Below are 41,124 nucleotides of genomic sequence, written 5' to 3' on the forward strand. Positions count from 1 at the left end.
CGTGGACCTGACAAGATTCGAACTTGTGACCTCCCGGTTATCAGCCGGACGCTCTAACCAACTGAGCTACAGGTCCATCATGGTGGAGGTTAGGGGGATCGAACCCCTGACCTCAGGCTTGCAAAGCCCGCGCTCTCCCAGCTGAGCTAAACCCCCACGGAGACAGTAATAAACACCCCAGCGGCGACTCGGCTCTCGCTGGGGTGTTTATTGCGAAAGAAAGTGGTGGACCTGACAAGATTCGAACTTGTGACCTCCCGGTTATCAGCCGGACGCTCTAACCAACTGAGCTACAGGTCCATCGCGCAAGGGATATATTAGACGAGTCGTTACGCGCGCGTCAACAACTTTTTTTGAAAATCTTTGAAGGGTGTTCGCCCCGGTCGCACGGCGGCATGTGAAGTCGCCTACTCGGACAGTCCTGACTCGCACAGAGAGCACATTAAGCGCTCTCTGGCTCGTGCGGAACTCGCGATCGACTTCACATGTCGCCGTGCGACCGGGGCGAACACGAGTCCCAAGGTTTTCAAAAAAGCGGTCGGCGCGCAGTGCGCCGACCGCCGATATATGGGGTCTGATATTTTCTACCAGCCAGGGCCTCTTACTCGTCGAGGAGATCTTCTGGCATGTCGTTGCCGTCGCCTAGATCGACAGGGGTTTCTTCGGAAGCAGAGCCGTTTTCTGTGGCTTCGCCTTCGGGCTTTTCCTTGGCTGCCGTCATGCGGGCGACAGCGCATACGCGGTCGTTGTCGTCGACGGTCATCATCTTGACGCCCTGGGTGGCGCGGCCGGTCTGGCTGATCTCGTCGGTCTTGACGCGAATGACCGTCGCGCCCTCCGTCACGATGAACAGCTCGTGCTGCGGGCCCACCGTCTTCATGGCCGCGAGGTTACCCTTACGCTCGGTCATTTGAATGGTGTAGACGCCCTGACCGCCGCGATTCTGCTCCGGGTAGTCCGCGACCGGCGTGCGCTTGCCGTAGCCGCGCTCGGTGATGACGAACAGGTCACCGTTGCCGTTAGTGACTTCCATGCCCAGAACGCTCACGCCGTCCTTCATACCGATACCGCGAACGCCGCTGGTATCGCGGCCGGTGGCGCGCACCTGCTCCTCGGAGAACATGATCGCCTTGCCTGCGGTGGTGGCCAGGATAATCTTGTCGCCCTCGCGCACGCGGCGCACATTCAGCAGCGCGTCGTCGTCACGCAGGTTGATAGCGATCAGGCCGTCGCGACGGCTGCGGTCATATGCGCTCATCACGGTCTTCTTGACCATGCCGCTCTTGGTGGCAAACATCAGGTACTCGTCGGCTGGGAACTCGCGGCAGCTGATGACGCTCGCGATCTTCTCGCCCTCCTCGAAGGGCAGCAGGTTGACGATCGCGGTACCGCGCGCCTGGCGCGTACCCACCGGCAGCTCGTGCACCTTCAGGCGATAGACCTTGCCCTTGCTCGAGAAGAACAGCACGTACTCGTGCGTGGACGCGATGAACATCTCATCAATAACGTCGTCCTCTTTGAGGTTGACGCCCGACACGCCCTTGCCGCCGCGCTTTTGGGCACGGTAGGCGGCCACCGGAATGCGCTTGACATAGCCGGTGTGGGTGATGGTCACGACCATATCCTCGTCGGCAATGAGGTCCTCGACATCCAGGTCCTTCTCAACCTGGCTGATCTCGGTGCGGCGCTTGTCGCCGAACTTCTTGGAGATCTCGCGCATCTCTTCCTTGATGACGCCCAGGATCTTCTCCTCATGCGCCAGCAGGTCCTCGTAGTAGGCGATGGCGCGGCGCAGGCCGTCCAGCTCTTCCTGAATCTTGTCGCGCTCCAGGCCGGTCAGGCGGCGCAGCTTCATCTCGAGGATGGCCGTGGTCTGCTCGGGCGTAAAGCCAAAGCGCTCGATCAAGCGGCTGCTGGCCTCGGAGTCGGTCTGCGAGGAGCGGATGATGCTAATGACCTCGTCGATATGGTCGAGAGCCATCAAGTAGCCCTCAAGGATATGCGCGCGGGCCTGGGCCTTCTTAAGGTCGAAGCGGGTACGGCGGGTGACCACGTCGACCTGGTGGTCAATGTAGTGCTGCAGCATCTCGCGCAGGCTCAGGCATTTGGGAACGCCGTTGACGAGTGCCAGGTTGTTGGCGCCAAAGGTCGTCTGCAGCGAGGTGTACTTATACAGATTGTTGAGCACGACCTGCGGAATGACGCCCTTCTTGAGCTCGATGACCAGGCGGATACCCTTCTGGTTGGACTCATCGCGCATATCCGAGATGCCCTCGATGCGCTTGTCGTTGACGAGCTGGGCGATCTTCTCCTGCAGGGTGCCCTTGTTGACCATGTAGGGAATCTCGGTAAAGACCAAGCGGCTGCGGCCGGTCTTGGTGGACTCCACATGTGCCTTGGCACGCACGGTAATGGAGCCGCGGCCGGTCTCGTAGCTCTGCTTAATGCCGGCGCTGCCCATGATGATGGCACCGGTGGGGAAGTCCGGACCGGGCATGATCTGCATGAGCTCGTCGACGGTGGCGTCGGGGTTGTCGATCAGGTAGCAGGTGGCCTCGATCGCCTCGGTGAGGTTATGCGGGGCGATGTTGGTGGCCATGCCGACGGCGATGCCCTGGCTGCCGTTGACCAGCAGGTTGGGGAAGCGCGCAGGCAGCGCCACGGGTTCGGCGAGCGATTCGTCGTAGTTGGGCTGCCAGTCGACGGTATCCTTCTGCAAGTCACGCAGCAGTTCCATGGCGGGCTTGGCCAGGCGGCTCTCGGTGTAACGCATGGCTGCCGCGCCGTCGCCGTCGATGTTGCCGAAGTTGCCGTGACCGTCGATGAGCGGCGTGCGCATGGAGAACCACTGCGCCAGGCGGACCATGGCCTCGTAGACCGCGGAGTCGCCATGCGGGTGGTACTTACCGATAACTTCGCCGACCGTCCAGGCCGACTTCTTGTGCGGGCGGTTGGGGTAGATGCCGCTCTCGTTCATCGCGTACAGGATGCGGCGATGCACCGGCTTTAAGCCGTCGCGCACGTCCGGCAGGGCGCGCGCCGTGATAACCGACATCGAATACTCGATGAACGACTGCTTCATCTCGCGACCGAACTCCGAAATCTGGAGCTGGCCGCCGTTGATATCCTCGCCGGCCGAGGCGCCACGGTCGACTTCGCCAAAACTCTCCTCGAGCTCGCCGTCGTCATCCTCTTCCTCGTCATCATCGACATCGGGGTTATAGGCGTCCGGGTCGCCGTCCTCGCCCTGCTCAGCACGGGCAAGCAGGCGCTTCAGATCGTCGGGCATGCCGGCATCGCCGGCCTCGTCCATACCCCCGTTATTATTGATATCGTCTGCCACGTTACCTCCTCTTAAGCGTCAAGGAAACGCGCGTCATGCGCATGTTTTTCAATGTACTCGCGGCGATAGCCGACCTCGGAACCCATCAGCTCGCGCACGGCACGGTCCGCCACCACGGCGTCCTCGATCGACACACGCTGCAGGATGCGGGTCTTGGGGTCCATCGTCGTCGAGGCAAGCTGCTTGGGGTCCATCTCGCCCAGGCCCTTGTAGCGCTGGACGGTATAGCCCTTGCGCTTTTTGGTGATCTTGCCGTCCTTGGCCTTGCCATCCTCGTCGTTATCGTCGGGGTTCAGGCCCAGGCTCTGGATGGTGTCGCGCAGGATCTCGTCTTCGGGCTGGCGGCCGTTGGGATACACGTAGTGGATCTTGTTGCGCACCTTAATGCCAAAGATGGGCGGGCAGGCAACATAGACGTAGCCGGCATCGATCAGCGGACGCATGTACTTGTAGAAGAACGTCAGCAGCAGGATGCGGATATGCGCACCGTCGACGTCTGCATCGGTCATGATGATGATCTTGTGGTAGCGCGCCTTGGTGATATCGAAGTCGCCGCCGTCGCCGGCACTCGTCGTGACGCCGCAGCCGATCGCGGTAATCAATGACTGGATGGTGTCACTCGAGAACGCGCGATGGTCACCAACGCGTTCGACGTTCAAAATCTTGCCGCGCAGGGGCAGAATCGCCTGGATGTCTCGGCGACGGCCGTCCTTGGCTGAACCGCCTGCCGAGTCACCCTCTACGATAAAGAGCTCGGTCAGCTCGGCATCGCGCACCGAGCAGTCGGCGAGCTTACCGGGCAGGGACGCCGTCTCGAGCAGGCTCTTGCGACGGGTCGCTTCGCGCGCCTTGCGGGCGGCGTTGCGGGCCTTGCATGCCTGCTGGGCCTTCTTGACGATCTCGCGAGCGGGCTTGGGATGCTCCTCGAGGTAATCGGCGAGGCCGTCGGTCACGATCTTGAGCGTCAGCGCGCGCATATAGGAGCTGCCGAGCTTGGCCTTGGTCTGGCCCTCAAATTGCGGGTCGGGCAGCTTGACCGAGATAACGGCCGAAAGGCCCTCGCGCACATCGTCGCCGGTCAGGTTGGCGTCTTTTTCCTTGAGCAGGTTCTGTTTGCGCGCGTAGTCGTTGATCACACGGGTGAGCGCGGTGCGGAAGCCCTCAAGGTGCATGCCGCCCTCGGGGGTGTAGATGTCGTTGGCAAACGACATGACGTTCTCGCCGTAACCGCTATTCCACTGCAGGGAAACCTCAACCTCGCCCATCTTGGTCACAGGCGCGTCCGGGTCCGATTTGCCCTCGATGTAGATAGGCTCCTTAAAAGCCTCGGGGACGTCCTTGCCCTCGTTGAGGAACTTGACGAAGTCGATGATGCCGCCCTCGTAGCAAAACTCCTCCACATGGGGAGTCGCCTCGCGCTCGTCGGTCAGCACGATTTTGAGGTTCTTATTGAGGAACGCCGTCTCCTGCAGACGGTTGTGCAGCGTATCGAAATCGTAGATGCAGGTCTCGAAGATCTCATCGTCGGGCCAGAAGGTGACGGTGGTGCCCGTCGAATCCGAGGTGCCCACGACCTCCATCTTCTTGACGGTCTTGCCGCGCGAGAACTCCATCTCGTAGGTGTTGCCGTCGCGACGAACCTGAACGACCACGCGCTTGGACAGTGCGTTGACGACGGAGATGCCAACGCCGTGCAGGCCGCCCGAAACCTTATAGGCCGAGTTATCGAACTTACCGCCGGCGTGCAAGATCGTCATGACGACCTCGAGCGTCGGGATCTTTTTAACAGGGTGCTCGTCGACGGGGATGCCGCGCCCGTTGTCGACGACCGTGATGGAGTTGTCGGCGTGGACCGTCACCTGGATCTCGGTGCAGAAACCGGCCATGGCCTCGTCGACGGAGTTGTCAACGATCTCCCACACCAGGTGATGCAGACCGCTGGCGCTCGTCGAGCCGATATACATGCCCGGGCGCTTACGAACGGCCTCGAGACCTTCGAGAATCTTAATCTCGCCGCCATCGTAATCGTTTTCGTTTGCCACACGTCCTCCTTCAGTCAAGAAAATGTGTACAGCCTTACTAGTTTATCGTAAAAAAATACCCTCGGGAACGAGGGTATTTGGCTCTACAAGGCCACCAGATGCGATTTAAGGCTCTTTTTTGCTTTGCACGCCCTTGGCCCACTCGGCGCTGGCTCTCATGGCATTCTCGAGGGCCTCGCGCAGTTTTTGGTCTTCGATGGGCGCCACTTGGCGCTCAATCTCGGTGCGCTCGGCCTCACTGAGGTCGGCGTGCGGGGCCGGCGGGCGCTCGGTCGTCGCCGGGCGCAGGCGCTCCTTGGCGGCGGGCGGCGTGTGACCGGGCGCGGTGGTTTTGAACACCAGGCCGTCCATATGCGCACCGGCGCGCTCCATGCGCGCGCGAATGATCTCGCGCAACAGCGTCATTTCCTGCGTCCACGAGGGCGAATCGAGATATACCAGCAGCTCATTGGACTCGGGCAGGTAGCGCAGGCCCGTCACATGCCGCCCCTCGCGCGTGCCCGAGCACACCGCGTTCCACGCGCGATAGACCGCGCGCGACTCCTCGGCAGCCTCCATCTGCGCACGGCGCTCAGGTGTTGCAGCCGCCAGGATGCGCTGGCGCTCTGCGTTTAAAAACCCACTGAAGGCGACCGTTTCGCTCTCGCGCTCGTAATTAGCACGTCTCACCCATGCTCACCACCTTGGCTCGATCAAGCAGGTCATCGGTAAAGTACCCCAGGTTGGTCGTGGTTATGACCGTCTGGATATCATCGCCGATCAGCCGCAGAAAAGCACCGCGGCGCTCGCCGTCGAGTTCGCTCATCACGTCGTCCAAAAGCAGCAGCGGGGCGGTGCCCAGGACATCGCGAGCCACGGCCACCTCCGCCACCTTCCAGGCCAGAACCAACGTTCGCTGCTGACCTTGGCTGGCAAATGAGCGGGCGGAGCGGCCCGCCACGGCAAACTCAATCTCATCGCGATGCGGTCCCACCAACGTCACGCCGCGGCGAATTTCCTCGTCGGCGTGCTCATCAAGGGCAGTCAGCATGCGCTCGTACGCCCAGCCCTTCAGCTCTTCGCGATCCTCGACCTGGGGCAAATCCCCCAGCGTGGACGTATAGGTCACGCTGGCAGCCTCGCCGGACGCCACTTGACCGTAGGCAGTGTGCACATGGCCCGCCAGCCGGTCGAGTAGGGCCAACCGGTGCACGAGCAGGGCCGAGCCCGCGCGGGCAATCGAATCGTTCCACGCGCCGAGCATCTCGCGGCAGCACCAGGTCTCCTTGAGCAGGGCGTTACGCTGGGTCACGCAGCGCCCATAGGTGCTCGCAAGATCGGCATAGCGTGCGCTCAGTTGCATGCCAAAGTCGTCGAGGGCGGCGCGGCGCACACTGGCGCCTCGCTTAACCATGTCCAGATGGTCGGGGCAAAACAGCACGCTCGGCAGAACCCCGCGCACACCGGCGGCAGAGCACCTCTTGCCGTTGCGGCTAAACGAGCGCTTACCGTCCTCCGCGCTCAATCCCATATCGAGCACGCGGCCGTCGCCCTCGAGCCTCAGCTCGACCTTGCACGAGCCCACGCCGTCATGGACGAGCTCGGCTGCGGTCGGATGCCTAAACGAGGCGCCGCTCGTCAGCAGCTGCAGCGCCTCTATGAGATTGGTCTTTCCCGCCGCGTTGGGTCCCGCAAGTATCGTCACGCCCTCGTCCAGGGCAAGGCGATAGCTATCGAAGCTGCGGTAGTGCGCGACGGAAAGATCGCGGGCGAACATGGTCATGGCGCAGCGCTAGATGCGGACCGGCATAACCAGGTACAGGTAGTTGATCTTGTCGTAGGACTTGAAGATGCCCGCCTGCGAGTAGCTCTTGAGCTCCAGCGTGATCTCCTTCTCCTTGGACAGGGCATTGAGGCAGCCGAAGATGTAGTGGTAGTTGAAGGCGATGGTACCCGACTCGCCCTCGGCCTCGACATCGATCGTCTCCTGCGCAAGGTCCTGGTCATTGGAAATGGAGGACAGGCCCATCTGCCCGTTCTCGACATCGATCTCGAACTTGACAGCGGGGTTGGCGCTCGCGATAACGGCCACGCGCTTGAGGGCGGCGTTAAAGGCGGCGACGTCGATCTTGACGCTCGTCACGCACGAATCGGGGATGAGCTGCTTGTAGTTGGGGTACATGCCCTCGATACGGCGCGACACGTAGGTGGTGTTGCCGGCCTCGAAGACGACCTGGGTGTCGGTAGCCCCGATCATGATGGTCGCCTGGCTGGCCATGATGTTCAGCGCGTCGTTAAAGGCGTCGGCCGGAACGTTGAGCTCAAAGGAGCCCTCGAGGGTCGAGGTCTCGACCTGCGTATCGCACACGGCCAAGCGGAAGGAATCGGTCGCCACCAGGCGCACGGTGTTGTTCTCGACCTTCATGTGCACGCCGCCCAGGATGGGGCGGGCCTTGTCGGTCGAGGTGACGCGCCACACGCGGCCGACCATTTCGGACAAGATATCGGTCGGCAGCTCCACGGCACTCTCGATGGCATAGGTCGGAAACTCGGGGAAGTCATTGGCATCGAGCGTGTTCAGGCGGAAAGAGCTCTTCTCGCAACCAATCAGCACCTGGCGCTCGGACAGCTCAAAGGTGACCGGGGCATCGGGGAGGGTCTTGGTGATATTGGAGAGCATCTTACAGGGGATAACCATCTCGCCCTCTTCTTCGACATGCGCCGCGATGCGATGACGGATCGAGATGGTGTAGTTAGAGGTCTGGAATTCCAAGATGCCGTCTTGCGCCTTGACGAGCACGCCCGACAGGATGGGAAGGGTGGATGCCGAAGCGACACCCTTCATAACGACGCCGATGGCTTGTGTAAGCGAGCTCTGGCTGACGGTGAACTTCATCTTTTAATACCTTTCTATAGATATAAATATCTTAATAATAGTAATAGCACTGACGAAACTGTTGATTACTCCCAAAGACGCAGGTCAGACCCAGAAAGAGAATCGACAGCAACCTGTGTGCAACAGGGGTGGTTTTCCACGTTCAAAACCTGCGCAAAACTTTTCATCACCGCGGGTTGGGTTTTAGACACCTTATGCCCGTGGTTTCGACAAGTTTTCAACAGGTGTCTCTATTTCCCTACGAGCGCAGTGTAATTTTATCGCGCAACGATTTGAGATCTTCGGTGACGGTGCGGTCTTCCTGGATCATCTTCTGGACCTTTTTGTAGCTCGTGCTGACGGTCGAGTGGTTGCGGTTGCCAAATTCGGCGCCCACCGCCGTGGTCGTCATCTCGCACATCTCGATGGCCAGGTAGATAGCGATATGGCGTGCTTTGGCGATATTGGCGTTGCGACGCGGGCCGATGAGCTCCTCGTGCGTCACGCCGTACTGCTCTTCGATGACGGACTGAACCGTCTGGACGTTGATCTTTTTGGCCGATGTGTCGAAGTACTGGCTGGCGATGGCGTCGATATCGTCAAAGGTGAGTTCCCCGCCCTCGCGCTCGCGGTCGCCCGCCTCGCCGGCGCAGCGCTCGCAAAAGCTCTCGAGTTCGCGGATGTTGGTGCCCGAGACCTCGGCCATGTGTTTAAAGTGCTTGTCGGTCAGGTGCCCGCCGTCGCCCCCATAGGCCGCCAGCAGCGAGTCGTCGCCCGCCTCGGGAGCGGCGACGATGGTGTTCTCGTAATAGCGCTGCAAGATCTTGTATTTCATCTCGTAGCTGGGCTCTGCGACCAGGCAGAGCATGCCGGCGTTGAAGCGGCTGGTCAGACGCTCGTCCATGCTCAGGTCCTTGGGGGCGCGGTCTGCCGCGATGACGACCTTCTTGTTGTTGCGGATGAACTCGTCCATGAGCTGGAAAAAGTAGTCCACGCTCGCGCGCTTGCCGATGATGTTTTGGATGTCATCGATGATGAGCACGTCCACGCCGTGGTACGCCTGCATGATGGGAGCGTTGCTCTTCTTTTGGCGGTCGAACTCGGTCATCAGGTCGTCCAGATATGCCTGGGAGTTGGCATACTTGACCTTGATCTCGGGCGACTTCTCGGCGAGCTCGTTTTTGATGGCAAGCAGCAGGTGCGTCTTGCCTAGGCCCGATTTGCCGTAGATGAACAGTGATGTGCACGTGCCGCGCTCGTCCGCGAGGGCGGCAAACTTGAGTGCCGAGCGATAGGCATGGCTGTTCTCGGGGCCGTAGACAAAGTTCTCAAAGGTAAATTTTGAGTTCGCGGCGAGCGGGGCTCCATCCGTATTCTGCTCGGCCGGCACGGTCGGTGCTGGCATGGGTGAGGCGGGGGTCGCAGCTTGCGTGGATTTAGTCGGCGCTCCGCCCTTCATCTGGTTCATCATGCGACGAAAATCATCGGCCGAGAGCGTGTTCTTGATTGCAATGCCCGAATCCGCGCCCGCCGCTGCGTCGTGAGCGATGGGCATGTGCGTGACGGGTGCGTTCGTTGACGTCGCCGCCGCGGCCGGCAACGGTGCCATGGTTTCACGGGAAACATCGCTGTGCTGGTGCTCGATTGTCGGCACGTCGCCTGCGGAGGCCGGCACCGCCGGGGAAGTAGCGGGAGCCGTGGCGGGCGCCGTCGCGGCAACGGATTCCGTCGCGGCGCCTTGCGGTGCCACGACGTCGAGCGCAATCGGTGCAAAGGCGATTTCTTCCAGATAGGCCTCAATGGTTGGCTGATGCTTTTTGAGCTGCGCGATGGCAAAGCGCGAGGGGGCCTCGATCGTGAGCGTATCTTCGGTCAGGCTTATGGCGCGCGATTGCCCCAGCATGTTGATGAGGCGTGCATCTTGGCCGTCGCGCTGGCAAAAGGCGATGGCATCCCCCAGGATGATGCTTGCTTCCTCGTCCACTGTCTCTCCCGTTCTTTAGCTCTGAGCTCGCACGCGAGCGGCGCCGAGTTCGGTCAGATGGTATTTCTGGCCATGCTTGATGACCAAGCCGGCCTGCGCCAAGTCATTGAGCGTGCGTGACCAAGTGGGGGCCGAGTTTCCAAACGCCCTCGCCAGATCGGTTGCACCGCACGCTTGATTTTGCGCCAGATAGCCCAGCGCGGCGTTGCCGCGATCGCTTACGAACACGTCCGGTTGTGGCTGCGCATACTGATTTGCTGCATTAGGATACATCATTTGAACTGCTGGTTGTTGAGAACTCTGCATCGGTGGCATTTGCTGTTGAAAACTTTGAGGCCACTGTTGGTAAGGCTGCGGAGGCATCTGCTGGGCCCAAGGGCTGTACTGCTGCTGCGGCATCTGCTGGTACGGCTGCTGATATCCCTGCTGGTACTGCTGCGGGAACTGCTGGCCATACCCCAGTGGCGGCATCTGCTGATATGGATATCCCTGTTGGTACGGCTGATAGCCCATTTGCTGGCCACCCGGTGCCCCCGTCGCCTGCTGCATTGCTGCTGCATCCTGATCCGCCAGCGGCACGGTCTCTGGCATGTTTGGCGGCATCGACATCGATGTCGCCTGGGGCTCTTGTGTAGGAAGCATTCCGGGATGCTGCATCTGCCCCACGGGGGGCTGCATCTGCTGCGTTGCCATGGGCTGCTGCGCAAAAGCTCCCGGCAGGGGATATGTGGGCTGCTCCGTCTCGGGCCGCACGGCAGCACCGCGTCCGCCGGCGCGCTCGATTTCCTGCACGCGTTTAGGGTCCAGGCTTACCGTAACCACGGTGCCGTTGCCCATGTTGTCCTCGATGGATACGGCACCGCCGGCGTTTTCCAAATACTCCTGCACCATGGGAAACCCTGCTCCGGTTCCACGGATATAGCGCTTCATCTTGCTGTTTGCGCTGGTAACGCCAAAGTCGAAAGCACGTTCCTTGTCGTCGATGCCGGGTCCTTGGTCAGCAAAGCGGATGGTGTCTCCGCCGTCCAGAATCGAGATGATGGGCTCGGCAAAGTGTGCGTGGATAAAGTTTTCGACAATCTCGCGGATGACCATGAGCGAGATATGGCCACCTTGTTCTTTCATGCACTGGTAGACGGTGTTGGTCGTCTCTTCCAAATACGTGCGGACATCTTGCGGATCAATGACGATCACCCGCGGTGTCGACAGCATGTCGTCATAGACGGCGATGCGCGCGGCGTACATGGCTTTTGGCGCCTGCGTGGTCGTCTGCTCGCCTTCCGCACGCTCTTCGCGCACGCCGGTGATGTGCTCGTTGTCGGGTGCCGGGTCTCCGGAATCGACCATGGTGTAAAAGTCGTCAGACATGCCGCTCGCAATCTTTCAAAAGGTTTCGAACAAATAGTAGCTCACCGTGCAACGTTTCTCATCTTTCGACAACTTTTCAAAACTTGTTGAAAACTTTGGAAAATGGGCGAAAAGTTCTCAACATTGCCAACATGACCTGTTGAAAACTCGATGAAATATCGTGAAAGGTTGCCATGAGGCGCAAATTTCGGTTGTGCTTATGGGGGAACCGTGTGAACTGCGCAACCTTTTACCTTTGATTTCTTGACATTTGAACATTGATTTCCCTACAATCTTCAAGCTCACGTGTCTATATCTGCGTCCGCGTCCCCGCGGACACTCGAAATGCAGCAGGAGGAACTTAAGATGAAGCGTACGTATCAGCCTAATAAGCGTAAGCGTGCCAAGACCCATGGCTTCCGTGCCCGTATGGCCACTAAGGGTGGTCGCGCCGTGCTCGCCCGTCGTCGCGCCAAGGGCCGCAAGCGTCTCACTGTCTAGCAGCGATACACACATCTCGCATGAAGACTATTAAGTCTCGGCAAGATTTCGAGCATGTGTTCAGTCGGGGGCGTCGTTTCAATCACCCTCTGATTCGAATGACCATATGTGAATCGGTTGGCGAAGGCGACTCCGGAAGGGTCGCCTTCGTTGGTGCTAAGCGACTCGGTTGTGCCGTCGTGCGCAACCGATCTAAGCGTGTGATGCGCGAGGCCGCCCGCAGCTGCGGATTTCCCGTTGCGGGTTATGACATCATCTTGTTTGCAACTCCCAAGACGAGGGTTTCCTCGCCGCAGGAGATGGACAAGGCGTTGCGTTCGCTTATGAAGCGCGCCGGCGTTGCCGGGGAGGAGCGATGAGCAATCACGTTTTGCGACGTGTTGCCATCGCTCCTATTCGCATATATCAACAGGTTATTTCGCCCTTATTGCCTGACGCCTGCATTTATTACCCAACGTGCTCGCAATACGCCATCCAGGCGATTGAGAAGCACGGTGTTTTGAGAGGCTGCTGGCTTGCCGTGAGGCGCATCGCTCGTTGCAATCCCCTGCACGTCGGCGGTTATGACCCTGTGCCCTAGCGGGCACTCGCTATCGGAGGAAAACTTACATGTGGGATTGGATCGTTAACATCCTTTTCGAGCTGCTCAAGCTCATCCAGACCTTTGCGGTCGACTGGGGCCTGTCCATCATCATCCTGGTGGTCATCATCCGTCTGCTGCTGACGCCGCTCATGCTCAAGTCGACCAAGTCGACGGCTCGCATGCAGGTGCTGCAGCCCAAGATGCTCGAGATCCAGGAGCGCTATGCCGACGATCCCCAGCGTCAGGCCGAGGAGATGCAGAAGTTCTACAGCGAGAACAAGTTCAACCCCATGGCTGGCTGTCTGCCGCTGCTGATTCAGATGCCTATCCTGTTCGCCCTGTTTACATTGCTGCGCAACCTGCCGCAGTACTTTAACGACGGCACGTTCTCGTTCTTCAACATCCTGCCCGACCTGACCACCACGCCGAGTGCTTCCTTTGCCGATGGCTTTATGGTTGCACTGCCTGCGCTGGTTTGCCTGATCCTGTTCGCCGTCCTGACCCTGATTCCGCAGCTCTATATGTCGCGCAACCAGACCGGCCAGCAGGCTCAGAGCATGCGTATGATGGCCGTTGTCATGACGGTCATGATGCTTTGGATGGGCTGGAGCCTTCCCGTTGGTGTTCTGCTGTACTACGACGTCTCGTCTGCTTGGCAGGTTATCCAGCAGATTTTTGTGACGCAGAAGGTCATCGACAAGGCGAAGGCCGATGAGGAGGAGCGTCTTAAGAACGCTCCGCTGCAGGTTGAGGTCACTCGTCGAGAGAAGAAGCCGCGCCCGCACAAGAAGAAGTAGTGGGATATCAATCTTATTTAGGTACCTAACTTTTGGAGTACGTTATGTCTGAAGAGATCATCGAGGATATGCTTGAGGAGGTTGCCCCGCAGGTCGCGGGCGATTATCCCGAGATTGCACAGCGCTACAAGGCTGGTGAAGAGCTGACCGATGAGGAGCTCGACACCATTGCCGATGTTGCTATTTCCATCCTGCGTTCCATCCTTTCGCACTTCGATGCCGCCAACTCTCCTATCGATGAGTATGAGGGCGACGAAGGTGAGCTGATTTTGGATGTAACGGCTCCCGACCTTGCTGTTCTCATTGGCCGTCATGGTCGCACCCTTGATGCCCTTCAGGTTATGTTCTCTTTGCTGGTGAGCCGCAAACTTGGCTTTAGGTATCCGGTTGTAGTGGACGTCGAGGGATACAAGAGCCGCCGTCAGGACAAGGTTGCCTCCATGGCTCAGTCTGCTGCCGAGCGTGCCATTCGCACTCATAAGAGTGTTTCGCTTCCGCCCATGAATGCCTACGAGCGTCGACTGGTTCACATTGCACTTCGTGGCAATGATGCCGTCGATACTCATTCTGAGGGTTCTGACCCTGATCGCCATGTGGTGATTGTTGCTCGATAATCTACTCGAGTTTATGCTAAGGGGACGTGGTTTCCACGTCCCCTTTTTTTGTCAAAAGTTCTCGATACGCTGATTTTTGTCAGAAAGGAGCTTTCGTTGTTAGTACTTACTGATCAGCAAGCTGACGAGATGTTGAGTCGTCTAGCTTTCTATTGCAAAGAGTATTCCTTGAGCGTAACTGATGTTGAGCTGAGGAAATGTATTCAGCATTTGGATTTGGTTCTAGAAACAAATAAGACAACCAATCTCACCCGTATTCTTAACGTAGAAGATGCTGCAGTACTTCATATCCTCGACTCACTTGTTTTGCTCCCCTATATCAACAAGGCTCCTGAGGGAGCTTTGCTCGATATGGGAACAGGTGCGGGCTTCCCTGGTATTCCATTAACCATAACCACGCATCGTAAAGCTACTTATATTGACTCTGTTGGCAAGAAGGTTGATGCGGTAAATTCCTTTGTCCATGCTCTTGGATTGAAACATGCCCATGCGGTTCATGATCGTCTTGAAGAATATGCTCGGAGCCATAAGAAGCAGTTCTCTGTTGTAACCGCCCGCGCACTGGCCCCTCTACCGATTCTTGTTGAGTATGCGGCTCCGTATCTGAAGGATGGAGGGCTATTTGTTATAACCAAGGGCAATCCTTCGGATGAGGAGCTTGCTTCCGGCATGTCAGCAGCTAAGATTTGCGGCTTCACTTTGCTTCTGAATGACGCAATTGATTTGCCTGAAGGCTTGGGTCACAGGGAGTTCATTGTTCTTAAGAAGAGTCATCCAGCATCCGTTTCATTGCCTCGTGCAAATGGCGTGGCAAAGAAGAATCCGCTTGCCTAGATGTTTCACGTGAAACATAATGGATACTAACAACTTGTAGTGTTTCACGTGAAACATGGCGGTTGATATCGATTCGGAATGTTTCACGTGAAACATCCTCCGTTTGACAGCTTTAATACACACCAGGAGGGACCGTGGGATTTCGCGACGTTAAGCGTTCAAAGAGCGCAAAAGACACGCGTATCATTGCAATCATCAATCAAAAAGGTGGCGTCGGTAAGTCAACGACGGCTGTAAACCTTGCAGCAGCACTGGGTGAGCAGGGTCGTAAGACACTGATTGTCGATTTTGATCCGCAGGGAAACAGCACCAGTGGATTCGGAATTGAAAAAGAAGACCTTGATCACTGCATCTATGATGCATTGTTGAATGATGTGCCGGCAGAATCACTTGTTCTTGATACAAATTGCAAAAAGGTATTCGTAATTCCAGCTACAATTCAGCTTGCAGGCGCCGAAATTGAGCTCGTAAGCGCAATTGCACGTGAAACCCGCCTCAAAGATTTGCTTGAGCCGATTCAGGACGAGTTCGATTTTATTTTCATTGACTGCCCTCCTTCGCTCGGCCTGCTTACTATCAACGCTTTGACCGCAGCAGACAGCGTTTTGATTCCGATCCAGTGCGAGTATTACGCACTCGAGGGCGTTACGAAGCTGCTTGAGTCAATGAAGATGGTCAAATCTCGTCTGAACAAGGGCTTAGACACCTACGGTGTGCTTATGACCATGTATGACTCGCGTACTTCTCTATCGAATCAGGTTGTTGAGGAGGTTCAATCGTACTTTGGTGATAAGGCATTTAAGACGTTGATCCCCCGTACGGTTAAAATCTCCGAAGCTCCGTCTTTTGGCGAACCGGTAATTACCTATGCACCTCAAAATAAGGGTGCAAAAGCATATATGAACCTTGCAAAAGAGGTGATCAAGCGTGCCTAGTGTAAAGAAACGTGGCGGATTGGGACGTGGACTCAATGCTTTGGTCTCAGAGGCCGAGTATGAGACCGGTGGTTCGGCTGCATCGGCTTCGAATGCCGCATCTGAAACAAAACTACCTATTGAGGATATCGTTCCCAACCCTAATCAGCCGCGAATTCACTTTAACGAAACTGAACTTCGTGAGTTGAGCGAATCAATCCAAGAACATGGAGTCTTGCAGCCGCTTTTGGTTCGCAAGCATGGAAACGGCTATGAGATCATCGCTGGTGAGCGTCGTTACCAAGCGTCAAAGCTTGCTGGTCTTGAGGAGCTGCCTGTCATCATTAAAGATGTTAATGATGAAGAGATGCTGGCTCTTGCTCTGATCGAAAACCTTCAGCGTTCTGATCTGAATCCCGTCGAAGAGGCTAAGGGCTATCGCCAGCTTATCGATGCCAGCGGTATGACCCAGGAGGCATTGTCGAAGGCAGTCAGCAAGTCACGCTCTGCAATTACAAACTCGCTGCGCCTTCTCGATCTCCCTGAAGTTGTTCAGCAGATGATTTTTGAGGGCAAACTTACTGCTGGTCATGCACGTGCGATTCTTGCAGTTCCCTATGAGGACGCTCGAATTCGACTTGCAGAGAAGGTTGTTGCAGAGGGCCTTTCCGTAAGAGCGACAGAAAATCTTGCTCCGTTGTTTTCTGCCGGAGAGACACCTAAGACGCCGAGGCCTGCAACGCCTCAGTCTTTTAAAAAGGCTGCCCGCGTGCTTCGTCAGGTTTTTAATACCAACGTGCGTGTTAAGAGCTCGTGTGGAAAGAATAAGATTGAGATTGAGTTTAAAGACGAGGAAGAGCTCTCTCGTATTCTTGGCGAAATGATTCAGTTTGATCAAGGAGGCCAAGATGAGGAATAGGATTTTAACTGCGATTGCATTGGCGACGACTGTCGCGGCTGGTGCCTTTGCTGGCTATAAGATCGCGACAGACGATGAACTTCGAGGTCGTTTGCTTCGTAGTGCGCAAGATATTGTCGATACATCTAAGAAGAAAATGGATGTTATGACAGAAGATGTTGCCATGCGTACGGCTCAGGTAACGAAGAATCCCAAGATTAATCAAGGTTGGGTTAGTAACCAATGGGAAAATGTAGGCTATTAGGTACCTAACAATTACTTAGCATATTTTGAGGGGTCCTTGTCTGATTCACGAGGCAAGGACCCCTTATTTTGGCCGTAAAAAATGGGACAGGTAGCAGCTGATTCAAAATTAAGGTCAATAAATAAAACGGCCCCGGTTGCATCTCCTGTAACCGGGGCCGTTCGATGTTTCACATGAAACGTTTTGGGGTGCGACTCCCCTATGCGTTCTTCTGAACTTTGAAGCGCTGCTTCAGCTGTCCGCAAGCGGCGTCAATATCGTTACCACGGGAGTTACGAATCGTGGTCTCGATGCCACGGGACTCAAGACGACGCTGAAGATCCTCAACCTTATGAATCGGCGACGGCTTGAGCGGGCTGCCCTCGATGTCGTTAAGCTGAATCAGGTTAACGTGGCACAACGTTCCCTCGCAGAAGTCGCAGAGCGCCTGCATTTCGGGATTCGTATCGTTGACGCCTTCGATCATGGCATACTCATAGGTCGGGCGGCGGCCGGTCTTCTCGGTGTAGAGCTGAAGCGCTTCGTGAAGGCGAAGCAGCGTGTACTTCTTAACACCGGGCATGAGCTTATTGCGCGTCGACTGGATGGCGGAATGCAGGGAAACGGCAAGCGTGAACTGCTCGGGGATGTCGGCAAATTTGCGAATACCGGGAATAACGCCGCTGGTAGAGACGGTGAGGTGACGAGCGCCGATACCGATGCCATCGGGGTCGTTGAGGATTCGCAGCGCCTTGAGAACCTCGTCGTAGTTGGCAAACGGCTCGCCCTGGCCCATGAAGACAACGCTCGTGACGCGCTCGCCAAAGTCGTTGGATACATGAAGTACCTGGTCGACGATCTCTTGAGCGGTCAGAGAGCGCTTGAGGCCGTTGAGACCGGTAGCGCAAAAGGCACAGCCCATGCCGCAGCCTGCCTGGGTGGAAACGCAGACGGAAAGCTTGTTGCGACGGGGCATACCGACAGTTTCGACGGAAATGCCGTCGTGGTACTCGAGCAGATACTTGCGCGAGCCATCTTTGGAAACCTGCTTGGTGAGTTCAGTCGGCGTATCAAAGGCAAAAGCCTCTTTAAGCTGCTCGCGGAAAGCCTTGGGAAGGTTGGTCATGTCGTCGAACGAACAAACGTTCTTCTCAAAGACCCATTCGATGAGCTGCTTCGCGCGGAAGGCGGGCTGGCCAAGCTCGGCCACGAGCTCGCGAATATCGTTTTGGCCCAAGTCGCGAATGTCCTGAGATTTAGTCCTGGGATTCATGGAAGCCTTTCGATTTTGGGGAAACGTAGAGGGTATCGCTACAATATGGTATCAGCTGCAGAAATTATAGAGGAGGAGTCTGCCCATGCCGGGTAAAAGCCTAGAGAACATGCACGTAGCGGTCTTGGCGGGCGGTCATTCCGCTGAGCGCGAGATCTCGCTTAATTCGGGAAAGAACGTTGTGGTGGCACTGAAGGAAGCCGGCTACACCTCGGTGGAGCTGCTCGATACGGCCGCTGATGACTTTATGGTAACCATGGCAACCGGCGGCTTTGACGTGGCGTTTATCGCCATGCACGGTGCCGGCGGCGAGGATGGCGCCATGCAAGGCGCCATGGAGACCCTGGGTATCCCCTACACGGCTTCGGGCGTGCTTGCCAGCGCCTGCGGTGCCGACAAGGAGGTCTCTAAGCTCCTGTACGCCAAGGCGGGCATTCCCATTGCCCCCGGCCTTGCGCTCGAGGTGGGCGATGAAGTCGATATCGATCATATCGTCGAGGTTTGTGGCGAGCGCTGCTTTGTGAAGCCGGCCGTCAACGGTTCCAGCTATGGCATTTCCCTGGTCCATGAGCCCTCCGAGCTGCCCGCGGCAATCGCCAAGGCGTTTGAGTACGGCGACAAAGTACTGGTCGAGAAGTGCATCGAGGGTACCGAGATCACCGTCGGCGTATACGGCGAAGATGACGTGCGCGCTCTGCCGATTGTCGAGATTCGTAAGCCCGAGGACTGTGAGTTCTACGATCTGGACGTGAAGTATGTCGACCCTACGGACATCCATCGCATTCCGGCGCAGATTTCACCCGAGAATTACGCTCGTGCCCAGGAGCTTGCCTGTGCTGCTCACAAGGCCCTCGGTTGCCTGGGTATCTCGCGCAGCGACTTTATCGTGAGTGAGGACGGCCCCGTTATCCTCGAGACCAATACCATTCCCGGCATGACCGATACGTCGCTGTATCCGGACGAGATCCGCCACACCGACGACATGACGTTCCCGCAGGTCTGTGACAGCCTGATCCGTATGGGCCTTCGTCGAGCGGGCATTGCATGCTAATCGAGGACGCGGTTTCGTCAGGAACGCCGCAGTTTGTCATCGACTCCTATGCCACGCTTGCCGAACGCGCCAAAACGCAGTCCTTTGGTCTTATCGAGGAAGATGTGATTGTCCTCGATACCGAGACCACAGGTCTTTCGGTGCAGGACAATGAACTGATCGAGATCTCGGCGGCCCGTCTTTCGGGCCGCGAGATCGTCGACCGTTTCGATACCTTCGTGCATCCCAAGCAGCTGATTCCCGCCGAGATTACCGAGCTCACGAGCATTACAAATGCCGATGTGGCAGATGCCCCGTCGGCCGTTGAGGCCGTCGCCGCTCTCGCCGATTTTGTCGGTGGTTGCCCGGTGATCGCACATAACGCCACGTTCGACCGCTCGTTTATCGAGTCGGTCAAAGGCGGCGTCAACGTGAGCGATATTTGGATCGATTCGCTGGCGCTGTCGCGAATCGCGCTTCCGCGCCTGGCCTCGCACAAGCTGTCTTTTATGGCCGATCTGTTTGGCTGTGACTCGGTATCACACCGTGCCAATGCCGACGTCGACGCCCTGTGTGGCGTATGGCGCGTGTTGCTCGTGGCGCTCACCGACTTGCCCCAGGGCCTCATGGCGCGCCTAGCCGACATGCATCCGGATGTGCCTTGGTCCTATCGTCCTATCTTCTCATTCTTGGCAGGGCAGAACCCTGGTTCTATCTTCTCTCTCAGCGCCGCTCGTGCTGACGTTCTCAAGGCCGATCGCGCCGACGATCGGGTGGACGCCGACGAACTGCCGGTCCTCAAGATGCCGAGTCGTGAGGAGATTGAGGCAGACTATGCGCCAGGTGGCCTGGTCAATCGCATGTACCCCACCTACGAGCCGCGTGATGAGCAGATTGCGATGGCGCTCGAGGTCCGCGATGCGCTGGTCACGGGCACTCATCGTGTAATTGAGGCGGGCACGGGCGTCGGCAAATCGATGGCCTATCTGGTGCCTTTTGCCGAGGCAGCACGCCGTAACAACATCACGGTTGGTATTGCGACCAAATCGAACAATCTCGCCGACCAGCTCATGTACCATGAGCTGCCAATACTTGCCGAGCAACTGGACGGTGGTCTGTCATTTTGCGCTCTCAAGGGGTATGACCACTATCCGTGCCTGCGCAAGCTTGAGCGCATGAGCCGAGGCCAGGTCGAGATTACCACCAAGCGCGATCCGGCGGACACGCTCACGGCGGTCGCGGTCATTATGGCGTACGTCTGCCAATCAGCCGATGGCGACCTCGACTCGCTCGGCATTCGGTGGCGCAGCGTCAACCGTCCCGACTTTACGACGGCCTCGCGCGAGTGTGCTCGTCGCCTCTGCCCGTTTTTCCCTGATAAATGTTTGGTCCACGGCGCTCGCCGTCGTGCGGCGCATGCCGATGTGGTGGTCACCAACCATTCCCTGCTGTTCCGCAATGTCGCGGCCGAGGGCAGGATTTTACCTCCGATTCGTCATTGGGTAATCGACGAGGCCCATTCCATCGAGCGCGAGGCGCGCCGCCAGTGGGCGCGCGTGGTGTCGGCGGACGAATCACGCGTTCTGTTTGAGCGCCTGGGTGGCTCGAGCACCGGCGCGCTAAGCCAGGTTTCCCGTGATTTGGCAACCTCCGAGGGCTCTACGCTCTATCTGGGCCTTACTGCCAAGGCGACGTCGACGGTTGCGCGCGCGAGCATGGCAATCGCCGACGTGTTCGATGGCGTTCGCGAGCTCGGCCGCCGTGCGCGTGGGGGTTATGACAATGCCAATCTATGGATTGGCCCCGAGCTGCGCGAATCTGACGACTGGCATGATTTCTTACAGTCGGCCTACACTGGCATCGACGCATTGGAACAGGCTGACAAGAGCGTCGACGCGCTGGTGCAAGCCGTCGCCGCCGACAAGCCCGAGGTTGTTGTTGACCTGGGTGATATCTCGCGTCGCCTGCACGAGCTGGTCGAGAACCTCAAACTCATCATTGATGGCACCGATGAACACTACGTGTATTCGCTGCAGGTCAATCGCAGGCTGCGTGCCGGCGGAGAGTCGATGACCGCAGAGCGCATCGACATTGGCGAGGCCTTGGCAACCGAGTGGCTGCCCGAGGTTCACACGGCTATCTTTGCCTCGGCGACTATGACGGTGTCCAAAAGCTTCGAACACTTTAACCATGCGGTCGGCCTCGATCGCATCGGTGCTTCAACATCCTCATCGCTGCACTTGGACTCGAGCTACGACTTCGATTCGAACATGGCTGTAGTCGTAGCGGGCGATATCCCCGATCCGCGCGATCGCGAGAGCTATCTTACGGCGCTCGAGCGCGTGCTGGTCGACGCCCATCTTGCCATGGGCGGATCGGTGCTCACACTGTTCACCAATCGGCGCGACATGGAAGACCTGTACGCCCGCGTTGAGCCCAAGATGGCCCGTGCGGGTCTGGAGCTCGACTGCCAGCAGCGCAACTCATCTCCTCGTCGCCTGCGCGACCGGTTTATCAACGAGCCGACCTCGTCGCTTTTTGCGCTTAAGGCCTTCTGGGAGGGGTTTGACGCCAGCGGCGAGACGCTGCGTTGCGTCATCATTCCCAAGCTGCCGTTCTCGAGTCCCACGGACCCGCTCTCGTGCGAGCGCAACCTGCGCGAAGACCGCGCTTGGGCGCGCTATTCGCTGCCCGAGGCGGTGCTCGAGGTCAAGCAGGCGGCCGGCCGCCTTATCCGCTCGTCGACCGATTGCGGCGTGCTGATTCTGGCCGACCCGCGCCTGGTGACGAAGGGCTACGGAAAGAAGTTCTTAACGTCGCTGCCCACGAGCTCCTACCAGCGCATCGAATCGGCGCAGATCGGGCACTATCTGCAACTGTGGCGTGCACGCCACGAGCGGCGACGCTAAAGCGGACAGACGAGGGTTTTTGCCATATCGCACAGACGCTTTGACAGGGTGGGGTCATCCAAGATGCGGATGGCTCCGCCCGCCGCGATTATCTGGCTCAGTAGCCAACGCTCGGAGCCGTAATGCACGGTTACCGTTGCCATGTCTGTCCCGCTGCGCTCGATTAGGGTGATGCCGGCCCAGTCCAGATGCTCCGCCATATCGAATGGCATCAAGAGCTTTGCGCTATGCTGCGTCCGGGCAAGAGAATCGTGGAGGGATGCGACGTCCGGTGCGTGAGGCACGACGGAGTCTTCCGTCAAGGCGAGTCCCTCGATTTTATCCATGCGATAGGTGCGCTGCTCATCGACTGCGATGTCCCAGGCAATCAGGTATGTTTGGTCGCCGTTTGCCGTAATGCGCAAGGGGTCGACCAGACGCTCGCGTGGCCGTGTATCGTCCATCGACCGATACGAGATGCGGCAGCGAACGCCGTCCTGAATGGCGCAGCTCAGCTGCTGCCAGTGCGACCCGTGGTTGACGGTGTCAAAGACGCGCTGGTTATAGCCGAGCTCTTCGGGTAGAAGGGCATGTCGAATCCGAGCTGCCGTCTGTGGCTCGATCCCCAACGATTCAAGTTCATGGTTGAGCACAGCGCCCTCGGCGGCACTCAAACGCAACGGTAGCACACGCCCGGCGTCACCGGTGAGGACCACACGCTCGCCGTGGCATTCGCAGATGATGCGCGCGCCCGATTCTCGGTCCGCGAGCGTCGAGACGATCTCGAGAATCTCGTCGAGCGACACCCCCGTGATGTCAAAGCGACTGCAAATCTCGGCTCGTGTCATGCCGCTCTCGCCGGCGGCGTAGAGGGCCTCCATGATGTCGATGGCGCGCGAGAGTCTCTGCTCGCTGGTGAGTTTACGCACGGGCATGCTCGTGCACCGTCCTTTCGATGAGGTGGTTCCACGCCTGCTTGAGCGATTTGGGGGCCATGGGCCTCATGCCGTCCATGGCGTGGGCCATGCAAAATGAGGCGGCGGCTTCAAGGTCGCGCACGTCAACGGTCCAGGTCCATCCCACATCGGTGTGTGCGAGCTCACCTCGCCCGCGCGTGAGGCCGTTGATCATATCGATCTGCGTCTGGGGGGCGAACGAGAACGTGGCTGCAACGGGCGGTCGGTCGGCAAAATCGAATTCAAAGAACAGATAGTCGTTGAGATTGAAGTTCGCGGGGATGACGTAGGCCTTCGAAGGACGCCAAGCGCGTACGATGCGGTCGCAGCGGAATGTCCTGATGTCGTCGGTGACGTTGTCGAGGCCGCAGAAGTACGCCACGCCCTCGCGCTCGAACATGCCGTAGACGCAGACGGTACGTTCTTTCTGCTCGCCGCGTCCGTTCTGATATAAAAATCGCAGCGCGCATCGCTCGGCAAAGGCGCTCCATACCGCATCGACGGTGGGAGAGCGGCTGATCGGCGCCTCGTCTACCGTCGTCCTGCCGGTGAGATAGGCAATCTTGGAGCGAATATCGGCAAGCGGTGCGGCAAAAGTGGATGAGCCGGCCGCTAGTGTCTGGTCGATGGCGTTGAGCAGGATATCGGCGTCGTCTGCGGTAATGAGGCCGCCTGCCGCAAACGTGTGCTCGCGGTCGATTGTCCACGAGCTTTCCTCGGTCTCCTGCGCGCCGGTGGGGCGAACCTCCTTGATTAAGATGCCGCGTTCGAGCAGTTTGTCACGATCGCGTCGAAACTTGCGCTTATCCGAGTCGATATTGCCCGAGCCATATCCCAGGTCAGAATCCAAGACGATCTGCTCGGTCGTCAGCGGTTCGGGGGAGCTATTGAGCACAAAGAAAAGATTGAGGATGCGCTGAGCCGTTTTATCGAAACTGGGCTCCGAATTCCCCTTTTTAATTGTCTCGGTCGTGTCGCTTGCCGTCATAGAGTCCTCGCATGAGAAGGTGGTTTGCTGCCATGATTTTAGTCCGATATGGAGATTAGGCTATATCCTTGTCCGCTCGGGGCGTTAAGATGGCCCGAATTCGGTCGTTTGCGCTCGCTCGGGGTATACTTTCGACTATATACGGTTCTAATGTGCATGCATTGGGCCTATTTGTCGGATTATGGATGTGGAGCGCACATGGCGAACACCCAGAACTATATTAACCACCTGCTGCAGAACACCGGCATTACGCCGGCATGCAGCGAAGAAGAGCGCTTGGCTGCCGAGGATATCGCTCAGATCTTCCGCAACCACGGCTTTGATCCCGAGGTTCAGGAGTTCAATGCCCCGGCGCCCAGTAGATTGGCATTTGCCGTTACCGGTATTCTTGCGTTTGCCGGCGCCCTGCTGATGGGCATCGGCGCCGGTATCGGCTTGGTCGGCACCTTGCTGGCTATTGTCGGCGCCGTTCTTTACGTGCTCGAGCGCACGGGCCACCCCGTGGTTTCGCGTCTGGGCAAGACGGGCGTGAGCCAAAATGTCATCGCCTACCACAAGGCCTCGGGCCCGCTCGCGTCCCCGCGTAACCGCCCGGTGGTCGTTGTCGCACACTACGACTCTCCCCGTGCTGAGCTGCTCGCCCGCGAGCCCTATGCTTCGTATCGTGCGCTCATCGCCAAGCTGTTGCCCGTTGCCACGGTTGCCCCCGCTGCCGTTGCCATCCTGCGTATCCTGCCGCTCCCCGGCGCGCTCAAGGTTCTGCTGTGGATTGTCGCGATCCTCGCTTCCCTCGTTGCACTTGCCAACGCGGCAAACATCATCTCTAACCGCCATATTCTTCCCTATACGTCCGGCGCGGTGTGCAACAAGTCTTCTGTCGCCGCTATGCTCGGCGTTATGGACAACGTTGCTCCCTTCCAGGGTGAAAACGAGTTTCCCGACGATGTTCCGTTCGATACCTATTTTGGGGAGCAAGAGCGTCGTGCCGAGGAAATGGCGCGTGCAGCGGCGGAGTATGCCGCGGCCCAGCAGCAAAACGACTACGGTAACACCATCGAGTACGAAGAGCCTACCTACGCCGAGGACGAGTTCGGTCAGCCGATTGCTCCCGACACTCAGACCGAACCCGAACAGGGTGAGGCTTTCGACGAGCAGATCGAGGGCTTTGAGGGTGCGTCTGCCGACGAGACGCTGATTGGCGCCATCGTGCCCGAGGATCAGAATCAGGCTGTCCAGGCTGAAGAGTTCAATGACGAGGTTTCCGCTGCCGAGCCGGTGGAGGAGCCTGTCGCGGCCGAGCCCGAGCCCAGGCTCTATCGCAATGCCGCCGGCAACATCCGCTTTGGTTCGGATGCCATCCGTGCGCTCGGAATGCTTCCCGAGTCCTGCACGCTCGATTACGAGGAGGGCGAGGAGCCGACGTTTGAGCCCGAGCCTGCGCCCGTTGTCACTGCGGATGATGAGTCTGCCGCGGTTACCGCTGCCGTTGCCGAGCCCGAGGCGGTGTCCGCGATCGATCCCGCGGCAGGACTGGACATTTTGGCTCCCGCCACGCCGGCGCAAGACGTTGCGGACGAGTCTGACGACGATTACGTTGAACAGCCGAGGCGTGTGTCTTACGAGAGCGATACTGATTTCTCTGCCGAGATTCCCGCGGCAACGCCCCATGCCGATATTGCATCCGCGTTCTCTTCGATTGGCGCCAGCGCTTCCAGCTTCTTTAAGGGTGCGCTTGCAAAGGGCAGGAAATTTGTCGACGATTTCGAGGAGAAGCGCGCTGCCGCACGCGAGGCTGCCGAGCAGGAGGCTATCGCTCAGCAGCAGGCAGCCGAGGCGGCACGTGAGCGCGCGGCGCAAGAGTTTGAGCAGAACGAGGCTATGCAGTCCGTGCCCGTCGACGCCGCCGAAGCTACAACGTCCTTTGAGTCCCAGCAACCGACGTCCGCGGATGTTGTTGAGGCGACAACGTCTTTCGAGGCTCAGCAGCACGTCGATAGCACCATGTCGTTTGATGCTGCGCAGTTCGATTCCACGATAACGTTTGAAAAGCAGGGCACCGCGATTGCCGAGCCCCTTCCTGTGTCCGATGAGCAGGGCGACGCGGTGGACGATGACGAGCCCATTGATGCTGCCGAAATTCAGGATGCTGCCGAGGACGAGCCCGTCGAGGCCAACTCTGACGAAGAGCAGTACGCGGCAGCCGAGCAAGATGATTCGACCGAGGTCGAGCAGGAGGAAGTGTCTGCGGTTTCCGAGACTCCCGAGACGGATGAGTCGAGGCCTTACTCCACGCAGATTTTCACCATGCCGACCCCGAGTGGTTCCGGTGCCACGGTTGCCAATGTTGCTCCCACCCAGGACGAAACGGTCGATTCCCTTATGGCCCAGATTTCCTCGCAGGCATCGCCGCGTCCGCAGATGAATGTTCCCGATCCGGCGTCGGCACCGTCGCCTGCACCTTCCTCGTCTCCGCTGGCTTCGGTCCCCGATCCGTCGCTGCCGTCTATGAAGCAGGCAAACGTTGCGTCTCGCACGTCGCTGTTCGACCTTCCCGATCCCTCTGCCCAGGTCAACGACCCCTTTGCTACCGCCCAAGGTCCCGAACCCACATCGGCACCCGTTGCGCCTCCTATGCCCGTTGCGTCGAGCGCGCAGCCGATCGAGACCATTTCAGCTCCCGCCCCGGCGGCACCCAAGTCTCGTAAGCGCGGCCTGGGCGGTCTGTTAGGTCGTAAAAAGAAAAACGAGCAGGACAGCATGAGTGACTGGCTGGGCGTCGAAGACGATTACGATGCCAAGAAGTCCGGTCGCGGCATCGGTTCGTGGGATAATTTCGAGGACGATAACGATGGCTGGAAGGGCGGCGCTACGTCTTCCGACGGCGCTTCTTCCGAAGATATGCTCTCGGCTGTCGCCTCTATGGGCGATGATGAGCTGCTCGGTCACGATATCTGGTTTGTGGCAACGGGCGCCTCGGATTGTGATGGCGCCGGCATGAAGGCCTTCTTGGCTTCGCATCGCGATAAGCTCCGCGGCGTATTCTTTATCAATCTTGAATCCGTCGGCGCCGGTAGGCTTTCGGTGGTGACGGTTGAGGGCGAACAGCAGCTGCTCAAGGGCGATCGCCGCATCATGAACCTGGTCAGCAAGGTGTGCAAGTCGTTCCATGTCGATTGTGGCGCGCTCGAGATGCCCTATGCCAAGACCGATGCCTATGCCGCGCTCGAGGCGAGCCGCCGAGCCCTCACTATCGCCGGCGTGGACGGCACGCGTCTGGCTTGCGCTCGTACCGAGGACGACCTGCCCCACAATGTCAACCCGACGAACATTGCTACGGTATCCGAGGTCGTGACCGAGGTTATCCGCCGTTCGTAGACGGAGCTCTAAGGAGTCAACGTGTTTTCGTATATTAAGCGCCATTGGCCTGTCTACGTGATTTTGACCTTGATTGCCATTGCGTTAGGATTTGGGGCTGCCTACATCGTGGGTGCAAAGGGCTCGACCCCCGCCTCCGCAATCAGCGAAGAGGTGGAGCAAGAACAGAGTACGGGTGCCGATGGGATTCCTGAGTCCGAGCAGGCAATCGTTGATGGTGGATCTTCGTCTGCAGAGTAGATACGGCGATTTACATGATTGAAAGCGGGTGAGCCAGGGGACTGGCTCGCCCGCTTTTTCATCGCGCTAGCGCTTCTTTGGGATCGACCTAAGGCGAGCGAACCATAGGGCTGCGGCACCCGAGGTCAGGAGCGCGGTGATGCAAGCGGCGATGGGAACTGATCCTGTTGCCGGTAGGTCCTGCGGTAGGGTACAGCGTTGAATAACGCTGTCCTCGTCATGTGACTCAAGTTTATCGCCGCCACCATTGCGGCAAAGATCGACGCGCGCGCTGTTGGTGAGTGCGGTTTGGGGCGTATAAGCCGACGTCGCCTGCATGTGCACGATTGCGCCCCGAGCGTCTGTGCCAAGGATTGCTTTGGCATCGTCAAGGTCGTCGTGCTCATCTTTGAGATCATCGCGGGTCCAAGAATCCGCATCGCTTCGAGTCGTAAAGCCGGCGGCTACCGCACCGTATTCAATGCGAATGCCCGTTACGACGGTATTGGACGCAAGGTCGAGTTCTTTCGCCTCGAGTGTGGTGGATTCCGTGGTCGAGACATCCGCCTTCCAGAGGTGCCAGCCGTCGTAATCGACGAGGCGGCAATCCTCACCCAGACTTTCCTTTACTTCGTCGGACTCAAGCCAAGGATTTTCGTGCCCATCGTCAAGTGTCGCGTTTGCCGGCTCATCGACGTCTGTCGAGTCCAACGGCGTCGTGCGATACCACACGTTGCACAGACCGTTGAGGTCGCCGATGGCGACGGGGGTTTCGATTGAGACGAATCTCGCCGTATCGTCCTCGGCACACTCAAGATCATCGGTAATTGTAAACTCATCAACCCAGGTAGTTGAATCGTTTCGAGCGTCGATGGTATAGGAGAAAAGCCCATCCGTATTGGTTTGCATCGCGGCACGGTTTTTACCATCGCCGTTAGCCAACAGGCCCTTTTCGATAGGTTGGACAAGTTCCTGACGCTTGTCGACCTGCCCCTTGATCTCGATGGGCGCATCCTTCATCGCGACGGATTGGACTTCTCCCGTATCCTTTATTTCAAACGTTATCTCCTCGGCAAGGTCATAGGTCCGCGGAGACATCATTTCGCGCAACGAGTAGGTGCCGGGTGCAAGATGTTCGACGCGGTGTGGCTTGTCGGATGAGGTCCAGGAGTCTATTTCGGTTTTATCGGGACCATATAAGGTGAGCCGTGCGCCTTCTACTTCCTGCTCACCGCTTGCATCGACCTTGGAGATATCAACCTTGGTGTAATCGTCGGATACGTTAAGCCGTGCTTCTACAACGGGTGTTTTCTGGTCGGCATAAGTAAGGTCGACAATATGGGTTGTCTGATCGAGCAAGAAGCCTGCCGGCGCTTGAGTCTCGACAACCTCGTAGCGTGCGGTGCCAGATCCCAGTGGGAGGTTGTCCGCGCGTGCTTCTCCAGTTTCATCCGTCGTGACGGTAGCGACAGTCTCACCGTCGAGTGCGGCAATGCTACCGTCGGGGCGCACGATATCACCCGAGGCACGGATCTCAAAGATGGCGCCCGCGAGGCTGCTGCCGTCTACGGCATCGGTTTTAACGATCCTGATATTTCCGGTCGCGGCGCGGTCATAATACGAGGCGATTGCAACGGGCGTTAGGTTCATGTCGGCGGGTATGTTTACCTCGATTTCTTCGCTGACAAGATAGGGCTCTTTGGCCGAGGTTTCGCGTACATAATAGGTGCCCGGCACGAGCGATTCTGGCAGTGTGACGGTCCCGGTCGCGTCAGTCGTAAAGGTGTCCATTACGTTATGTGCTGGATACCAGCAAGTTTGTGAGACAGGTTCGTGATTGCTGTCGAGGAGTTGGAAGGTGAATCCGGCTAGGGGAACAGAAGCGCCTGTTTGGGCATCGCGTTTTACAATCTGGAGATGCGTCGACAGAGCGTGGTTGTCCACGATATATTGAAGCTCGGCGCCGTCGGAAATCTGATTTGCCCCGACGGTCCATTCCCCTGCACGTTTAAAACCCTCGGGGACGGTTTCCGGAACCTCACGAACCGTGTAGCCGGCACGGTCGTATGGGACGGCTCCGTGGACACCGGCGGGTCGCTTGCCTGTGCCGAACCATGCTTCGGGCTGATCTTCGGTGGAGGCAAAGCCATAGATGTTTGTGGTCAGTGTGCCAACAACCTGCTGAGAGCTGTTGCTGACAACCTCAAAGACAACACCACCCGCCGGCTGCTCCAGGCCGGATTGGTCGCTATTGCCGTAATCCTTGAATTTGGAAATCTCAAGGTTAAACGCAATGGGGATATCGGAAACGCGAGATTCGATCTCGACCACGCCTGAATCGCCGAGCTGGTCGGCTCCAACGGTATAGGTCCAGCTGTCGTTGGATGGCAGGTAGCCCTCGGGGGCTTTTGATTCGTAGATGGTAAAGGTTCCTAAGGGGACATCGGCGAGGGTGGCCCGACCGCTTTCGTCGGTCGTGAGGATTTGTGCCCATCCAGGGGTTGATTGCGACACACACGTGAACTCTGCTCCTGCGAGCGAAGCTCCCACCTGGTGGCCGGCATTCGTCGCGGCATCGAGTTTTACGATACGCAGGTTGATGGTGCCGGGCTGTTCATCAATGGCGACCCGCCCGCCGTCATTCCCCGTGGTAAAGGCAATACGATCGTGGCGGGGGACATAGCCGGCCGGCGCCTTCGTTTCAACTAGGTAGTATGCCGTGTTGGGCAGAAGTGTTGCTTGCGCTCGACCGTTGCTGTCCATCTGGACGGTGCCGACATGCGCGCCGCTGGCGCTCTCAAAAATATCGAATGTTGCCCCGTCAAACTGATAAGTATTGTTTCCGCTGGTAATGGCGGCGTTTGCAGACTGTTTTTTGAAGGAAACAGAGACCGCCGGCAGTACATAGAGCATGTCTTGACGTTTGCTGCCGCCCGATACGGCCCCTAGATAGCGTCGCGCGCGGTGCGGAGCGGCTTCGATGCTTCCTGATTTTGCGCTGTCGTGGAGCCACCGCGCAGCCGCCACGACTTCATTGTCGGCGGTAAAGTGTCCGCTCTTGGTTTTACCCTGAGCGGTCGTGTAGGAGTAGGTGCCGTCGACATGGGTAGTGCCGTTGAGCATCCATACGGCAAGCTGGGTGGCGGCGCGGGCGCGATCGGGTGAAAGATGGTAACCGCCAAACGACGTGGTGGTGGGATATCCGTGACAAACGATTGCCGCGAACTCGTCGTCGAGCCACACCCAGCCTTGATCAAAGTTGAGCCATGGGCCGCCCGGTTTGGTGGGGCCGGGGCGCTCCTGGTTCATGCAGTAGGCAATCGAGGTGTCTTGAGCTTCATACTTGCCGATGAAGAAGGGCCCACAATCATCGCTAATAGTGCGGAAGCCGAGCTGGTCGTAGCCATCGACGGCAAATGCGGCTCCCGGTGCCAGGCAGCCGAAAAGCAGGAAGAGGAGCAGGAGCAGCGGACCTGTTGCGATTGCGCTGTGGACAGAGTGCGTGGGTGCGTTGGACATGGCTGCTCCTTATCCCTCGTGCGCCGCACGGGGAGGCTGCGACGCGTAGGATGAGGCTACCCCCGAGGTTCATGCGGGTAAGTACCGGAGCCTGACCAAAAGCTTGCCCAATTCCTGACAAATTGAGCTCAAATACAACAATCAAGCAAAAGCGCAGGTAGAAGATAAGGAGAACAGGAGGTCAAAGGTCCTCATCTCCACAATTGACGCGATTTTCAAACGAATCTCCATAGCTAAAACAAGCATCGCCACCCTTGTATCGAACAAGACAACCGCGTTATACTATCCCCCACATATGCGGGCATCGCCAAGTGGTAAGGCATCAGCTTCCCAAGCTGACACTCGCGGGTTCGAGTCCCGTTGCCCGCTCCAGCTAGAAGCACAAGCACGGCACCATTACGGTGCCGTGCTTTTTTCAATAAAGCGCCGGGACTCGAACCCGACAGGGTGCGAGCGTAAAGCAAACGCGAAGCGTTTGTAGCGAGCAGGCGAAGGCGCCGACAGGCGCCTGAAGCCGGTGCGGATTTGCGAAGCAAACACGCGGATGTCCCGTTACCCGCTCCATCGAGTGCGGGAGACATGGGGACGGCCAATTCAACAAAGTCTTCCCCCGCGGCTTCGTGAGGCTGAGGGGCTCGCCTGAAGCCGGTGCGGATTTGCGAAGCAAATGCGCAGATGTCCCGTTGCTCGCTCCAATTCCAAAATGTTAGGTTAATGCCTGCTGCCCATACTTGCACCTGCGCACGGTACAATGGATAGGTTACGACCAACGTGCCAATAACCAAAAAGGAGCCGCTATGATCGATCGCTATACCCGCCCGGAGATGGGACACATTTTCTCCCTCGAGAACAAGTACGCCATTTGGCAGGAGATCGAGGTCTTGGCCTGCGAGGCCCAGGCGGAGCTCGGCAAGATCGGTATTTCCAAAGACGAGGCCCAGTGGATCCGCGACCATGCCAACTTTGAGAAGGCGAAGGTCGATGAGATCGAGGAAGTCACGCGCCACGACGTCATTGCCTTCCTGACCAACATGAAGGAGTACATCGATGCCGATGTTCCCGAGGGCGACCCCAAGCCCAGCCGCTGGGTTCACTATGGCATGACCAGCTCCGATCTGGGCGACACGGCCCTGTGCTACCAGCTCACCCAGGCCTGCGACCTGATCATCGAGGACGTCAAAAAACTCGGCGAGATCTGCAAGCGTCGCGCCTTTGAGGAGCGCAACACGCTCTGCGCCGGCCGTACTCATGGCATCCATGCCGAGCCGATGACCTTCGGCATGAAGTTTGGCTCTTGGGCCTGGGAGCTCAAGCGCGATCTGGATCGTCTTGAGGACGCCCGCAAGAATGTTGCCTTCGGTGCCATCTCGGGCGCTGTCGGCACGTACAGCTCCATCGAGCCGTTCGTCGAGGAGTACGTCTGCGAGCACCTGGGCCTGGTCCACGATCCCCTGTCCACGCAGGTCATCAGCCGCGATCACCATGCCTACCTTGCCGGCGTGCTTGCCACTACAGCGGCCACCTGTGAGCGCATCGCTACCGAGGTTCGCAATCTACAGAAGACCGATACGCTCGAGGCCGAGGAGCCGTTCCGTAAGGGCCAAAAGGGCAGCTCAGCCATGCCGCACAAGCGCAACCCCATCACCATGGAGAAAGTCTGCGGTCTGTCGCGCGTCGTGAAGTCCAACGCCCAGGTTGCCTTCGATAACGTCGCCCTGTGGCACGAGCGTGACATTTCGCACTCCTCTGCCGAGCGCGTCGCCCAGGCCGATAGCTTCATCGCCCTCGACCACATGTTCCAGTGCCTCATCCGCGTTATCGACGGCCTGCAGCTGTATCCCGCCCGCATGATGGCCAACCTCAATAAGACCCGCGGCCTCATCTTCTCTTCCAAGGTACTGCTCGCCCTCGTCGACACGGGCATCACCCGCGAGGACGCGTACGCCATTGTGCAGGAGAACGCTATGGCAACCTGGCACGAGGTACAGGATTGTGTCTCCGGCCCCACCTTTAAGGAGCGTCTCGAGGCCGACCCGCGCTGCACCGTCAGTCAGGAGAAGCTCGACGAGATCTTTGATCCGTGGGACTTCCTCACCCGTATCGACACGGTCTTTGATCGTCTGGAGCAGCTGAGCTTCGAGTAGGTTCGGGCATAACGTTAGCTTTTTAGGGCGCTTTGCTGGTAATGTGTGTTGCCGGCAAAGCGCCTCGTTGCATTTAGGGAAAGACGGGGATAATAGTCGTCTCGAATAACATTCTGAGAGGGGATCGCATGATTTCGTTTGATTACAAGCCTCAGGGCGTGTGTGCTCGCAATATTCACCTTGACCTTTCCGATGACGGCAACAAGGTGGTGGGCGTTGAGTTTACCGGCGGCTGCGACGGCAATCTCAAGGCTATCTCCAAGCTGGTCGAGGGCGCTCCCGCCGATCGCGTAATCGAGGTTCTCGCCGGTAATACCTGCGGTATGAAAAAGACCTCCTGCGCCGACCAGCTTACGCGCGCTATCGAGGCCGCTCGCGCCGAGATCGCCTAATGGGTATCGCCGATCACATCAAGAACGGAATATCGCGTCGCGGCTTTGTACTCGGTGGGGCTGCCGCGGGCGCTGCCACGGTGCTTGCCGGATGCTCGAAAAAAACGGGTACCAGCGATGATGCCGCCGGCGAGCCGCAGGTTATCAAGGACGATTCCAAAATCATCTCGATTACGGATGAGTATGAGGCTGTCGACATCGATCTTGAGCCGGCGTCATCGTGGACGCTGCCTCTGGGTACGCTGCTGTACTACTGCGACGGCGATTACGCCGCGGCGATGATGGCGCCCGCATCGGCACTGCACGCCAACACACTCGGCGTGCTCAACCTGGGCGATGGCTCGCTTACCACATTAATCGAGGATCCTATCGAGGGCACGGGATACGCATTCTACGATGTCCGTGCCGGCGACGGCGTATTCGCGTGGGTTGAGATGAACTTTGCCAATTCATCGTGGAAGCTCTACGCTCAAAATCTGTCGGGCGCTTCGCTCTCTGGCGACGTGGTTGAGCTCGATCGAGGTGGCAAGGACTATGATCCGCCCCTGTTCACGGCGTTCGGGTCATCAGTCATCTGGTATAAAATGCCTTCGGCAGGCGGCAATAAAACGAGTAGTGATTCGTTTTGCTATCGTCGCTCGCTTGATGAATCCAAGGCCGAGGTAATTTGGAAATCGACGGGCCGCTTTGCATCGGCCCCGCGCGCGAGCGACGGCATTTTGACCATCTCGCCGCGTGTCCGCAACGACGAGGGCGTCTACTACGGCATAACGGCAATCGATCTGACCGACGGCAACAACACCAAACGTGCCCAGCTAGTTCTTCCCTCGTCAGTCTCGCCTTTCGAGGCCGTATATATGGGCGATACCTTCGTGTTTTCTATCGAGGCGACCTATAGTGGCGTGGGCAGCCTGGGCAACATGGGCACGTATATCGGTAATGAGGGAGGGCCGTATCTCTTCCTGTCCCGCGAGCCGCTTGCATGTGCGGCTGGCAAGAAGAATAAATACCTTGTTAAGGTACAGGCGTCGCATTTCCTGATCGACACCTCCGCCAAGACCTATGGCTCGCTGCTGTCGCCCGACCGCGCTTTGGAGTATGGCGATTATCCAGCTACGGCGGGAAAGTCGGACTCATTCCTTACGTACGCCACGGTGCGCAACAGCCAGGGTATACCAGAGACGGTCACTGCACGCCTATTCTCTCTTTAAGCTTAGAGGGGTTAAAAAGGCGCCAACAGGGGAATAAACGCGTTGTAATTGTGAGTACCGCCCGCCGAGCTGCCGCGTCATAGCGGCATCCGGCGGGCTCAGGTGCGTTAAAATGGGCTTGTTCTTAGCTAATTGAGACAGGGGGGCCGTGTTATGGCTTCAGATGCAAAAAAGATTCTGCTGGTCGAGGATGAGAAGGCAATCCGTGACGCCGTCGCTGCCTATCTCGAGCGCGAAGGCTACTGGGTTGTGGGCGTCGGCGACGGCCAGTCCGCGATCGAGGAGTTCGAGAAGCATCAGTTCGACCTGGTCGTGCTCGACCTTATGCTCCCCAAGATTCCCGGCGAGCGCGTTTGCCGCACCATTCGCGATACCTCGGATGTCCCCATCATCATGCTGACGGCTAAGGGCGAGATCGAGGACCGTATTATCGGTCTTGAGCTCGGCGCCGACGACTATCTGATTAAGCCGTTCTCGCCGCGCGAGCTCGTCGCCCGCGTTCGCGCTCTGTTCCGCCGTGCCCATCAGGCCGACGAGCCCGCCGTCGAGGTACTCGACTTCGGCGATCTGGTCATCGATATCTCGGGCCACAAGATCTTGGTCGAGGGCAAGGAAGTCGATCTGACGGCTTCCGAGTTCAAGCTGCTCACCACGCTTGCCCGCCATCCCGGCCGTGTGTATAACCGCATGGAGCTGGTCGAGAAAGTGCTCGGGTATGACTTTGAGGGCTATGAGCGCACCATCGATAGCCACGTGAAGAATCTTCGCGCCAAGCTGGGCGATGATCCCAAGAAGCCCAAGTGGCTCTACACCGTCCATGGTGTCGGCTATCGCTTCGAGGCTCCGGCCAAGACCGATAAGTCGGACGAGAAATAGGGAAATCACATATGACACCTGCGCGCTTTGAAATCGGACAAAAGCACAAGCAGGAGAGCGAGGCGGGTTCCAAGGCTAGTTGGAACACGCCTCGTTCCGATTCACGGCCAACGATGAGCTATCCCTCGCGCATGGCACTTGCTTTTGCTCTGACATCGCTCATGACGGTATTGGTGCTGGTGGGCGTTGTCTCTGTTGTGTGGGGCACGGTCTTTTCGGATTACACACGCTCCAATATCGTCGAAATCGCAAATTCCGCTGCCGAGAAGTTGGCGACCTCATATGAGGAAAACGGCTCTTGGACCGCGGGAGAACTGCGCACGGTCGCAACGTCGAGTTTGGTTTCCGACGATCTGGGCATGCAGGTCGTCAATAAAAAGGGTGTGATCGTTTATGACGATTCCTGGCCCTCGGCAAGCGCCACCGCCGATGTACGCGAAAACCAGGCTACGACCGACGACACGAGCGGCAAGAGGGCATCGCATAGCCCGGTCTCGTCTGCTCCAACCGACTCCGATAGCGTTGCTAACGTCGAGATTGTAACGTCTTCCGGCGAGCATGTCGGACAGGTAAAGCTGTGGGCCATCGGCTCCGACGCTCTGCTCACCAAGGCGGACTCTGCGTTTAGGGAGAAGACCTTTAACGCCATGGCCCTCGCCGCGGTTGTTGCAATCTGCATTTCGGTCGTTATCGGATCGCTCGTGTCGCGCATGCTCACCAAACCGATTCATCGCATCACCAGTACCGCAAAGCAAATCCGTGACGGCGACCTGTCGGCTCGCACGGGGCTGCGCGGTGATGACGAGATCGATCAGCTGGGTGAGACCTTCGATGAGATGGCCACCTCGCTCGAGAAGGATATGAAACACGAGAAGCGCCTGACCTCAGACGTTGCACACGAGCTTCGCACGCCGCTTATGGCCATGCTCGCAACGGTCGAGGCCATGCAGGATGGCGTGTATCCCACCGACGATGAGCATTTGGAGACCGTTGCTTCCGAGACGCGTCGCCTGGCTCGTCTGGTGCAGCAGATGCTCGACCTATCGCGTATGGAAAACAGCACGGCTCCGCTCAATCTAGAACCGGTGGACATGGTTCCGTTCGTGCGATCGATTGTGAACGGCCAGGAGCGTCTGTTTGCCGACCGTGACCTTCGTCTTCGCTTTGCAGATGAAACCCAAGGGCACGACGATGTCGTCGAGGCCGATCCCGACATGATCACGCAATGTGTTATCAACCTCATGAGCAACGCCATGCGCTACACCCCCGAGGGCGGTTGGGTCGTGGTGTCGGTGCTCAGTGACCGCAGGCACGTCAGCATTGCCGTTTCTGATACCGGCATCGGTATTGCCAAGGACGATCTGTCGCGCATTTTCGGGCGGTTTTGGCGCGCCGATGCCAGCCGCGCCCGCGAAGCTGGCGGCCTGGGCGTCGGCCTCGCCGTGACCAAGCAGATCGTCGAGCGTCACCATGGCTACATATCCGTGGAGTCGGAGCTTGGAAAGGGTACGACTTTTACAATTCATCTGCCCCGCGAGCACACGGCGGACGCGGCATCTACTACAATGGAGCACTAGCTTTTCGCTATTCGGTGAAGGAGGGGCCGCGTCCCTGCCGCTCCGAGTTTGCGAAAACATGCGGGAAAGAACCCGCATTTCTGTCGTATTTAGGTAAGGAGTGACTCACGTGACAACGATGGAGCGTCGTCCGGATTCCCGTGGCAAGGTTCGTGATATTTACGATGCCGGTGAAAACCTGCTGATGGTCGCCACCGACCGCATTTCTGCGTTCGACTTCATTCTTCCCGACGAGATTCCGTTTAAGGGAGAGGTGCTCAATCGCATCTCGGCATTCTGGTTCGATAAGTTTGCCGACATCGTCCCCAACCATCTCGTTTCCATCGACCCGGCGGATTTCCCCGAGGAGTTTGCTGAGTATCGTGACTACCTCGCTGGCCGCGCCATGCTGGTTAAGAAGGCCCAGACGATTCCTATCGAGTGCATCGTCCGCGGCTATCTGACCGGTTCGGGCAAGAAGACCTACGACGAGAACGGCACCGTCTGCGGCATCCAGCTGCCTGAGGGCCTGACCGAGGCTTCCAAGCTTCCCGAGCCGTTGTTCACGCCGTCCACGAAGGCCGAGATCGGTGGCCACGACGAGAACATCTCGTTCGAGCGTTGCTGCGAGATCGTGGGCGAGGACATCGCCACGCAGATTCGTGACCTTTCCCTCAAGATCTACAAGGCCGCTGCCGAGTACGCCGCGACCCGTGGCATCATCATTGCCGACACCAAGTTCGAGTTTGGTGTCATCGATGGCAAGGTCACGCTGATCGACGAGTGCCTCACGCCCGACTCCAGCCGTTTCTGGCCTGCTGCCAGCTACGAGGAGGGCAAGATCCAGCCTAGCTACGACAAGCAATTCGTCCGCAATTGGCTCAAGGCCAACTGGGATATGACGGGGGAGACCCCGCACCTGCCCGCCGAGGTCATCGATGGCACGTCCGAGCGCTATCGCGAGGCCTTCCAGATCATCACGGGCTCCCAGTTCACAAGCATGAAGGAGAACGCATAAGTGAGTACCCGTAGCGCCACGAACAAGCGCACGCAATCCCACGAAGTTACCGGGGTTGCGCGCAAGTCTGCCGCATCTGCTAAGCCCGCCCGCCAAGCAGCGAGCTCCGTTCGCGTCGTGCCGGCTTCGTCTAAGGCACGCCGCAAAGAGCTCGAGAAGGGCGAGAACCTCGAGGGCCTCTCTAAAGAGGAGAAGCGCGCCCGCAAGGCTAAGCAGCGCGCCAAGGAGGACCGCATCTATACGGTGTCGAATATCCTCCTCAAGCAGGACGAGGACTACACCAAGCGCCGTCGCATCTGGTGGATTGTGCTCGCCATTGGCATGGTGCTCGTCGTGGCAATTTGGGCCTCGCTGTACTTCGCTCCCGCTGGCATGGTGTCCAGCCCTGTCCAGATGGTCGGCATTGTTTTGTCCTACGTCATCATTTTGGGCGACTTTATCTATGACTTCGCTCGTATTCGTCCCTTGCGCAACATGTACCGCGCGCAGGCCGAGGGCATGTCCGAGAACAAGCTCAACGCTCTTATTGAGCGCGCGGCTGCCGAGGAGGACAAGAAGGACTCCAAGAAGAAGTAGCGTTTGCATACATACTTATCGCTAAGATATAAGGCGCGTCGTTTTTGCGGCGCGCCTTTTTACTGTTCTATAGATAGATGGAGTGGCACATGATTCGAGCTGCCCTGACGGTCGAAGAGGCTCTGGAGGGCATGAAGGCCCTGGAGCCCAAGATTAAAAACTACGCGCGCCTGGTCGTCCGCAAGGGCGTAAACGTCAAGCCCGGCCAGGAGGTCGTCGTTCAGTCTCCGGTCGAGTGCGCGCCGTTTGCGCGCGTGGTGGTCGCGGAGGCCTATGCTGCCGGCGCCGGCCACGTGACGGTCATTTGGGCCGATGATGCCGTGACGAGGCTCACGTACGAGCATGTCGAGAAAAGCTATTTTGAGCAGACGCCCGAGTGGAAGCGCATGCAGCTGGATTCCTTGGCCCAGGATGGTGCCTGCTTTGTCTTTATCGAGGGTGCGGATCCTGCGGCCCTCAAGGGCATCGATCCAGCCAAGCCGGCCGCGGCATCAAAGGCGAGGAATACGCAGTGCAAAGTTTTCCGCCGTGGACTGGATTACAACATCAATCCGTGGTGCATCGCCGGCGCTCCGGTCGTGGCTTGGGCGCACGAGGTGTTCCCGGGAGACGCCGATGAGGTTGCAATCTATAAGCTGTGGAATGCGATTCTGCACACCGCGCGCGCCGATGGCCAGGACCCAGAGAGCGACTGGGAACTCCATGACGCCGCATTCGAAAAGAACCTGCGTTTCCTGAACGACAATCGTTTCGACTACCTGCATTACAACGCGGCAAATGGAACCGATCTGACGATTGGCATGACGAAGGGTCACGAGTGGGCCGGCGGCAAGGGCAAGACGCCCGATGGGCACCCCTTCTTCCCCAACATTCCCACCGAGGAAGTCTTCACTTCGCCCGATCGCATGCGCGCCGACGGTATCGTGTACTCGGCCATGCCGCTCATCCATCACGGCAATAAGGTCGAAGATTTTTGGATTAAGTTCGAGGGCGGCCGCGTGGTGGACTACGACGCCCGCGTGGGCAAGGCAACGCTCGCAAGTATCATCGATACTGACGAGGGCGCTGCTCACCTGGGAGAGGTCGCGCTCATTTCCAAGAACACGCCGATCCGCGAAAGTGGTGTTCTGTTCTACGATACGCTCTATGACGAGAACGCTAGCTGCCATCTCGCGCTAGGTGTCGGTTTCCCCGAATGCATCGAGGGTGGGTATGACATGTCCAAGGAGGAGCTCCTGGAGCATGGCGTTAACGTCTCGAGCACGCACGTCGATTTTATGATCGGCACGGACGACATCGATATTACGGGCATTACGCCTGATGGACGTGAAGTTGTGATTTTCCAGAACGGCCAATGGAGTTGGGAATAGTCCCAGACCGTGGTACAATGCCACCCGCGGGCCGTTAGCTCAGCTGGCAGAGCAGGGGACTTTTAATCCCAAGGTCCAGGGTTCGAACCCCTGACGGCCCACCCAAAGATTGTTGAGACGGTCAACTTCGGTTGGCCGTCTTTTTTGTTGCCGGTGCACGGGTTCGAACCCGTCGGGGCGCGGAGCTGAGTAAACGCGTGAGCGTTTGCCAGCGCAGCGCGCAAGGCGCGAAAGCGCCGCAGCGGCCGCCTGCGAAGCAGGCTGAACCCCTGACGGCCCACCCAAAGATTGTTGAGACGGTCAACTTCGGTTGGCCGTCTTTTTTGTTGCCGGTGCACGGGTTCGAACCCGTATCTAGCTATATATAAGAACGCTTGGCGAACAAAACCCGCCTTTTACCGATGGGAAACAAATAACTGATGCCTTTGGAGTAAAGTAGCGCTCCAGAGATGACCGATGTCTCAATACACATAAAACAGCTGGTCATCGCCAATATCAGAAGCCAATGCTTCAGTTTTAACCTCAGTGATGCGACTGAGGGACCTATTCATTTGTGAACAAAATATGGAGTGCGCGATTCCCGCCCCCGGGGCCCCTCCGGTCTGGCAATATATCTCCTTGCCGCGCGGCCCGGTGGAACCGGGAACCAGCGCAGGCGTGCACCTTGAGAACCGGATACTGCGAGGATGGACACACCAGTTGTGTCGCATCCGGGCAGACATCGAACCATTTGAAATGGTCTAACTTGGATTTGTTTTTCGCAAGGCCGCCGAGAGGC

33 protein-coding genes and 5 tRNA genes are annotated in these 41,124 nt (G+C 58.2%); 23 read left to right on the forward strand and 15 right to left on the reverse strand.

Annotation, left to right across the window (positions count from 1 at the left end; translation table 11 throughout):
• Window positions 1-2: 2 nt before the first annotated feature.
• From AB5750_RS07380 to AB5750_RS07425, 10 genes are all read right to left on the reverse strand, one after another.
• A tRNA-Ile gene (locus tag AB5750_RS07380) sits at window positions 3-76 on the reverse strand.
• 4 nt (window positions 77-80) lie between these two features.
• Window positions 81-156 (reverse strand) — tRNA-Ala (locus AB5750_RS07385).
• A 67-nt stretch (window positions 157-223) separates the two neighbouring features.
• Window positions 224-300: transfer RNA gene (locus AB5750_RS07390), tRNA-Ile, on the reverse strand.
• A 301-nt stretch (window positions 301-601) separates the two neighbouring features.
• Window positions 602-3,313, reverse strand: a complete 2,712-nt coding sequence (gene gyrA, locus AB5750_RS07395; protein WP_368145951.1) for a DNA gyrase subunit A — start codon at window positions 3,311-3,313, stop codon at window positions 602-604.
• Window positions 3,314-3,354: 41 nt separating this feature from the next.
• On the reverse strand, window positions 3,355-5,385 hold the full coding sequence (gyrB, locus tag AB5750_RS07400) for a DNA topoisomerase (ATP-hydrolyzing) subunit B (protein ID WP_055310298.1): 2,031 nt from the start codon (window positions 5,383-5,385) through the stop codon (window positions 3,355-3,357).
• Between the two features lie 105 nt (window positions 5,386-5,490).
• Window positions 5,491-6,054: a DciA family protein gene (locus AB5750_RS07405; RefSeq protein ID WP_368145945.1), complete on the reverse strand. Its 564-nt coding sequence runs from the start codon at window positions 6,052-6,054 to the stop codon at window positions 5,491-5,493.
• Complete coding sequence (gene recF, locus AB5750_RS07410; RefSeq protein WP_368145944.1) at window positions 6,041-7,147, reverse strand: DNA replication/repair protein RecF; 1,107 nt, start codon at window positions 7,145-7,147, stop codon at window positions 6,041-6,043. Before recF ends, AB5750_RS07405 begins: the two co-directional genes overlap by 14 nt.
• Before the next feature lie 9 nt (window positions 7,148-7,156).
• Window positions 7,157-8,260 (reverse strand): DNA polymerase III subunit beta, encoded by a 1,104-nt coding sequence (gene dnaN, locus AB5750_RS07415; RefSeq protein WP_368145943.1) that lies wholly within the window; start codon window positions 8,258-8,260, stop codon window positions 7,157-7,159.
• Window positions 8,261-8,498: 238 nt separating this feature from the next.
• Window positions 8,499-10,223, reverse strand: coding sequence for a DnaA ATPase domain-containing protein (locus AB5750_RS07420; protein WP_368145942.1), 1,725 nt, complete (start codon window positions 10,221-10,223; stop codon window positions 8,499-8,501).
• Between the two features lie 15 nt (window positions 10,224-10,238).
• Window positions 10,239-11,591: an ATP-binding protein gene (locus AB5750_RS07425; protein WP_368145941.1), complete on the reverse strand. Its 1,353-nt coding sequence runs from the start codon at window positions 11,589-11,591 to the stop codon at window positions 10,239-10,241.
• Window positions 11,592-11,936: 345 nt separating this feature from the next.
• On the opposite strand from AB5750_RS07425, the gene rpmH reads away from it, so the two are divergent.
• From rpmH to AB5750_RS07470, 9 genes are all read left to right on the forward strand, one after another.
• Window positions 11,937-12,071 carry a 50S ribosomal protein L34 gene (gene rpmH / locus AB5750_RS07430; RefSeq protein WP_019127408.1) on the forward strand — a complete coding sequence of 45 codons (135 nt, stop codon included), beginning with the start codon at window positions 11,937-11,939 and terminating at the stop codon, window positions 12,069-12,071.
• Window positions 12,072-12,091: 20 nt separating this feature from the next.
• Entirely contained in the window at window positions 12,092-12,430 is a 339-nt protein-coding gene (rnpA, locus tag AB5750_RS07435) for a ribonuclease P protein component (RefSeq protein WP_368145940.1), read from the forward strand.
• Window positions 12,427-12,651, forward strand: coding sequence for a membrane protein insertion efficiency factor YidD (yidD, locus tag AB5750_RS07440; protein WP_082222962.1), 225 nt, complete (start codon window positions 12,427-12,429; stop codon window positions 12,649-12,651). Before rnpA ends, yidD begins: the two co-directional genes overlap by 4 nt.
• Window positions 12,652-12,680: 29 nt before the next feature.
• On the forward strand, window positions 12,681-13,451 hold the full coding sequence (locus tag AB5750_RS07445; protein WP_006236192.1) for a YidC/Oxa1 family membrane protein insertase: 771 nt from the start codon (window positions 12,681-12,683) through the stop codon (window positions 13,449-13,451).
• Window positions 13,452-13,495: 44 nt separating this feature from the next.
• Window positions 13,496-14,065 carry a Jag family protein gene (locus AB5750_RS07450; protein WP_022093802.1) on the forward strand — a complete coding sequence of 190 codons (570 nt, stop codon included), beginning with the start codon at window positions 13,496-13,498 and terminating at the stop codon, window positions 14,063-14,065.
• Between the two features lie 96 nt (window positions 14,066-14,161).
• On the forward strand, window positions 14,162-14,899 hold the full coding sequence (gene rsmG, locus AB5750_RS07455; RefSeq protein ID WP_233504909.1) for a 16S rRNA (guanine(527)-N(7))-methyltransferase RsmG: 738 nt from the start codon (window positions 14,162-14,164) through the stop codon (window positions 14,897-14,899).
• Window positions 14,900-15,033: 134 nt separating this feature from the next.
• A complete protein-coding gene (locus tag AB5750_RS07460; protein WP_022093800.1) occupies window positions 15,034-15,834 on the forward strand; it encodes a ParA family protein in 801 nt (266 codons plus the stop codon).
• The gene (locus AB5750_RS07465; protein WP_368145939.1) at window positions 15,827-16,732 is read left to right on the forward strand and encodes a ParB/RepB/Spo0J family partition protein; all 906 of its coding nucleotides are present in this window, start codon (window positions 15,827-15,829) and stop codon (window positions 16,730-16,732) included. The genes AB5750_RS07460 and AB5750_RS07465 overlap by 8 nt, the downstream gene beginning before the upstream one ends.
• Window positions 16,722-16,976, forward strand: a complete 255-nt coding sequence (locus AB5750_RS07470; protein WP_149926478.1) for a hypothetical protein — start codon at window positions 16,722-16,724, stop codon at window positions 16,974-16,976. The genes AB5750_RS07465 and AB5750_RS07470 overlap by 11 nt, the downstream gene beginning before the upstream one ends.
• A 199-nt stretch (window positions 16,977-17,175) precedes the next feature.
• Here AB5750_RS07470 and rlmN read toward each other — a convergent pair whose 3' ends face one another.
• On the reverse strand, window positions 17,176-18,228 hold the full coding sequence (gene rlmN / locus AB5750_RS07475; protein WP_368145938.1) for a dual-specificity RNA methyltransferase RlmN: 1,053 nt from the start codon (window positions 18,226-18,228) through the stop codon (window positions 17,176-17,178).
• Window positions 18,229-18,313: 85 nt separating this feature from the next.
• Here rlmN and AB5750_RS07480 point away from each other — a divergent pair, with 85 nt between their 5' ends.
• Both AB5750_RS07480 and AB5750_RS07485 read left to right on the forward strand, forming a co-directional pair.
• On the forward strand, window positions 18,314-19,279 hold the full coding sequence (locus AB5750_RS07480; protein ID WP_035136496.1) for a D-alanine--D-alanine ligase family protein: 966 nt from the start codon (window positions 18,314-18,316) through the stop codon (window positions 19,277-19,279).
• The gene (locus AB5750_RS07485) at window positions 19,273-22,167 is read left to right on the forward strand and encodes a helicase C-terminal domain-containing protein (RefSeq protein ID WP_368145937.1); all 2,895 of its coding nucleotides are present in this window, start codon (window positions 19,273-19,275) and stop codon (window positions 22,165-22,167) included. The genes AB5750_RS07480 and AB5750_RS07485 overlap by 7 nt, the downstream gene beginning before the upstream one ends.
• On the opposite strand, the gene AB5750_RS07490 is transcribed toward AB5750_RS07485, so the two are convergent.
• Together AB5750_RS07490 and AB5750_RS07495 are read right to left on the reverse strand one after the other, a co-directional pair.
• Window positions 22,164-23,081, reverse strand: coding sequence for a helix-turn-helix transcriptional regulator (locus tag AB5750_RS07490; protein ID WP_368145936.1), 918 nt, complete (start codon window positions 23,079-23,081; stop codon window positions 22,164-22,166). The two genes, AB5750_RS07485 and AB5750_RS07490, sit on opposite strands and share 4 nt — an antisense overlap.
• Entirely contained in the window at window positions 23,068-24,090 is a 1,023-nt protein-coding gene (locus AB5750_RS07495; protein ID WP_368145935.1) for a helix-turn-helix transcriptional regulator, read from the reverse strand. Before AB5750_RS07495 ends, AB5750_RS07490 begins: the two co-directional genes overlap by 14 nt.
• A gap of 198 nt (window positions 24,091-24,288) precedes the next feature.
• On the opposite strand from AB5750_RS07495, the gene AB5750_RS07500 reads away from it, so the two are divergent.
• Window positions 24,289-27,465 (forward strand): hypothetical protein, encoded by a 3,177-nt coding sequence (locus tag AB5750_RS07500; protein WP_368145934.1) that lies wholly within the window; start codon window positions 24,289-24,291, stop codon window positions 27,463-27,465.
• 21 nt (window positions 27,466-27,486) lie between these two features.
• Entirely contained in the window at window positions 27,487-27,705 is a 219-nt protein-coding gene (locus tag AB5750_RS07505; RefSeq protein WP_022094153.1) for a hypothetical protein, read from the forward strand.
• A gap of 66 nt (window positions 27,706-27,771) precedes the next feature.
• Here the strand turns inward: AB5750_RS07505 and AB5750_RS07510 are convergent, their stop codons facing one another.
• Window positions 27,772-31,203 carry a SpaA isopeptide-forming pilin-related protein gene (locus tag AB5750_RS07510; RefSeq protein WP_368145933.1) on the reverse strand — a complete coding sequence of 1,144 codons (3,432 nt, stop codon included), beginning with the start codon at window positions 31,201-31,203 and terminating at the stop codon, window positions 27,772-27,774.
• Between the two features lie 297 nt (window positions 31,204-31,500).
• Here AB5750_RS07510 and AB5750_RS07515 point away from each other — a divergent pair.
• The 10 genes from AB5750_RS07515 to AB5750_RS07560 all read left to right on the forward strand — a co-directional run bounded on the left by AB5750_RS07515 (window position 31,501) and on the right by AB5750_RS07560 (window position 40,447).
• Window positions 31,501-31,575: transfer RNA gene (locus AB5750_RS07515), tRNA-Gly, on the forward strand.
• A 425-nt stretch (window positions 31,576-32,000) separates the two neighbouring features.
• A complete protein-coding gene (gene purB, locus AB5750_RS07520; protein WP_055251306.1) occupies window positions 32,001-33,347 on the forward strand; it encodes an adenylosuccinate lyase in 1,347 nt (448 codons plus the stop codon).
• Window positions 33,348-33,475: 128 nt separating this feature from the next.
• A complete protein-coding gene (locus AB5750_RS07525; protein ID WP_161115613.1) occupies window positions 33,476-33,739 on the forward strand; it encodes a TIGR03905 family TSCPD domain-containing protein in 264 nt (87 codons plus the stop codon).
• Window positions 33,739-34,950: a twin-arginine translocation signal domain-containing protein gene (locus AB5750_RS07530; RefSeq protein WP_161115614.1), complete on the forward strand. Its 1,212-nt coding sequence runs from the start codon at window positions 33,739-33,741 to the stop codon at window positions 34,948-34,950. The genes AB5750_RS07525 and AB5750_RS07530 overlap by 1 nt, the downstream gene beginning before the upstream one ends.
• A gap of 153 nt (window positions 34,951-35,103) precedes the next feature.
• A complete protein-coding gene (locus tag AB5750_RS07535) occupies window positions 35,104-35,826 on the forward strand; it encodes a response regulator (protein ID WP_006236208.1) in 723 nt (240 codons plus the stop codon).
• Window positions 35,827-35,837: 11 nt separating this feature from the next.
• Window positions 35,838-37,403 (forward strand): sensor histidine kinase, encoded by a 1,566-nt coding sequence (locus tag AB5750_RS07540; RefSeq protein ID WP_035136482.1) that lies wholly within the window; start codon window positions 35,838-35,840, stop codon window positions 37,401-37,403.
• A 118-nt stretch (window positions 37,404-37,521) separates the two neighbouring features.
• Window positions 37,522-38,400 (forward strand): phosphoribosylaminoimidazolesuccinocarboxamide synthase, encoded by an 879-nt coding sequence (locus AB5750_RS07545; RefSeq protein ID WP_238022930.1) that lies wholly within the window; start codon window positions 37,522-37,524, stop codon window positions 38,398-38,400.
• Window positions 38,401-38,976, forward strand: coding sequence for an ABC-2 transporter permease (locus tag AB5750_RS07550; protein ID WP_022093792.1), 576 nt, complete (start codon window positions 38,401-38,403; stop codon window positions 38,974-38,976).
• Window positions 38,977-39,065: 89 nt separating this feature from the next.
• Window positions 39,066-40,346: an aminopeptidase gene (locus AB5750_RS07555; RefSeq protein WP_161155894.1), complete on the forward strand. Its 1,281-nt coding sequence runs from the start codon at window positions 39,066-39,068 to the stop codon at window positions 40,344-40,346.
• Between the two features lie 28 nt (window positions 40,347-40,374).
• Window positions 40,375-40,447: transfer RNA gene (locus tag AB5750_RS07560), tRNA-Lys, on the forward strand.
• A gap of 442 nt (window positions 40,448-40,889) precedes the next feature.
• Here the strand turns inward: AB5750_RS07560 and AB5750_RS07565 are convergent.
• Window positions 40,890-41,124, reverse strand: a 235-nt coding sequence (locus AB5750_RS07565; protein WP_271740987.1) for a hypothetical protein, incomplete at its 5' end; no start/stop codon positions are given.

This window comes from Collinsella aerofaciens, assembly GCF_040926185.1.
GTDB lineage: Bacteria > Actinomycetota > Coriobacteriia > Coriobacteriales > Coriobacteriaceae > Collinsella > Collinsella aerofaciens_BC.

Bases quoted from the DNA above. Each gene is read 5' to 3' on its own strand.
- gyrA (WP_368145951.1), bottom strand. From the start codon at position 3,313: ATGGACGAGGCCGGCGATGCCGGCATGCCCGACGATCTGAAGCGCCTG.
- recF (WP_368145944.1), bottom strand. From the start codon at position 7,147: ATGACCATGTTCGCCCGCGATCTTTCCGTCGCGCACTACCGCAGCTTC.
- dnaN (WP_368145943.1), bottom strand. From the start codon at position 8,260: ATGAAGTTCACCGTCAGCCAGAGCTCGCTTACACAAGCCATCGGCGTC.
- AB5750_RS07425 (WP_368145941.1), bottom strand. From the start codon at position 11,591: ATGTCTGACGACTTTTACACCATGGTCGATTCCGGAGACCCGGCACCC.
- rpmH (WP_019127408.1), top strand. From the start codon at position 11,937: ATGAAGCGTACGTATCAGCCTAATAAGCGTAAGCGTGCCAAGACCCAT.
- rnpA (WP_368145940.1), top strand. From the start codon at position 12,092: ATGAAGACTATTAAGTCTCGGCAAGATTTCGAGCATGTGTTCAGTCGG.
- yidD (WP_082222962.1), top strand. From the start codon at position 12,427: ATGAGCAATCACGTTTTGCGACGTGTTGCCATCGCTCCTATTCGCATA.
- AB5750_RS07445 (WP_006236192.1), top strand. From the start codon at position 12,681: ATGTGGGATTGGATCGTTAACATCCTTTTCGAGCTGCTCAAGCTCATC.
- AB5750_RS07450 (WP_022093802.1), top strand. From the start codon at position 13,496: ATGTCTGAAGAGATCATCGAGGATATGCTTGAGGAGGTTGCCCCGCAG.
- AB5750_RS07470 (WP_149926478.1), top strand. From the start codon at position 16,722: ATGAGGAATAGGATTTTAACTGCGATTGCATTGGCGACGACTGTCGCG.
- rlmN (WP_368145938.1), bottom strand. From the start codon at position 18,228: ATGAATCCCAGGACTAAATCTCAGGACATTCGCGACTTGGGCCAAAAC.
- AB5750_RS07480 (WP_035136496.1), top strand. From the start codon at position 18,314: ATGCCGGGTAAAAGCCTAGAGAACATGCACGTAGCGGTCTTGGCGGGC.
- AB5750_RS07485 (WP_368145937.1), top strand. From the start codon at position 19,273: ATGCTAATCGAGGACGCGGTTTCGTCAGGAACGCCGCAGTTTGTCATC.
- AB5750_RS07490 (WP_368145936.1), bottom strand. From the start codon at position 23,081: ATGCCCGTGCGTAAACTCACCAGCGAGCAGAGACTCTCGCGCGCCATC.
- AB5750_RS07495 (WP_368145935.1), bottom strand. From the start codon at position 24,090: ATGACGGCAAGCGACACGACCGAGACAATTAAAAAGGGGAATTCGGAG.
- AB5750_RS07500 (WP_368145934.1), top strand. From the start codon at position 24,289: ATGGCGAACACCCAGAACTATATTAACCACCTGCTGCAGAACACCGGC.
- AB5750_RS07510 (WP_368145933.1), bottom strand. From the start codon at position 31,203: ATGTCCAACGCACCCACGCACTCTGTCCACAGCGCAATCGCAACAGGT.
- purB (WP_055251306.1), top strand. From the start codon at position 32,001: ATGATCGATCGCTATACCCGCCCGGAGATGGGACACATTTTCTCCCTC.
- AB5750_RS07525 (WP_161115613.1), top strand. From the start codon at position 33,476: ATGATTTCGTTTGATTACAAGCCTCAGGGCGTGTGTGCTCGCAATATT.
- AB5750_RS07530 (WP_161115614.1), top strand. From the start codon at position 33,739: ATGGGTATCGCCGATCACATCAAGAACGGAATATCGCGTCGCGGCTTT.
- AB5750_RS07535 (WP_006236208.1), top strand. From the start codon at position 35,104: ATGGCTTCAGATGCAAAAAAGATTCTGCTGGTCGAGGATGAGAAGGCA.
- AB5750_RS07540 (WP_035136482.1), top strand. From the start codon at position 35,838: ATGACACCTGCGCGCTTTGAAATCGGACAAAAGCACAAGCAGGAGAGC.
- AB5750_RS07545 (WP_238022930.1), top strand. From the start codon at position 37,522: ATGGAGCGTCGTCCGGATTCCCGTGGCAAGGTTCGTGATATTTACGAT.
- AB5750_RS07555 (WP_161155894.1), top strand. From the start codon at position 39,066: ATGATTCGAGCTGCCCTGACGGTCGAAGAGGCTCTGGAGGGCATGAAG.